The 56753-nt window shown below is 68.9% G+C and carries 52 protein-coding genes and 1 pseudogene (1 of these 53 cut by a window edge); 13 read left to right on the top strand and 40 right to left on the bottom strand.

The genetic code is table 11. From position 1 onward, the window contains the following. The first annotated feature begins 163 nt into the window (after nucleotides 1-163). The 4 genes from LRX76_RS15325 (at nucleotide 164) to LRX76_RS15340 (ending at nucleotide 3484) form a co-directional block, all read left to right on the top strand. A complete protein-coding gene (locus LRX76_RS15325) occupies nucleotides 164-1303 on the top strand; it encodes a glycosyltransferase family 1 protein (protein WP_231806496.1) in 1140 nt (379 codons plus the stop codon). Beyond that, on the top strand, nucleotides 1284-1811 hold the full coding sequence (locus tag LRX76_RS15330) for a phosphatase PAP2 family protein (protein ID WP_231806497.1): 528 nt from the start codon (nucleotides 1284-1286) through the stop codon (nucleotides 1809-1811). The genes LRX76_RS15325 and LRX76_RS15330 overlap by 20 nt, the downstream gene beginning before the upstream one ends. Before the next feature lie 99 nt (nucleotides 1812-1910). Beyond that, complete coding sequence (gene lpxH / locus LRX76_RS15335; protein WP_231806498.1) at nucleotides 1911-2663, top strand: UDP-2,3-diacylglucosamine diphosphatase; 753 nt, start codon at nucleotides 1911-1913, stop codon at nucleotides 2661-2663. A 32-nt stretch (nucleotides 2664-2695) separates the two neighbouring features. Continuing rightward, nucleotides 2696-3484, top strand: coding sequence for an IclR family transcriptional regulator (locus LRX76_RS15340; protein WP_231806499.1), 789 nt, complete (start codon nucleotides 2696-2698; stop codon nucleotides 3482-3484). Nucleotides 3485-3717: 233 nt separating this feature from the next. Here LRX76_RS15340 and LRX76_RS15345 read toward each other — a convergent pair whose 3' ends face one another. Together LRX76_RS15345 and LRX76_RS15350 are read right to left on the bottom strand one after the other, a co-directional pair. Then, a complete protein-coding gene (locus LRX76_RS15345; protein WP_231806500.1) occupies nucleotides 3718-5256 on the bottom strand; it encodes a CoA-acylating methylmalonate-semialdehyde dehydrogenase in 1539 nt (512 codons plus the stop codon). After that, nucleotides 5253-6440, bottom strand: coding sequence for an iron-containing alcohol dehydrogenase (locus LRX76_RS15350; protein ID WP_231806501.1), 1188 nt, complete (start codon nucleotides 6438-6440; stop codon nucleotides 5253-5255). Before LRX76_RS15350 ends, LRX76_RS15345 begins: the two co-directional genes overlap by 4 nt. 273 nt (nucleotides 6441-6713) lie before the next feature. Between LRX76_RS15350 and LRX76_RS15355 the strand changes: the two genes are divergently transcribed. Continuing rightward, nucleotides 6714-8375: an MFS transporter gene (locus LRX76_RS15355; protein WP_231806502.1), complete on the top strand. Its 1662-nt coding sequence runs from the start codon at nucleotides 6714-6716 to the stop codon at nucleotides 8373-8375. 53 nt (nucleotides 8376-8428) lie between these two features. Here the strand turns inward: LRX76_RS15355 and LRX76_RS15360 are convergent, their stop codons facing one another. From LRX76_RS15360 to LRX76_RS15415, 12 genes and pseudogenes are all read right to left on the bottom strand, one after another. After that, complete coding sequence (locus tag LRX76_RS15360) at nucleotides 8429-8752, bottom strand: hypothetical protein (protein ID WP_231806503.1); 324 nt, start codon at nucleotides 8750-8752, stop codon at nucleotides 8429-8431. Nucleotides 8753-8925: 173 nt separating this feature from the next. Next, nucleotides 8926-9669: pseudogene (locus tag LRX76_RS15365) on the bottom strand (AadA family aminoglycoside 3''-O-nucleotidyltransferase); the annotation flags it as partial. Between the two features lie 54 nt (nucleotides 9670-9723). Continuing rightward, nucleotides 9724-10095, bottom strand: a complete 372-nt coding sequence (locus LRX76_RS15370) for a VOC family protein (RefSeq protein WP_231806504.1) — start codon at nucleotides 10093-10095, stop codon at nucleotides 9724-9726. 75 nt (nucleotides 10096-10170) lie between these two features. Beyond that, nucleotides 10171-10488: a hypothetical protein gene (locus tag LRX76_RS15375; protein ID WP_231806505.1), complete on the bottom strand. Its 318-nt coding sequence runs from the start codon at nucleotides 10486-10488 to the stop codon at nucleotides 10171-10173. Nucleotides 10489-11069: 581 nt separating this feature from the next. Continuing rightward, nucleotides 11070-11885 carry a ferritin-like domain-containing protein gene (locus LRX76_RS15380; RefSeq protein ID WP_231806506.1) on the bottom strand — a complete coding sequence of 272 codons (816 nt, stop codon included), beginning with the start codon at nucleotides 11883-11885 and terminating at the stop codon, nucleotides 11070-11072. A gap of 150 nt (nucleotides 11886-12035) precedes the next feature. Further along, the gene (gene purF, locus LRX76_RS15385; RefSeq protein ID WP_231806507.1) at nucleotides 12036-13502 is read right to left on the bottom strand and encodes an amidophosphoribosyltransferase; all 1467 of its coding nucleotides are present in this window, start codon (nucleotides 13500-13502) and stop codon (nucleotides 12036-12038) included. A gap of 31 nt (nucleotides 13503-13533) precedes the next feature. Next, nucleotides 13534-14241 (bottom strand): CvpA family protein, encoded by a 708-nt coding sequence (locus LRX76_RS15390; protein ID WP_231806508.1) that lies wholly within the window; start codon nucleotides 14239-14241, stop codon nucleotides 13534-13536. 194 nt (nucleotides 14242-14435) lie between these two features. Beyond that, nucleotides 14436-15437, bottom strand: a complete 1002-nt coding sequence (locus tag LRX76_RS15395; protein ID WP_231806509.1) for an SPOR domain-containing protein — start codon at nucleotides 15435-15437, stop codon at nucleotides 14436-14438. A 64-nt stretch (nucleotides 15438-15501) separates the two neighbouring features. Then, a complete protein-coding gene (gene folC / locus LRX76_RS15400) occupies nucleotides 15502-16824 on the bottom strand; it encodes a bifunctional tetrahydrofolate synthase/dihydrofolate synthase (RefSeq protein ID WP_231806510.1) in 1323 nt (440 codons plus the stop codon). A gap of 64 nt (nucleotides 16825-16888) precedes the next feature. Further along, entirely contained in the window at nucleotides 16889-17932 is a 1044-nt protein-coding gene (locus LRX76_RS15405) for a sensor domain-containing diguanylate cyclase (RefSeq protein ID WP_231806511.1), read from the bottom strand. Between the two features lie 113 nt (nucleotides 17933-18045). After that, nucleotides 18046-18690, bottom strand: a complete 645-nt coding sequence (locus tag LRX76_RS15410; RefSeq protein ID WP_231806512.1) for a histidine phosphatase family protein — start codon at nucleotides 18688-18690, stop codon at nucleotides 18046-18048. A 283-nt stretch (nucleotides 18691-18973) separates the two neighbouring features. Continuing rightward, nucleotides 18974-21061 (bottom strand): S46 family peptidase, encoded by a 2088-nt coding sequence (locus tag LRX76_RS15415; protein WP_231806556.1) that lies wholly within the window; start codon nucleotides 21059-21061, stop codon nucleotides 18974-18976. 240 nt (nucleotides 21062-21301) lie between these two features. Between LRX76_RS15415 and tdh the strand changes: the two genes are divergently transcribed. After that, nucleotides 21302-22336 (top strand): L-threonine 3-dehydrogenase, encoded by a 1035-nt coding sequence (gene tdh / locus LRX76_RS15420; RefSeq protein ID WP_231806513.1) that lies wholly within the window; start codon nucleotides 21302-21304, stop codon nucleotides 22334-22336. 334 nt (nucleotides 22337-22670) lie between these two features. Here the strand turns inward: tdh and LRX76_RS15425 are convergent, their stop codons facing one another. The 4 genes from LRX76_RS15425 to LRX76_RS15440 are packed head-to-tail and all read right to left on the bottom strand — an operon-like array spanning nucleotide 22671 to nucleotide 26548. After that, nucleotides 22671-23711 (bottom strand): sulfate/molybdate ABC transporter ATP-binding protein, encoded by a 1041-nt coding sequence (locus LRX76_RS15425; RefSeq protein ID WP_231806514.1) that lies wholly within the window; start codon nucleotides 23709-23711, stop codon nucleotides 22671-22673. 7 nt (nucleotides 23712-23718) lie between these two features. Further along, the gene (gene cysW, locus LRX76_RS15430) at nucleotides 23719-24663 is read right to left on the bottom strand and encodes a sulfate ABC transporter permease subunit CysW (RefSeq protein ID WP_231806515.1); all 945 of its coding nucleotides are present in this window, start codon (nucleotides 24661-24663) and stop codon (nucleotides 23719-23721) included. Nucleotide 24664: 1 nt separating this feature from the next. Further along, nucleotides 24665-25501, bottom strand: coding sequence for a sulfate ABC transporter permease subunit CysT (gene cysT, locus LRX76_RS15435; protein WP_231806516.1), 837 nt, complete (start codon nucleotides 25499-25501; stop codon nucleotides 24665-24667). Nucleotides 25502-25528: 27 nt separating this feature from the next. Next, complete coding sequence (locus LRX76_RS15440) at nucleotides 25529-26548, bottom strand: sulfate ABC transporter substrate-binding protein (protein WP_231806517.1); 1020 nt, start codon at nucleotides 26546-26548, stop codon at nucleotides 25529-25531. A gap of 337 nt (nucleotides 26549-26885) precedes the next feature. Between LRX76_RS15440 and kbl the strand changes: the two genes are divergently transcribed. Continuing rightward, nucleotides 26886-28094, top strand: coding sequence for a glycine C-acetyltransferase (gene kbl / locus LRX76_RS15445; RefSeq protein ID WP_231806518.1), 1209 nt, complete (start codon nucleotides 26886-26888; stop codon nucleotides 28092-28094). 227 nt (nucleotides 28095-28321) lie between these two features. On the opposite strand, the gene LRX76_RS15450 is transcribed toward kbl, so the two are convergent. From LRX76_RS15450 to LRX76_RS15460, 3 genes are all read right to left on the bottom strand, one after another. Further along, the gene (locus LRX76_RS15450) at nucleotides 28322-29116 is read right to left on the bottom strand and encodes a pseudouridine synthase (RefSeq protein ID WP_231806519.1); all 795 of its coding nucleotides are present in this window, start codon (nucleotides 29114-29116) and stop codon (nucleotides 28322-28324) included. Nucleotides 29117-29132: 16 nt separating this feature from the next. After that, a complete protein-coding gene (locus tag LRX76_RS15455) occupies nucleotides 29133-29636 on the bottom strand; it encodes a hypothetical protein (protein WP_231806520.1) in 504 nt (167 codons plus the stop codon). A 207-nt stretch (nucleotides 29637-29843) separates the two neighbouring features. Continuing rightward, the gene (locus LRX76_RS15460) at nucleotides 29844-30938 is read right to left on the bottom strand and encodes an OmpA family protein (RefSeq protein WP_231806521.1); all 1095 of its coding nucleotides are present in this window, start codon (nucleotides 30936-30938) and stop codon (nucleotides 29844-29846) included. 526 nt (nucleotides 30939-31464) lie between these two features. Between LRX76_RS15460 and LRX76_RS15465 the strand changes: the two genes are divergently transcribed. The 3 genes from LRX76_RS15465 (at nucleotide 31465) to LRX76_RS15475 (ending at nucleotide 35551) form a co-directional block, all read left to right on the top strand. Further along, the gene (locus tag LRX76_RS15465; protein WP_231806522.1) at nucleotides 31465-32484 is read left to right on the top strand and encodes a zinc-binding alcohol dehydrogenase family protein; all 1020 of its coding nucleotides are present in this window, start codon (nucleotides 31465-31467) and stop codon (nucleotides 32482-32484) included. Nucleotides 32485-32691: 207 nt separating this feature from the next. After that, on the top strand, nucleotides 32692-34761 hold the full coding sequence (locus tag LRX76_RS15470) for an NADPH-dependent 2,4-dienoyl-CoA reductase (RefSeq protein ID WP_231806523.1): 2070 nt from the start codon (nucleotides 32692-32694) through the stop codon (nucleotides 34759-34761). A gap of 331 nt (nucleotides 34762-35092) precedes the next feature. Then, nucleotides 35093-35551, top strand: a complete 459-nt coding sequence (locus LRX76_RS15475; RefSeq protein WP_231806524.1) for a cell wall hydrolase — start codon at nucleotides 35093-35095, stop codon at nucleotides 35549-35551. Between the two features lie 189 nt (nucleotides 35552-35740). Here LRX76_RS15475 and prpE read toward each other — a convergent pair whose 3' ends face one another. The 4 genes from prpE to LRX76_RS15495 form a co-directional block, all read right to left on the bottom strand. Continuing rightward, the gene (gene prpE / locus LRX76_RS15480; RefSeq protein WP_231806525.1) at nucleotides 35741-37615 is read right to left on the bottom strand and encodes a propionate--CoA ligase; all 1875 of its coding nucleotides are present in this window, start codon (nucleotides 37613-37615) and stop codon (nucleotides 35741-35743) included. A 95-nt stretch (nucleotides 37616-37710) separates the two neighbouring features. Next, complete coding sequence (locus tag LRX76_RS15485; RefSeq protein WP_231806526.1) at nucleotides 37711-39336, bottom strand: acyl-CoA synthetase; 1626 nt, start codon at nucleotides 39334-39336, stop codon at nucleotides 37711-37713. A 420-nt stretch (nucleotides 39337-39756) separates the two neighbouring features. After that, entirely contained in the window at nucleotides 39757-40743 is a 987-nt protein-coding gene (locus LRX76_RS15490; protein WP_231806527.1) for a malate dehydrogenase, read from the bottom strand. 94 nt (nucleotides 40744-40837) lie between these two features. After that, nucleotides 40838-41332 (bottom strand): peptidylprolyl isomerase, encoded by a 495-nt coding sequence (locus LRX76_RS15495; RefSeq protein WP_231806528.1) that lies wholly within the window; start codon nucleotides 41330-41332, stop codon nucleotides 40838-40840. A 213-nt stretch (nucleotides 41333-41545) separates the two neighbouring features. On the opposite strand from LRX76_RS15495, the gene typA reads away from it, so the two are divergent. The 3 genes from typA (at nucleotide 41546) to LRX76_RS15510 (ending at nucleotide 45790) form a co-directional block, all read left to right on the top strand. Next, a complete protein-coding gene (gene typA, locus LRX76_RS15500) occupies nucleotides 41546-43375 on the top strand; it encodes a translational GTPase TypA (RefSeq protein WP_231806529.1) in 1830 nt (609 codons plus the stop codon). A 19-nt stretch (nucleotides 43376-43394) separates the two neighbouring features. Continuing rightward, complete coding sequence (locus LRX76_RS15505; protein WP_231806530.1) at nucleotides 43395-43871, top strand: DUF2127 domain-containing protein; 477 nt, start codon at nucleotides 43395-43397, stop codon at nucleotides 43869-43871. A gap of 323 nt (nucleotides 43872-44194) precedes the next feature. Continuing rightward, the gene (locus tag LRX76_RS15510) at nucleotides 44195-45790 is read left to right on the top strand and encodes an amidase (RefSeq protein WP_231806557.1); all 1596 of its coding nucleotides are present in this window, start codon (nucleotides 44195-44197) and stop codon (nucleotides 45788-45790) included. A 303-nt stretch (nucleotides 45791-46093) separates the two neighbouring features. Here the strand turns inward: LRX76_RS15510 and LRX76_RS15515 are convergent, their stop codons facing one another. From LRX76_RS15515 to rpsH, 15 genes are all read right to left on the bottom strand, one after another. Next, a complete protein-coding gene (locus LRX76_RS15515; protein WP_231806531.1) occupies nucleotides 46094-47248 on the bottom strand; it encodes a mechanosensitive ion channel family protein in 1155 nt (384 codons plus the stop codon). Between the two features lie 84 nt (nucleotides 47249-47332). Next, nucleotides 47333-48733 (bottom strand): 3-deoxy-7-phosphoheptulonate synthase class II, encoded by a 1401-nt coding sequence (locus tag LRX76_RS15520; RefSeq protein ID WP_231806532.1) that lies wholly within the window; start codon nucleotides 48731-48733, stop codon nucleotides 47333-47335. Between the two features lie 50 nt (nucleotides 48734-48783). Further along, complete coding sequence (locus LRX76_RS15525) at nucleotides 48784-49302, bottom strand: disulfide bond formation protein B (RefSeq protein WP_231806533.1); 519 nt, start codon at nucleotides 49300-49302, stop codon at nucleotides 48784-48786. 144 nt (nucleotides 49303-49446) lie between these two features. Further along, the gene (rplQ, locus tag LRX76_RS15530) at nucleotides 49447-49830 is read right to left on the bottom strand and encodes a 50S ribosomal protein L17 (protein ID WP_231806534.1); all 384 of its coding nucleotides are present in this window, start codon (nucleotides 49828-49830) and stop codon (nucleotides 49447-49449) included. 234 nt (nucleotides 49831-50064) lie between these two features. Further along, a complete protein-coding gene (gene rpoA / locus LRX76_RS15535) occupies nucleotides 50065-51063 on the bottom strand; it encodes a DNA-directed RNA polymerase subunit alpha (protein WP_231806535.1) in 999 nt (332 codons plus the stop codon). Nucleotides 51064-51117: 54 nt separating this feature from the next. Then, entirely contained in the window at nucleotides 51118-51747 is a 630-nt protein-coding gene (gene rpsD / locus LRX76_RS15540; RefSeq protein WP_231806536.1) for a 30S ribosomal protein S4, read from the bottom strand. Nucleotides 51748-51761: 14 nt separating this feature from the next. Continuing rightward, the gene (rpsK, locus tag LRX76_RS15545; protein WP_231806537.1) at nucleotides 51762-52154 is read right to left on the bottom strand and encodes a 30S ribosomal protein S11; all 393 of its coding nucleotides are present in this window, start codon (nucleotides 52152-52154) and stop codon (nucleotides 51762-51764) included. Nucleotides 52155-52166: 12 nt separating this feature from the next. Next, the gene (gene rpsM / locus LRX76_RS15550; protein ID WP_231806558.1) at nucleotides 52167-52523 is read right to left on the bottom strand and encodes a 30S ribosomal protein S13; all 357 of its coding nucleotides are present in this window, start codon (nucleotides 52521-52523) and stop codon (nucleotides 52167-52169) included. Between the two features lie 351 nt (nucleotides 52524-52874). Further along, the gene (gene secY, locus LRX76_RS15555) at nucleotides 52875-54227 is read right to left on the bottom strand and encodes a preprotein translocase subunit SecY (RefSeq protein WP_231806538.1); all 1353 of its coding nucleotides are present in this window, start codon (nucleotides 54225-54227) and stop codon (nucleotides 52875-52877) included. 7 nt (nucleotides 54228-54234) lie between these two features. Continuing rightward, a complete protein-coding gene (gene rplO, locus LRX76_RS15560; protein WP_231806539.1) occupies nucleotides 54235-54678 on the bottom strand; it encodes a 50S ribosomal protein L15 in 444 nt (147 codons plus the stop codon). 6 nt (nucleotides 54679-54684) lie between these two features. Then, complete coding sequence (gene rpmD / locus LRX76_RS15565; protein ID WP_005408214.1) at nucleotides 54685-54876, bottom strand: 50S ribosomal protein L30; 192 nt, start codon at nucleotides 54874-54876, stop codon at nucleotides 54685-54687. Beyond that, nucleotides 54869-55411: a 30S ribosomal protein S5 gene (rpsE, locus tag LRX76_RS15570; RefSeq protein ID WP_231806540.1), complete on the bottom strand. Its 543-nt coding sequence runs from the start codon at nucleotides 55409-55411 to the stop codon at nucleotides 54869-54871. The genes rpmD and rpsE overlap by 8 nt, the downstream gene beginning before the upstream one ends. Before the next feature lie 152 nt (nucleotides 55412-55563). Further along, on the bottom strand, nucleotides 55564-55923 hold the full coding sequence (gene rplR / locus LRX76_RS15575; RefSeq protein ID WP_231806541.1) for a 50S ribosomal protein L18: 360 nt from the start codon (nucleotides 55921-55923) through the stop codon (nucleotides 55564-55566). A 96-nt stretch (nucleotides 55924-56019) separates the two neighbouring features. Next, a complete protein-coding gene (rplF, locus tag LRX76_RS15580; RefSeq protein WP_231806542.1) occupies nucleotides 56020-56547 on the bottom strand; it encodes a 50S ribosomal protein L6 in 528 nt (175 codons plus the stop codon). A gap of 14 nt (nucleotides 56548-56561) precedes the next feature. Next, nucleotides 56562-56753: the 3' end of a 30S ribosomal protein S8 gene (gene rpsH / locus LRX76_RS15585; protein WP_231806543.1), read on the bottom strand. Its footprint extends 207 nt past the window's final position; the window shows 192 of its 399 coding nt (coding positions 208-399); the start codon falls outside the window, past its right edge — the gene reads right to left on this strand; it ends in the stop codon at nucleotides 56562-56564.

A 56753-nucleotide genomic window follows, 5' to 3' on the forward strand; every position in this document is an offset into this window, starting at 1 on the left:
GTGTTGGGGTTGGGGGTTGGGGTGTTGGGTGCCTCAAACCCGCCCATCCCCAATCCCCAATCCCGAATCCCCAATCCCGGCCCCGATGTAACCGCGTCGACGCGAAACCGACACACTGCTGCCACCGTCTGCCGCCACGCTGCCGCAAACGGGAGTCATGGCCATGCGCTACGCGATCGTCAGCGAAACCTATCCACCCGAAGTCAATGGCGTCGCCCTCACCGTGCAGAGCCTGGAACAGGGACTGCGCGCGCTCGGCCACACGGTGGAGCTGGTGCGTCCGCGCCAGGATGCGGACCGGACCGACAGCGCCGGGACGATGCTGGTGCGGGGCGCCGCGCTGCCCCGCTACCCGGGCCTGAAGTTCGGCCTGCCCGCGACCCAGCGACTGACCCGGCACTGGCAGCAGACACGGCCTGATGCGATCTACGTGGCCACGGAAGGCCCGCTGGGATGGTCGGCGGTGCGCGCCGCCCGGCGCCTGGGCATCGCGGTGGCCACCGGCTTCCATACCCGCTTCGACGAATACCTGGCCGACTACGGCGCCGCCTGGCTGCAGGCTGCGGCGCTGCGCTGGATGCGCCGCTTCCACAACCAGGCCGACGCCACCCTGGTACCGACCCGCGAGTTGCAGCAGCTGCTGGCCGAACAGGGCTTCCAGCGGGTGGAACTGCTGGCACGGGCGGTGGACGGCCTGCAGTTCGACCCGCAGCGGCGCGATCCGGCGCTGCGCGAGGAGTGGGGCATCGACGACAACGGCTTTGCCGCCATCCACGTCGGCCGCATCGCCGCCGAGAAGAACCTGCCGCTGGCGGTGCGTGCCTTCCGCCGCCTGCAGCAGCTGCGCCCGAAGGCGCGCTTCGTCTGGGTCGGCGACGGCCCGCAGCGCGAGCGGCTGGCGCACGAGAATCCCGACTTCATCTTCTGCGGCATCCAGCGCGGCGAAGCGCTGGCCCGGCACTTCGCCAGCGCCGACCTGTTCCTGTTCCCCAGCCGCAGCGAGACCTTCGGCAACGTCACCCTGGAGGCGATGGCCAGCGGCGTGGCCACGGTGGCCTTCGACTACGGCGCCGCGCGCGAGTACCTGCGCGATGGCGTCAACGGTGCCGCCGTGGCCGACGAGGAGGCCTTCGTCGCCGCCGCGCTGCGCCTGGGCTGCAGCGACGCGCTGCGCCGGCAGATGGGCGGCGAGGCCGCGCTGGCGATGAAGAAGCTGCAGCCGCAGCGGGTGGTGGCCGATTTCGACCATCTGCTCGCCAACCTCTCCCGGCTCAGGGGGCCGCATGTCGTCCACGCCGCTTGAACTGCTGCGCCACCACGACACCCGCTGGTGCCGGCGCATCAACCACTGGTGCCGGCGGCAGCGGCTACGCCGCTTTTTCGCCGTCGTCAGCCGGCTCGGCGACGGCGTGTTCTGGTATGCGCTGATGGCCGCGCTGGTGCTCGCCGACGGCCTCGACGGCCTGCGCGCCAGCGCCCACATGGCCGCCACCGGCGTGGCCGCGCTACTGTTCTACAAGACGCTCAAGCGCTGTACCCGGCGGCCGCGGCCGTTCGCCGCCGACCTGCGCATCCGCGCCTGGACGGCACCGCTGGACGAATTCAGCTTCCCCTCCGGGCACACCCTGCACGCGGTGTCGTTCACGGCCATCGCCCTGGCCTACTACCCCTGGCTGGCGCCGCTGCTGCTGCCGTTCGCCGCCTGCGTGGCGCTGTCGCGGGTGGTACTGGGGCTGCACTACCCCAGCGACGTGCTCGCCGCGACGCTGATCGGCCTGATGCTGGCCAGCCTGTCGCTGTGGGTGGGCTGAGGGAAGCCGGGATTGGGGATTCGTGATTGGCAAAAGCGCTTTTGCTTCTACCAATCCCGAATCCCGAATCCCCAATCCCCGCTCCACTACAATACGGCGATGACGACCCTGTTCATCTCCGACCTGCACCTGGACCCGTCGCGGCCCGCCATCACCGAGCTGTTCCTGCGCTTCCTGCGCGAGGAGGCCTCCGCGGCCGACGCGCTGTACATCCTGGGCGACCTGTTCGAAGCCTGGATCGGCGACGACGTGCCTTCCGAGACCGCCGACGCCGTGGCCACGGCGCTGCATGCACTGGCGGGAAGCGGGGTGCCGACCTACTTCATGCACGGCAACCGCGACTTCCTGGTCGGCCGCGACTACGCCGGCCGCGCCGGCTTCCGCCTGCTGCCCGATCCGTGCGTGATCGAACTCTACGGCCAGCCCACCCTGCTCACCCACGGCGACCTGCTGTGCACCGACGACACCGCCTACCAGGCGTTCCGCGCACAGACGCGCGACCCGGCGTTCCAGGCGCAGTTCCTGTCGCAACCGATCCCGGCGCGCATCGCCTTCGCGCAGAAGGCCCGCGCCGCCAGCCAGGCGCGCCAGTCGGAGCTCAAGCACGACGACCAGGCGCAGTTCGAGAGCATCACCGACGTGGCCCCGGCCGAGGTGCAGGCCACCTTCGCCCGCTACGGCATCGACCGCATGATCCACGGCCATACCCATCGCCCTGCCATCCACCACCTGGACGTGGATGGGCATCCCTGCACCCGCATCGTGCTGGGGGACTGGTACGAGCAGGGATCGGTGCTGCGGGTGGACGAGGACGGGCTCGACCTGGAGCGGCTGCCGGCTGCCGGCGGCTAGACTTCCGACACCGCCGCCTCGCGACCCAGACCATGACCGCGCCAGACCGCACCCCGCGCACCAAGGGCTCGGCCATCGAGCGGGTGATGGAGATCGTGGAAATGGTCTCCGCCTCGCCGCGCCCTCCGTCCCCGGCCGACATCGCCTGGCAGTTGGACATTCCCAAGCCGACCGTGCACCGCCTGCTGCAGCAGTTGCAGTCCGACGGCTACCTGCAGCTGAACATGCGCGGCCAGGTGGTGCCGGGCGAACGCCTGGTCACCGTCGCCCGCGGGGTGCTCTACACCAGCCGCCACAAGGCGCTGCGGCAGACGATACTGCGCCGGCTGTCGGCCGAGGTCGACGAGACCTGCGGCATCTCCCTGGCCGACGGCGTGGAGATGGTCTACTACGACCGCGTGCAGAGCAATTGGCCGCTGCAGATCCACCTGCCCATCGGCATGCACTCGCCGGTGTGGTGCACCGCCAGCGGCAAGCTGTACCTGAGCACCATCCCCAACCCGCAGCGCGCGCGCATCATCGCCAACCTGCCGCTGCAGCGCATGACCCACCGCACCATCACAGAGCCGGCGGCGCTGGAGGCGACGGTGCAGTCCATCGCCAAGACCGAGCTGGGCATCGACGACGAGGAGTTCATCGCCGGCATGGTCGCGGTATCGGTACCGATCAAGGACACGCAGGGCCGCAGCTACGCGTTCCTGTACGTGCACGCGCCGACCCTGCGCAAGAACATCGACGACCTGCGCGCCTGCGAGCCGGCCATGCGCCGCGCCGCGGCCGACCTGGCCCAGCTGATCGAATCGCCCGAGCACGACGTCTGACATCGCGCGTCCCGGTCCGCGGCCCGGCGCATGCCGATGCGGCGGCGCCGGAGTAATCCGGGGCGCAACGACGCACCGGCAATCGGCAATCGGCAATCGGCAATCGGCAATCGGCAATCGGATGATCGTCGCGGCATTGCGGCCAGGGCGATGACGTCGCGTGGCCGCAAGCGGGGAGACCCCTCCTCCCGCCCGGCCGGATGAGGGCGGCCGGGGCGGAAGCAAGGGCTGCTTCAACCGAAGGCCGGCATCGAGAACTGTGAGCCCTCGCGCACGCCGGCCGAGGGCCAGCGCTGGGTGATGGTCTTGCGGCGGGTGTAGAAGCGCACGCCGTCCGGGCCGTAGGCCGACAGGTCGCCGAACAGCGAGCGCTTCCAGCCGCCGAAGCTGTGGTAGGCCACCGGCACCGGCAGCGGCACGTTGATGCCGACCATGCCGACCTTGATGTGGTCGCTGAAGTAACGCGCCGCCTCGCCGTCGCGGGTGTAGATGCAGGTGCCGTTGCCGTACTCGTGGGCGTCGATCAGGTCCATCGCCTCCTGCATCGTCCCCACGCGCATCACCTGCAGTACCGGCCCGAAGATCTCGCTGCGGTAGCTGTCCATGTCCGGCCTGACGCCGTCGATCAGCGTGCCGCCGACATAGAACCCGTGCGCGCAGCCGTCCACCTTCGGCCCACGGCCATCGACCACGATCCTCGCGCCCTGCCGTTGCGCGCTGTCGATGAAGCCCACCACCTTGTCGCGGTGCTGCGGGGTGATCACCGGGCCGAAATCGTTGCTGCCGTCGTCGAAGGCGCCGACCTTGAGGGTTTCCATCGCCTTGGCCAGCGCGGCGACCAGCCGGTCGCCGGTGTCCTCGCCCACCGCCACCGCCACCGACAGCGCCATGCAGCGTTCGCCGGAGGAACCGAAGGCCGCGCCGATCAGCGAGCTGACCGCGTTGTCCAGATCCGCATCGGGCATGACGATGGCGTGGTTCTTCGCCCCGCCCAGCGCCTGGCAGCGCTTGCCGTGCGCGGTGGCGGTGGCATAGACGTACTCGGCGATGGGGGTGGAGCCGACGAAGCTCACCGCCTGCACGCGCGGGTCGGTCAGCAGCGTATCCACCGCCTCCTTGTCGCCGTTGACCACGTTCAGCACGCCCGGCGGCAGGCCGGCCTCGTGCAGCAGCTCGGCCACGTACAGCGCCGCGCCCGGGTCGCGCTCGGAGGGCTTGAGCACGAAGGTGTTGCCGCAGACGATGGCCAGCGGGAACATCCACAGCGGCACCATCGCCGGGAAATTGAACGGGGTGATGCCGGCCACCACGCCCAGCGGCTGGAACTCGCTCCACGAGTCGATGCCGGGGCCGACGTTGCGGCTGTACTCGCTCTTGAGCAGCTGCGGCGCGGCGCAGGCGAACTCCACGTTCTCGATGCCGCGCTGCAGCTCGCCGGCGGCGTCGTGGGCGATCTTGCCGTGCTCGCGGCCGATCAGCTCGCAGATCCTGTCCGCGTTCTGCTCCAGCAGGTCGCGGAAGCGGAACATGACCCGCGCGCGCTTGGCCGGGGGCGTGGCGCGCCAGGCCGGAAACGCGGCCTGCGCGGCGGCGATGGCGGCTTCCACGGTGGCCTTGCCGGCGATGGCGACACGGCTGCCGACCTCGCCGATGGACGGGTTCCACACTTCCTGCAGCCGGTGCGCGTCGGTCACCGGCCTGCCGCCGATGAGATGTCCGGTCAGCGGCAGGTCGTTCGCCGCGGCGGCATTGGTATCGATCACGGCATTCATGCGCGCTTGGCCTCCAGTTGCGGTTCCGCCCACAGCGAGCGGTAGATGTCGACGATGTCCTGCGCGCTGGGCACGCGCGGGTTGTTGCCCGGCGAACCGGAGGCGAGCGCCTGCTCGGCCATGGTCGGCAGCAGCGAGAAGAAGCGCTCGTGGCCGGCGCCGAACTCTTCCAGCGTGGGTACCTGCAGCTCGGCGTTGATCGCATACAGGAAGTCGATCAGCTTGCCGTTGGCGGTGGCGTCGTCGTCGTGCGGACCGGCCGCACCGATGAAGCGTGCGCAGTCGGCATAGCGCGCATGCGCGGCCGGCAGCGACCACTGGGTGACCGCCGGCAGCAGCATGGCGTTGGACAGGCCGTGCGGCACGTGGAAGAACGCGCCGATCGGCCGGCTCATGCCGTGCACCAGCGCCACCGAGGCGTTGGAGAAGGCGATGCCGGCCAGCGTGGCGCCGAGCATCATCGCCTCGCGCGCCGCCTTGTCGCTGCCGTCGTGGTAGACGCGGCGCAGGTTCGGCCCGATCAGGCGCATCGCGGCGATGGCCTGGCTGTCGCTGTACGGGCTGGCCTTGCGGCTGACGTACGCCTCCATCGCGTGGGTGAGCGCGTCGATGCCGGTGTCGGCGGTGGTGCGCGGCGGCACGCTGACGGTGAGGTTGTAGTCCACCAGCGCCGCCACCGGCATGAAGCCCAGGCCCACGCACAGCAGTTTCTCGTCGTTGGCCTCGTCGGTGATGATGGTGAAGCGGGTGCACTCCGAGCCGGTGCCGGCGGTGGTGGGGATGGCGACGATCGGCAGGCCCGGCTCGTTCACCTGGCGCGGGAAACGGTAGTCGCGCACCGTGCCGCCATGCTTGCCGAGGATGGCGATCGCCTTGGCGCTGTCGATCGGGCTGCCGCCGCCCAGGGCCACGATCGCGTCGTAGTCGCCCTGGCGCACCTTCTCCACTCCCGCCGCGATCGACGCGTCGGTCGGCTCGGGCACCGTTTCGTCGAACACGTCGCAGGCGATGCCGGCCTGCGCCAGCGCCTGCTGCACGGCCGCCGCATAGCCGAGCCTGACCATCATCCTGTCGGTCACCAGCAGCGGGCGCGAGCACCCGAGCTGCGCCAACACCTCGCCGGCCTTGTGGCTGGCATCGGCCCCGACGTGCATCACGCGGGGCAGGACCACCTGTACGGACATCGCACCCTCCCGAAAGTTAAGTTATTTCGATACGAAACGTATCATTTTTGTGGAACCAAGAAATTCGACCTTAGGCTTATGTGCGACGCAGCAAGGATCCCTTTTCCGTTTGGGTCTGGCACCGCGCCGTCGGCCGCGGGAGCGGCCCTGTCACCTTTGGTCGAATGGACGACCAATTCTCATATCGATAGAAATCGTATCGTTTTAAATACACCCCGGGTCCGGCGCGCGCCGGGCCCCACGCATCGAAGCTCGACTCATTGGAGGGATGAAATGGCTTCCACCTACCCCGCGGCTGCCGACGCCGGCAACCTGACCACCGGGCACAAGCGCGTGATCATCGCGTCCAGCCTGGGCACGGTCTTCGAGTGGTACGACTTCTTCCTGTATGGATCGCTGGCGGCCAACATCGCCCACCAGTTCTTCAGCGGGGTCAACGAGACCACCGGCTTCATCTTCACCCTGCTGGCCTTCGCCGCCGGCTTCTTCGTGCGGCCGTTCGGCGCGGCGCTGTTCGGCAGCCTCGGCGACCGCATCGGCCGCAAGTACACCTTCCTGATCACCATCCTGATCATGGGCAGTTCCACCTTCCTGGTGGGCGTGCTGCCCAGCTACGCCAGCATCGGCATCACCGCGCCGATCATCCTGATCGTGCTGCGCATGCTGCAGGGCCTGGCCCTGGGCGGCGAGTACGGCGGCGCGGCGACCTACGTGGCCGAGCACGCGCCGGACGGCAAGCGTGGCTACTACACCAGCTACATCCAGACCACCGCCACCGTCGGCCTGTTCCTGTCGCTGCTGGTGATCCTGGCCTGCCGCATGAGCCTGGGCAACGAGGCCTTCGATGCCTGGGGCTGGCGCCTGCCGTTCCTGCTGTCGATCGTGCTGCTGGGCGTGTCGGTATGGATCCGCATGCAGCTGCACGAATCGCCGCTGTTCAAGCAGATGAAGGAGCAGGGCCGCACCTCCAAGTCGCCGCTCCGCGAGAGCTTCCGGGGCGGCAACGCCAGGCGCATGCTGATCGGGCTGTTCGGCGCGTCCTCCGGCGAGGCCGTGGTCTGGTACACGGGCCAGTTCTACGCGCTGTTCTTCATGACCCAGTCGCTGAAGATCGACGGCACCACCGCCAACCTGCTGCTGGCCGGCGCGCTGGCGCTGGCCTGTCCGTTCTTCATCCTGATGGGCTGGCTGTCGGACCGCATCGGCCGCAAGCCGGTGCTGCTGGGCGGCTTCGCGCTGGCGGTGTTCACCTTCTTCCCGCTGTTCAAGGCGCTGACCCACTACGGCAACCCGGCCATCGAGGAAGCCCGCAACGCGTCGCCGGCGCTGGTGGTCGCCGACCCGGCCACCTGCAGCTTCCAGTTCGATCCGGTCGGGGTGCGCAGGTTCACCAGCTCCTGCGACATCGCCACGGCCGCACTGACCAAGGCCGGCGTGCCGTACGACATCGAGCCGGCGGCGCCGGGCTCGCTGGCGCAGGTGCGGGTAGGCGCGTCCACGCTGGATTCGTACGAGGGCACAGGCCTGGACAAGGCCGACGACAAGGCCAGGAACGAGACGTTCACCGGTTCGCTCAAGGGCGTACTGAACGACGCCGGCTACCCCGCCAAGGCCGACCCGGCGCGCATCAACAAGCCGATGATGATCGCGGTGCTGTTCATCCTGGCGCTGTACGTGACCATGGTGTACGCGCCGCTGGCCGCGCTGCTGGTGGAGCTGTTCCCCACCAATATCCGCTACACCTCGATGTCGCTGCCCTACCACATCGGCAACGGCTGGTTCGGCGGCTTCCTGCCGGCGATCTCCTTCGGCCTGGTCGCCGCCACCGGCGATATCTACAAGGGCCTGTGGTATCCCATCATCATCGCCGCGATCAACCTGGTGGTGGGCCTGTTCTTCCTGCGCGAGACCAGGAACGTGGACATCTCGCGCTGATCCACCCTGCGCAGGCAGGAACAAGGCCGGCGGGAAGGGCCGGCCTTCTGTTCTCAGCCCGCCCTGCGTGATCTGCGCCATCCATTGAACAGGCCAGCAGACACCGCAAGAAAGCCACAGGACAACAGCATCACGAGCACGAACGAGTTGGGCGTATCCAGAATGGCGACAGGACTCGCCACCAGTGCCGAGGCACACAGCACGGCAACGATGGCGCTTGGAAGCATGGCACCTCTCCAAGCGGTAACCGCCGCCAATGGCAGCAACAACGCAGTGAGCAGCACCGCCGGAGTGAACGGCGCAAAGGAAAGCGGCACCATGACAAGCGAGACAACCACAGCCGTCCAGGCGATGGCTTCGACCAGGCGAGTTTTCATTTCCCGTCCAATTTGCCGGCAGATCCGGCTACGAACTCTATCGACCCGAATGGATTGTCGAGCCCGGAGACCAGCGGCGCCACGAGGTGGCGTCGGCTTGAATGAATTCCCAGGCATCATTGCCGCGGAGCAAGCACAGCAGCGGCTTCATTCCTGATCAGCGCGATGAGCTCTGCCAGTTGGTCTCCGCGCAAGGCCAAACGATCTTCACAGTGTCCAAGATAGGCCTGTCGCGCTTCGGACAGTATGGCTCGATGCTTTCCTGGCAAACGCTCAATCGCCCAATCGGCGGCGACATCCTTGGGCGCGATCTTGCCGGTCACTGCGCTGTACCAGACGCGGGCCAGAGTGAGCACCACATTCCTCTCGTCTCCCGCCCAGGCTGACGGTGCGCTCCATGGCTTCAAAGAATCGGCCAGTGCCCTGAAGTAATCCCCCTCGGGTACCGGATCGAAGAATTCCGCCGCCGGCGGACCCGACAGGGCGATGCCATGCTGTCTTGCTTGCGTCAGAAGGATCGCCAGATCAGCGTCAATCACAGCGGGCTCGACGATCCCCTCGAGGATATCTTCTCGCAGCCATTCACCGAACTGCAGTTCCCCCCTGGCCGGGTAACGCCACGGCGCGATGTCATCGCGCACGACAACGGTCACTTCCAGCGCACGGAGCTCCCTGCTCTTGCCTGGAGATGCCGAGATCCCGAGCAGGTCGAGCACCAGGGCGTGCCGTGCGGCTTGATCGATACTCGTCGCTACCGTGACCAGCAAATCGATGTCACTGCATGGCTTCAGGCCGCCGTCCAACGCAGAACCGTACAAGTGCACGGCCAGCATCGTTTCCGCCAGATGACGTTCGATGGCATCCAGCGCTCGCGACAACTGCGCCGATATTTCGGCAGGCACGGAAGCACTCGTGATCTCTGACACCCGGGTCAAGCCGCGCAGCGAAGCGGCGTCGGCTCGGATGAATCGTCAGGTAGCCGACGCGTTGCCCACGGCGACGACACAGAACAGGTTCCCATCCGGATCCTCCAGCACGACATAGTCGGCATCAGGTTCGTATCTCCAAGGATACGGCTTCGCTCCGAGACGGGTCAGGCGTGCGACTTCGCGTTCCCGGTTATCGGTGTACAGGTCCAGGTGCAGCCAGCTCCGCGCCTTGGCCATCTGGTCGCGCGCTTGAAACGAAAGATTGGGACCTCGCCCGCTCGGGTCATGCAGTACCACCCAGCCATCGTGGGCGGGCGCCCGCGGCACGTAGCCGAGCGCTGCCTGCCAGAAAGCCACCATGCGGTCGAACCGATGGCAATGGATGACGATCGAGCCGATCTCAAGATTGTTCACTGTCCGGCACTCCCAACATGTAGCGGCCCGATGCCTGGATCAGGGCGTGCAGCGAAGCGGCGTCGGCTGGAACTGTCAGGCAACTGCGTCGGCACCGCTGGAGAGCCACCGCTTTATTGCCTCGCCTACCCGCACCCCATGCACGGATGAAAGATCGCGCCCCTTGTATGCGGAGGTGCTGGCATCGAGGATTGGCGCGCTGTTATGGATGTCCTCGGACAGCCAGTCGAGATAATCCCGCCCGCGTCGCCGGTACTCCCGCGTCTCCTCGGGAGTCAATTGAACGAGAAAGTCATAGCCGATGAAGCCGTGATTGCAGTTCGCATCCAGCAGCAGGTTGCCGGAATCCTCGAGGAGGAACCATCGATAGGGTTCGTGATCAAGAATCTCCACTGCCGCCACCCGACTGCTGTTCTAAGGCAAAACGACCGACGGTTCCGGCATGCAACTGGGAACATTGCCGGTGCTCCAGGACTCGTCCCACGCCCGGCGGGGCTTTTCTCCGATCGTGGCATGTGATCCCGCACGCGAACGCACCGCGCACGTTCGGGTCGGAGGCCACCCTACCATCCGGATCGGCCTCCCTCAACGCGCTCCCGGTCTCCAGGAGACTCGAGATGGATGCAGCAGATGCAGATCGGTGGCCGTAGCTCTGGAATGACAGCGACGAGAGTCGCCTGTAGAAGCGATCTGTAGGAGCGACTTCAGTCGCGATGGGGCTTTCCCGGTAGAGCCTCATCGCGACTGAAGTCGCTCCTACAGGAGATCGTGAACAGGTTCGAAGCTCTTCCAGGCCCTCTGCGGCGTTGCCGGCGGAGACCGCGCAGGACCGAGCCGACCCAGACCCCACGCCGGCCCGATCCATCATCGACCCTTGGCCAACGGCAAGCGGCATCCGGCGCCATGAAGATGGCCGCCATGATCGTTGGGCGGCGGGCGACGCGCGAAGGCTTGGCCGCATGACCCGGACCCGGTCAGCCCGCCTGCTCCTGCAACGCCAGCAACTCGTCCTCGTCGAAACCCGCCAACAACCGCGCCTCCAGGTTGAACGGGCCGTGCAGGTAGCCGCCGGCGTATTCCTTCAGCAGTTCGCGGAAGCGCTGGCGCGGCTCGACCCCGCGCCGCTCGCAGTACCAGTGGTACCAGCGCGAGCCGGCGGCGACGTGAACCACTTCCTCGCGCAGGATGATCTCGAGGATGGCGACGGTGGCATCGTCGCCCAGCGCGCGCAGCTTGGCGATCATGCCGGGGGTGACGTCGAGTCCGCGCGCCTCGAGCACGCGCGGTACCAGCGCCATGCGCGCCAGGCCGTCGTGGGCGGTCTTGATGCACATCTCCCACAGGCCGTTGTGGGCGTCGAAGTCGCCGTAGTCGTGGCCGAGCTGGCGCAGGCGGTCGCGCAGCAGGGTGAAGTGGCGCGATTCGTCGTTGGCCACCGATACCCAGTCGGCGTAGAACTGCGGCGGCAGGCCGCGATAGCGGTACACCGCGTCCCAGCCCAGGTCGATGGCGTTGAGTTCGATATGGGCGATGGCGTGCAGGAAGGCGGCGCGGCCTTCCACGCTGCCCAGTCCGCGCCGCGGCAGCTCGCGCGGATGCACCAGGCACGGCCGCGGCGGCCGGCCGGGCATGCCGATCGGCTCGGGCTCGCCCCATTCGGCCGGCAGCGACAGCCAGCCCTGGGCGAACTCGGCGGCGTAGCGCTGGGTCAGTGCGACCTTGTCGGCCGGATCGGTGGCGTCCAGGCAGAGGCGGGCGGCTTGGAACAGGTTGAGATGTCGTGTGCTCATGGTTGCGTCGCTGGCGCTCTGACGGCCACCATTCGGTGGAGCTTGTCGCGATCCGGAAGCGACCCGTAGGAGCGACTTCAGTCGCGATGGGGCTTTCCCGGTAACGCCCCATCGCGACTGAAGTCACTCCTACAGAGGTCGCGGCTACGCCTACGCGCGGCGCAGCGTCTTGGCCTCGTCCGATCGCAACTGCTGGATGCGCTCGAAATAGCTCGAGTCGATACCCGTGGGATAGACGCCGTTGAAGCACGAGGAGTCGAAGCGCTTGAGCTCCGGGTTGCCTTCGCGCACCGCCGCCTCGAGATCGTCCAGGTCCTGGTAGATCAGCCAGTCGCAGCCCAGGAATTCCTGGATCTGCTGCTCGCTGCGCTCGTGCGCCACCAGTTCCTCGGCGGCGGGCATGTCGATGCCGTAGATGTTGGGGTGGCGCACCGGCGGCGCGGCGCTGGCCAGGTAGACCTTGCGGGCGCCGGCGTCGCGGGCCATCTGGATGATCTGGCGCGAGGTGGTGCCGCGCACGATCGAGTCGTCCACCAGCAGCACCACGCGGTTGCGGAACTCCAGGTGGATCGGGTTGAGCTTGCGGCGCACCGACTTCACCCGCTCGCCCTGCCCCGGCATGATGAAGGTGCGGCCGACGTAGCGGTTCTTGACGAAGCCCTCGCGGTACTTCACCCCGAGCACGTTGGAGATCTCCAGCGCGGCGTCGCGCGAGGTGTCGGGGATCGGGATGATGGTGTCGATGTCGTGGTCCGGGCGCAGGCGCAGGATCTTCTCGCCGAGCTTGATGCCCATGCGCATGCGCGCCTTGTGCACCGAGACGTTGTCGATCATCGAGTCCGGACGGGCGAAGTACACGTACTCGAAGATGCACGGGGTGTGGTCCACGTCGGTAGCGCAGACCTCGGAGAACAGCTCGCCGCGGGCGGTGATCACCAGCGCCTCGCCCGGGCGCACGTCGCGCACGCGGGTGAAGCCGAGGATGTCCAGCGCCGCCGACTCGGAGGCCACGATGTACTCCGGGCCCTCGGCATGGTCGCGCTTGCCCAGCACCAGCGGGCGGATGCCGTGCGGGTCGCGGAACGCCACCAGTCCCAGCCCCAGCACCAGGCTGACCACCGCGTAGCCGCCCTTGCAGCGGCGGTGCACGCCGGCCACCGCGCGGATCGCCGCCTCGGGGGTGAGCATGCGCTGCGCGTCCAGCTCGTAGGCGAACACGTTCAGCAGCACTTCGCTGTCCGAGTCGGTGTTGATGTTGCGGCGGTCGGCCTCGAACACCTGCTGGCGCAGCGCCTCGGTGTTGGTCAGGTTGCCGTTGTGCGCCAGGGCGATGCCGTAGGGCGAGTTGACGTAGAACGGCTGCGCCTCGTCCATGCCCTCCGAGCCGGCGGTGGGGTAGCGCACGTGGGCGATGCCGATGCGGCCATCCAGCACCGCCATCTTCTTCTCGTCGAAGACGTCGCGGACCAGGCCGTTGGCCTTCTGCACCCGCATCCGGGTGCCGTTGGCGGTGGCGATGCCGGCCGCGTCCTGGCCGCGATGCTGCAGGACCGTCAACCCGTCATAGAGCTGGCCGGCGACGTTCTGGTTGCCGACGATACCGACAATGCCGCACATGATGCGTGTTCTCCGCTTCGGCTTGAAGCCGCTACTGTGAAGTTGGCCGTGCCTGGCCCTGGGATCCGGGGCGGATCTGCGCCGGATCGATGTTGGCGGGCAATGCGTCCGTCTTGTCCACGTCCTCGCCGGCCCTATTGCCGGCGGCAGGCGTCCCCAGTACACGTCCGACCACACCGTGCAGGGCCTCGCCCGAAAGCGTCTCGTCCAGGCTGCCATTATCGCCTGCCAGCGGCAGCTTGCCCAACTCCATCGCCGCCTCGTTCACGTCCGGCACGGACCAGTCCGGCAACTGCGCGCGCATCCACAGTGCGCCGGGCAGCAGCACCGGCACGATCCGCGACTGCCGCCATGCCGGTTCCTGCGGCAGCGGCGTGAAGCTCATCAGCAGCACCAGCAGGCAGGCGAACAGGGCGCCGCGCAGCACTCCCAGGGCCAGGCCCAGCGAGCGGTCGGTGCCGGTGAGCCGGGTGGCATCCACCGCGGCGCGGACCAGCATGCCCAGCACTCCCACCGCCACCATCACCGCCACGAACACCAGCGCATAGCCGGCCACGTAGTGCGTCGTCGTCGGCGCGGCGCTGCCGGCCAGCCACAGGCTGGCATCGGCGCCGAAACGGAAGCTGGCCCAGCCGGCCAGCAACCACGACAGCGTGCCCACGACGATGCCGACGAAACCGCGCAGCAATCCCAGCAGGCCGGATACCGCGATCACGGCCAGCAGCACGAGGTCGATCATCGATGCGACCTATCAGCCATCAGCGCCTCCTCGTAAGCCATGCCGTTCACGGACACCGCAGGGATACTCAAGCGCCGCCTCGATCGCCGCGGCGTGGCAGCGGCGGCAGGAGCGACTTCGGTAGCGACCGAAGCCTTGCCGGTGGAGCCCCGTCGCGACCGAAGTCGCGCCTGCTGGAGAGCTTGAACAGGCCCTTACGGATGCGGACGCACCATGCCGGCGACCCCGACCTTGGCGGCCACCTGCGCCTTCAGCTGCTCGGCCTCGGCGCGACTGGCGACCGGGCCGACGCGCACGCGATTGAGCGCGCCCTTGTCGGTACGCACCTGCTCGACGAAGGCGCTGAACCCGGCCGCGCGTACGCGATCGCGCAGCGCATTGGCGTCGGCGGCGTTGCCGAAGGCGCCCAGCTGCACGGCAAAGCCCACGCCGGAGGCGGCGGGCGCGGCCGGGGCGGCGGGCTTGGGCGCTTCGGCCTTGGGCTCAGGCTTGGCGGCGGCGGCAGGCGCCGGGGCCGGCTTGCTGGCGGCGGCCGGCCTGGCCGGCTCGGGCCTGGCCGGCTCCGGTAGCAGCGCCTCGGTGCGCGCGGGCGCCGGCTGCGCCGCGGCGGACGGGCGCGACGCGGCAGGCGCGGCCGGGGCCGCGTCCAGCGTCACCACCTGGGCGTTGACGTCGCTGCGCACCTTCACCGCTTCCAGCCGTACCGACTCGGCCTGCGCGCGATCGGCATACGGGCCGATGCGAACGCGCCAGGCGGGCCGGCCGTTGATGGTGGTCGACTCGCTGAAGCCGGGCAGCTGCGACTGCCGCAGCCGCGCGATCACCGTGTCGGCATCGGCCTGGCTGGCATAGGCGCCGAAGTTGACCGCGTAGTTGCCGGCGGCGGTGGCCGGCGGCAACGAGGTGCCGGCCGGCTGCGCCAGGTCGGCGGCGTCGGGGTTGTCCTGCACCGGTGCCGGGGCGGCGCCGCGGCCGTTCATTCCCAGCGCGCCGCCGGCCGGGGCGTCGCCCGGCGTGACCAGCGGCAGTTCGCGGGTCTGGAACTGGCCGTCGGCCGGCTGTTCCGGTGCCTTCAACGGCACATCGGCCACGCCGCTGTCGGGCGCCGGGCCCTTGACCAGCATCGGCAGGAAGATCACGGCCAGTGCCACCAGGATGATGGCGCCAATCAATCGCTGTTTCAAAGTGGTATCCACGGTTGGCGTAGGCGGCGTGGCGGAGTGCCGCGGCGATTATAAGGCGGGGCGGCGGCGCCCGCCCTCAGCCGCCTGAACGAAGCGCCTGCAAGGCTTCGGCGGCGGTATGGAACGAACCGAACACCAGCACCCGGTCGCCGCCGCGTGCCCGTGCCAGCACCTGCCGCAGCGCGTCGGCGACGGTATCGGCCGAGACGGCCGCGACGATCCCCGCCTGGTGCAGCCGCTCGCCCAGCTGCGCGGCCGATTGCCCGCGCGGGCCCTCCAGCCCGGCCAGGTGCCAATGGTCGACGGCGCCGGCCAGGGTCTGCGCCACGCCCGCCGCATCCTTGTCTGCCAGCGCCGCATAGACCGCGAAGGTGGTCCCGGCGACCGGACGCGCGCGCAACGCCGCCGCCAGTTCGCGTGCGGCCTGGGGGTTGTGGCCGACATCGACCAGCACCTCCACTCCGTCGACATCGAAGGCCTGCAGCCTTCCCGGCAGCCGCGCGGCGGCCACGCCCTCGACCCAGGCCTGGCGCGGCACCGGCCTGCCCAGCGCGCGCAGCGCGGCGATGGCGGCGGCGGCGTTGGCCAGTTGCACCGGTGCGCTCAGCTGCGGCATCGGCAGTTCCAGGCGGAACGCCACGTCGCGCCAGCGCCAGTGACCGCCGTCGACCGGCTCGTGGAAGAAGTCGCTGCCGGCACGGATGGCATTGGCCCCCAGCAGGTAGGCACGGCGCAGCACGCTCGACGGCGGGTCGATCTCGCCCAGCACCACCGGCTTCCAGGCGCGGATGATCCCGGCCTTCTCCTCGCCGATGCTCTCCCGGTCCGGGCCGAGCCATTCGGTGTGGTCGATGTCGACGGTGGTGATCACCGCCACGTCGCCATCGACGATGTTGACCGCGTCCAGGCGTCCGCCCAGGCCCACTTCCAGCACCGCGAGATCCAGCCCGGACTGCGCGAAGACGTGCAGCGCGGCCAGGGTGCCGTACTCGAAATAGGTCAGCGGCGTGTCGCCGCGCGCAGCCTCGACCGCCTCGAAGCCGGCCACGAGCTGTGCGTCCGTCGCCTCCTGGCCGTCGATGCGCACGCGCTCGTTGTAGCGCAGCAGGTGCGGCGAGGTGTAGGCGCCGACCTTCCAGCCGGCGGCGCGCGCGATCGCCTCGATGAAGGCGACGGTGGAGCCCTTGCCGTTGGTGCCGCCGACGACGATGGTCTTTCTTGCCAGCCCCTCGCAGGAGCGGCGCACGTCGCCGTGCGCGGGCTCTTTTCCGGCCGGCGTGCCCAGGCGCATGCGCGCGGCGACCTCGCGCACGCGTTCCAGGCCCATGGCGATGGCACTGGGATGCTGTCGCTCGATGTAGTCGAGCCAGCCGGACAGGGAAGAATCAGGAACGTTCACGCGGATCGGCACCGGTGGGGATGCGCCCATTATCGCGGCAATCCGTCCGTTCGGCCCGCCTCCGCTACGCGGCGCCGCGGCCGTCCGCCTTGGCGGCGTACATGGCGCGGTCGGCCGCGCCCATCCAGTCGTCCAGGCCGCGATGGCCCGGTTCGAGCGCTGCCATGCCGATGCTCACGCCCGGCACCAGCCCCGGGCAGTGCGGCAGCGCCAAACCCGCGACCGCACGCCGCAGCGAATCGGCCACCGCCGCCGCCTGCGCCGGCGGGCAGGCCAGCAGCAGCGCGAACTCGTCGCCGCCGATCCGCGCCGGGAAGCCGTCCTCGCCGGCCTGCTCGTGCAGCAGCTGCGCGATCTGCCGCAGCACCTGGTCGCCGACGCCATGGCCGTAGCGGTCGTTGATCGACTTGAAGCGGTCCACGTCCACCAGCAGCAGCACCGCGTCGTGGCCATGCTCGCGCGCCTGCGCGATCGCATCGGCCGCGCGCTGGTTGAAGAAACGGCGGTTGGGCAGGTCCAGGCCGGTGTCGGTGTGGTTGAGCCGGTCCAGTTCGCGGTTCTGCTGCACGATCTGCCGGCCCAGCCGGTGGGTGACGTGGCTCAGGGCCAGCGTGTACACGAATACCGGCAGCATCGACAGCACCAGGGTGCGCAGCGTCGGCACCGGCTGCAAGGGCATCCCCAGCGCGCTCCAGCACAGCAGGAAGCTGACCAGCATCACCAGCGCCGCACGCCCCAGCAGCCGCCAGCCTCCCGCGGCCAGGCGGTCGGCGGCCAGGATGCTGACGGTGGCCACCGCCGGCACCAGGCTCACCTGCGACACCGCGATCCAGAACCCGCCCAGCATCGCGTCCAGCAACAGGTTGCGGAACTCCGCCGCCGCCGGCCTGCGCGAGGAACGCGCCCACAGGAACGCCAGGTGCGGCCACAGCAGCACGTTGAAGCCCATCGCCAGCCATACGCCCCACGGCGCCCGCTGTTCGAGCATGACCGAGGCGTACGGAAGCGCCAGCAGCCACGCCCCGAGCATCCGCATGGGGTGCACTCGGCGCACGAATGCCAGCGCGCGCGCATTGGCCGTGGAGCTTGCGACTCGGTACTGGGACATGGACTCGTGGCTCACGCGCACGTCGTGGAACTGAGTTGCATCGATCCGGCACTCCCTGCCGCAGCGCTCCATGGCTGCCACGTAGGAAGCCCGGTCCCGGTTTCAGCCGCGCGTCAGAGCGCGCGGTGCTTGGCCTCGCCGAAGAACGGCGTGTGGTGCGAGCAATCGTTCAGGCGCACCACTTCCAGATGCTCCACGTCCGGGCCTTCGAGCAGGTTCAACGTGGTCGGCGCCTGGCGGAACGTCCACAGCCGCGACAGCGGGATGCCCAGCACCTTGCACAGGATCACCCGGTTGACCGCATCGTGCGCCACCAGCAGCAGGGTGTCGTCGCCGTCCAGGCCGTCGGCCGCGCGCACGAAACCGCGCCACGAGCGCTCCAGCACCTGCCGCAGCGATTCGCCGCCGGGCATCAGCACCGTGTCCGGCTCCTCGCGCCAGGCGCGCAGCCGCACCGGGTCCTTGTCGTGGATCTCGCTGGCCAGCAGGCCTTCCCACTCGCCGTGGGCGATCTCCTGGATGTCGGCATCGGTCAGCAGCATGGACTGGCGCTGCGGACCGAGCGCGAAACGGGCCGTGCTCTGCGCGCGCGACAGCGGCGAGGCCACTGCCTTGCGGATGTCCACGTCCTTCAGGCGCTCGCCCAGGGCCTGGGCCTGGGCCTCGCCGAGCGGCGAAAGCGGGATGTCGATCTGGCCCTGGTAGCGGCCTTCGGCGTTCCACGGCGTCTCGCCGTGGCGGGCAAGCAGGATGCGCATGCTGCAGGGGACCTCGAAAACGGGGGGAGCCCGCCGGGCCGGGGGCGCGGTGGGAGCGGCATGATACCCGCTCGCCGTCTCCCCGGCCTTGCTGCGCCTTGGTTGCAGGTGAAAGGGCGGGTAGACGCGACGCGCGATGCGGGAAACCCGGAAAACCCGTAGGAGCGACTTCAGTCGCGAAGGGCCTTCCCGGTGAAGCCCCATCGCGACTGAAGTCGCTCCTACGGGAAAGCCAAGGTCCGGAAACGGGCAAGGCACCCGCAGGTGCCTTGCCAATGCCGGTTCAGCGGCCGAGCTGCAGTTCCTTGAGCAGCTGCGGCGCCGGCGCCACTTCCCTCATGATCCACTCCAGGTAGCGGCTGTCCACGGCGATCATGCGCGTCATCACCGGGTCGAACACCCAGTTGCTGCTCACCGACTCCCAGTTGCCGTCGAACGCCAGCCCGACCAGCTTGCCGTGCGCATCCATCACCGGCGAGCCGGAGTTGCCGCCGGTGATGTCCAGGTCGGACAGGAAGTTCACCGGCACCGAACCGATCCGCTTGTCCTCCAGCCCGGCATAGCGCCTGGCCTTGACCGCGTCGAGCAGCGCCTTGGGCGAGTCGAACGGGTCGGCGCCGGTCTCCTTGGCGACCACGCCCTCCAGCGTGGTGAACGGGGTGTATTCCACGCCGTCCTTGGGCGAGTAGCCCTTGACGTTGCCGAAGGTGATGCGCAGCGACAGGTTGGCGTCGGGATACACGAACTCGCCCTGGCTCTTCTTGTAGTCGGCCAGCGCCTGCAGATACACCGGGCGCGCGGCCAGGCGCTCGCCGGCCTCGGTCTTGTCCTGGCGCTCGAGCTGCAGCAGCGCCGGCATCACCGCCACCGCGTACTGGATGGCCGGGTCGCTGCTGGCCTCGAACGCGGCGCGGTCGGCCTGCAGCCACTTCAGGCGCTCGTCGGTACTGCCCAGCGCAGTGCCGTCGAGCTTGGCCAGCGCCGCCTGCACCGCCGCCGCGTCGCTGCCGCCCAGCCAGCGGTCCACCGCGGCCACGCGCTGGTCGGCCGGCAGCTTCACGTACTCGCCGAGCCAGTACTGCTGCAGCTGGCGGTCCATCGCCGGCACGTAGCGGCGCTCCATCTGCTTCATCGCGCCCTCGATCGCCGGCAGGTCGCGCTGCTGGTAGCCGGACTCGCGCTCGGCATCGGGCTTGGCGTGCTCGATCGACAGCCGGTACAGCGTCACCGCCGCGCCGATGGTGCCGGTGCGGTCGAACTGGCCCAGCACCAGGTCGCGCTGCTGGGTGGCCTTGGACTGCTCGGCCAGCGCCACCAGCGTGTCGTGCGCGGCCAGCGCCTCGCGGCCCTTGCCGCCCTGCTGCTTCAGCCAGGCCAGCACCGCGGCTTCCTCGGCGCGCTTCTGGCCCTCGGCGTCGATGCGCTTGAAGCCCTCCAGCTGGCCGTCGTAGTTCTTGCTGGCGTTGTTCCAGCCGGCCATGGTGCTGGCGTACTTCACCTGGATGTCCGGGTCCTGCCTGCCGGCCGCCTCGACCAGCGCGATCAGGTTCTTGTAGTGGCGGCCGACGGTCGGGTAGGTCCAGTTGGCGGTGTTCTCGAACTCGGCCACCAGCGCGTAGCGGTTGGTGCGGCCCGGGTAGCCGGCCACCATCACGAAGTCGCCCGCGCCCAGCGGCTGGTCGGCGAACCTGAGCCAGTGCTTGGGCTTGTAGGGCACGTTGTCCCTGGAGAACGCCGCCGGCTTGCCGTCCTTGCCGACGTAGGCGCGGTAGAAGGAGAAATCGCCGGTGTGGCGCGGCCACATCCAGTTGTCGATGTCGCCGCCGAACTTGCCCACGCTGCCCGGAGGCGCGTAGGCCAGGCGCACGTCCCTGATCTCCAGGTTCTTGAACAAGCGGTAGGTGTTGCCGCCGGAGAAGCTGTACAGCTGGCAGCGGTAGCCGGGCTCGGCCTCGCACTGCGCCACCTGTGCCTTGTTGAACGCTTCCAGCGCCTCGGTGCGCTTGAGCGGATCGTTGCCGGCACCGGCGATGGCGGCCTTGGCCTGCGCGGTGACGTCGCTGATCTCGTCGAGCACGTAGATGCGCGCGTTGGGGCCGGCGCTGAGCTCGTCGCCGGGGCTGGGGGCGTTGAAGCCGTCGCGGATCAGGTTCTTCTGCGCGGTGGAATTGAGCTGGATGGCGCCGTAGGCGCAATGGTGGTTGGTCACCACCAGGCCCTGCGGCGAGACGAAGCTGGCGGTGCAGCCGCCGAGCGCGACCACCGCGCCCATCGGGTCGCCGGTGAGGTTCGAGAGCTGCTCGGGCGAGAGCTTGAGCCCGGCCTGCTGCAGCGGGCCGGCGATCTCCGGCAGTTGCTGGGGCACCCACATGCCCTCGCCCGCCTGGGCGCTTGAGGCCGCGCCCAGGGCGGCGGCGACGGAAACGGCAAGCAGCTTCGTGCGCATCGATCGGTTCCAGATGTAAGGATCTGGTGATTCTACTCGCCCCTCCACCGCCCCCGTCCCATGACCAATGGCATGCCGCCGGGCGCCGGCGTTGCGGCGCAGCAGGACGGTTTCGTACGCAACATATAATCGCCGCTCTTTGAACCCGCGAAGGTCGCAGCACCGATGGCACAGACGATGAAGGCACTGGTCAAGCGCGAAGCCGCCAAGGGCATCTGGATGGAGCAGGTGCCGGTGCCGCAGCCCGGCCCGAACGAGGTGCTGATCAAGGTGGAGAAGACCGCCATCTGCGGCACCGACCTGCATATCTACCTGTGGGACGAGTGGAGCCAGCGCACGATCCGGCCGGGGCTGGTGATCGGCCACGAGTTCGTCGGCCGCATCGCCGCGCTGGGCCCGGGCGTAAGCGGCTACGAATTAGGCCAGCGGGTGTCGGCCGAGGGCCATATCGTCTGCGGCCATTGCCGCAACTGCCGCGGCGGCCGCCCGCACCTGTGCCCGCACACCGTCGGCATCGGCGTGAACCGCGACGGCGCCTTCGCCGAATACATCGTCATGCCGGCCAGCAACCTGTGGCCGATCCCCGACCAGGTTCCGTCCGAGCTGGCGGCGTTCTTCGACCCCTACGGCAACGCCGCGCACTGCGCGCTGGAGTTCGACGTGACCGGCGAGGACGTGCTGATCACCGGCGCCGGCCCGATCGGGGTGATCGCCGCCGGCATCTGCAAGCACATCGGCGCGCGCAACGTCGTGGTCACCGACGTCAACGACTACCGCCTGGCGCTGGCCGCCGACATGGGCGCCACCCGCGTGGTGAACGTGGCCAACGCCTCGCTCAAGGACGCGATGGCCGACCTGCACATGGAGGGCTTCGACGTCGGCCTGGAGATGAGCGGCAACCCGCGCGCGTTCAACGACATGCTCGAATGCATGTACCACGGCGGCCGCATCGCCATGCTCGGCATCATGCCCAAGGGCGCCGGCTGCGACTGGGACAGGATCATCTTCAAGGGCCTGACCGTGCAGGGCATCTACGGCCGCAAGATGTACGAGACCTGGTACAAGATGACGCAACTGGTGCTGGGCGGCTTCCCGCTGGGCAAGGTGCTCACCCACCAGCTGCCGATCGACGACTTCCAGAAGGGTTTCGACCTGATGGAGGAAGGCAAGGCCGGCAAGGTGGTGCTGAGCTGGAATTGAGCGCAGCGGGCACACGCCGGGCCACGCATCGGCACTGACCGGCACTTCCCCGCCCCACAGCCACTTCCCCCAACCGACACCCCCTCCCCTCGACTGACCAACCCCCTCCCTTTCGCCGAAGGCGAAGGGGAGGGCTGGGGAGGGGTGCCTTTTGCCTGGGACTTCGCCTCCCGCTCGACACCCCTGTCGGGAAGCGCCGCCATCGAGAGCCGGAGCAACAGCACCCCTCCCCGACCCTCCCCTGCGCTGCGCGCAAGGGAGGGGGCAGTACCCCAGCACCAGCGCCGGCCGCGCGGGCCTCGCCTCCGTGCTCTTGCTCCGCTCCCCAGGGCCGTCAACCGGCAGCGAACACTCCGTACCGCCTTGCCGCCAGGTGCAGGTGCGCGCCCGGCGCATAATGCGCGGCGTCTTCCGAGGCCGGCAGCTCCACGTCCAGCTCCCGGCCGTCCTCCAGCCTCGCCCGCAGACGCAGCCGCGGGCCGCTGCGCAGGCTGGACACCACCGTCGCCGGCCAGCCCTGCTCGCCCGGCACCAGGTCCTCCGGCCGCACGTACAGTTCCACCGGTCCGTCGGCATCGGCGCCGCTGCCTTGGACCGGCAGCGACAGGCCGGCCACCTGCAGCTGCCCGCCGGCCTGCTCGCCGGGGATGCGGTTCACCGAGCCGACGAACGAGTACACGAACGGCGACGCCGGCCGCTCGTAGATGCTGGCCGCGTCGCCGAGCTGCTCGATGCGGCCGCGGTTGAGGATGGCCACGCGGTCGGCCAGTTCCAGCGCTTCTTCCTGGTCGTGGGTGACGAACAGCGTGGTCAGCCCGGTGCGCTCGTGCAGCTCGCGCAGCCAGCGCCGCAGGTCGCGCCGCACCTGCGCGTCGAGCGCGCCGAACGGCTCGTCCAGCAGCAGCACGCGCGGCTCGATCGCCAGCGCGCGCGCCAGTGCCACGCGCTGGCGCTGGCCGCCGGACAACTGCGCCGGGTAGCGCTTCTCCAGCCCCTCCAGCTGCACCAGCGAGAGCAGCTCGCGCACGCGCGCGACGATGCCCGCCTCCTTCAGCCGCTCGCCGCGCTTGCGCACGCGCAGGCCGAAGGCGACGTTCTCGAACACGGTCATGTGCCGGAACAGCGCGTAGTGCTGGAACACGAAGCCGACCCGGCGCGACTGCACGCTCAGGTGGGTGGTGTCCTCGCCGTCGAGCAGCACCGAGCCGCCGTCGGCGTGCTCCAGCCCTGCGATCACCCGCAGCAGCGTGGTCTTGCCCGAGCCGGACGGGCCCAGCAGCGCCAGCAGTTCGCCGTGGTGGATGTCCAGGTCGATGTCGTCGAGGGCGACGAAATCGTCGAAGCGCTTGGAGAGGTTCTGGATGCGGATGCCCATGGCAAGCTCAGTGGCGATGGCCGGCCGCCAGCGAATCGCCGTGGCGCCATTCTAGGTAGGACTTCAGCGCCAGCGTCAGCAGCGCCCCCAGCGCCAGCAGCGAGGCGCAGGCGAACGCGGCGCTGTAGGCGTATTCGTTGTAGAGGATCTCCACGTGCAGCGGCAGCGTGTTGGTGCGGCCGCGGATGTGCCCGGACACCACCGACACCGCGCCGAACTCGCCCATCGCGCGCGCGCCGCACAGCAGCACGCCGTACAGCAGGCCCCAGCGGATGTTGGGCAGGGTCACCCGCCAGAACGTCTGCCAGCCGCCGGCGCCCAGGCTCAGTGCCGCGCGCTCCTCGTCGCTGCCCTGCTGCTCCATCAGCGGCATCAGTTCGCGGGCGATGAACGGGAAGGTGACGAAGGTGGTGGCCAGCACGATGCCCGGCAGCGCGAACACGATCTTCGGCAGCTTGATCAGCGTCTGCCCCAGCAGCGGCAGGTCCACCAGCCAGCCTCTGTCGATCAGCGGCCAGGCCCAGCCCGGGCCGCCGAAGATCAGGATGAACACCAGCCCGGCGACCACCGGCGAGACCGAGAACGGCAGGTCGATCAGGCTCACCAGCAGGCGCCTGCCGCGGAATTCGTGCTTGCTCACCGCCCACGCCGCGGCCACGCCGAACACCAGGTTCAACGGCACCACGATGGCGGTGACCAGCAGCGTCAGCCGGATCGCCGCCACTGCGTCCGGATCGGCGATGGCCTTCCAGAACAGCCGCACGCCGCCGCGCAGCGCCTCGCTGAACACCAGCACCAGCGGCAGCAGCAGGAACGACAGCAGGAACGCCAGCGCACCGCCGATCAGCAGCCAGCGCGCCCAGGCCGGCTCGCTGACGGCGGCATCGGTACGGATCGCGCGGGAAGAAGGCCTGGATGCCGCAGTGCCGCGGGAGGAAGCGACGTCGGTCATGTCAGCCCGCCTTCCGCCCGCGCCTGGACAGCCGCCCCTGCAGCGTGTTCACCAGCAGCAGCACGGCGAAGGACAGCAGCAGCATCGCCGCGGCGATCGCGGTGGCGCCGGCATAGTCGAACTCCTCCAGGCGGATGGTGATCAGCAGCGGCGCGATCTCGGTGACGCCGAACCTGTTGCCGGCGATGAAGATCACCGAGCCGTACTCGCCCACGCCGCGTGCGAACGCCAGCGCGAAGCCGGTCAGCACCGCCGGCCACAGCGCCGGAAGCAGCACCCGCGTCAGCGTGCGCCAGCGGCCGGCGCCGAGCGTGGCGGCGGCCTCCTCCAGTTCGCGCTCGCTCTCGGCCAGCACCGGCTGCACCACCCGCACCACGAACGGCAGGCCGACGAACACCAGCGCCACGACGATGCCCAATCGCGTATAGGCCACCTCGATCCCCAGCCGCTCCAGCCAGCGTCCGACCCAGCCGTTGCCGCCGTACAGCGCGGTCAGGGCGATGCCGGCCACCGCGGTGGGCAGGGCGAACGGCAGGTCGATCATGGCGTCGAACATGCGCTTGCCGGGAAAGCGGTAGCGCACCAGCACCCACGCCACCCAGGTGCCCATCAGCGCGTTGAATCCCGCCGCGGCCAGCGCGGCGCCGAAGCTCAGCCGCAGCGCCGCCAGCACCCGCGGCTCGCTCCACACCTGCCACAGACCGGCCCAGCCCAGGCCGCTGGCCTTGACGAACACGCCCAGCAGCGGGATCAGCACGATCAGCCCGAGCCAGGCCAGGGTGATCCCCAGGCTCAGGCCGAGACCGGGGATCACCCGGCGGCGCGGCGGACGCCGCACCGCAGTTGCAGCAGCGGACGACACCGGCTACTTGCCCGCCTGGATCTGGTCGAAGACGCCCCCGTCGGCGAAATGCTCCTTCTGTGCCTGCGCCCAGGAGCCGAACGCCTGCTGGATCGTCACCAGTTCCACCTTGGGGAAGCGCGCGACGTCGGCCGGATCGGCGTACTCGGGATGGCGCGGGCGGTAGTAGTGCGCGGCGGCGATCTTCTGCCCCTCCGGCGAATACAGGTACTCCAGGTAGGCCTGCGCCGCCTCGCGGGTGCCGTGCCTGTCCACGTTCTTGTCCACCAGCGCCACCGACGGCTCGGCCACGATCGACAGCCGCGGCACCACGATCTCGAACTTGTCCGGGCCCAGTTCCTCCATCGCCAGGAACGCCTCGTTCTCCCAGGCCAGCAGCACGTCGCCGATGCCGCGCTGGACGAAGGTGGTGGTGGCGCCGCGCGCGCCGGTATCGAGCACCGGCACGTTGCGGAACAGCGCGCGCATGTAGTTGAGCACCTTGCCGCGGTCGCCCTTGAAGATGCGCTCGCCGTAGGCCCAGGCGGCCAGGTAGTTCCAGCGCGCGCCGCCGGAGGTCTTCGGGTTCGGCGTGATCACCGACACGCCCGAGCGCAGCAGGTCCGGCCAGTCCTTGATGCCCTTGGGGTTGCCCTTGCGCACCAGGAACACGATGGTCGAGGTGTACGGCGCGCTGTTGTCGGGCAGGCGCGTCTCCCAGTCGGCCGGCAGCAGCTTGGCATGCTCGGCGATGGCGTCGATGTCGTAGGCCAGCGCCAGCGTCACCACGTCGGCCTCGATGCCGTCGATCACCGCCCGCGCCTGCTTGCCGGAACCGCCGTGGGAGGTCTCCACCGTCACCGTGTCGCCCTTGGTCTGCTTCCAGTGCCTGGCGAAGGCGGCGTTGTAGTCGCGGTAGAACTCGCGGGTGGGATCGTAGGAGACGTTGAGCAATTGCACGTCGCGGGCGAAGGCGCTGCCGCCGAGCAGTGTTGCGGAGAACGCCAGGACGGCGGCAACGAGTCGTGTTGAGAGGGATTTCATCTTGATGACTCCGGGATCGTAGGAAGGACCATGCACATGCGCCACGTTGCCGCCAGTGCACGGGCGTTCGGTTGCGCGGTGGATCCATGCCATGGATTCGATTGGCCACGAACGCCGTGTGGCAACCGCATGGGCGGGGTGTCGCCTACACCTTAAGCGATCCCTCGCCGCTCCTGCATCCCCCCGCCGCCGGCACCGCAGCCAGGATGCAACCTTGCTCGGCGACGATGACAGGCGAGAGAAACCACACCGCCGGCGCCATCGCGGCCCCAGGCAGCAGCGATGGCGGCATGCGCGCGCCGGTAGAATCGCGTCATTCCCTCTTCGCGATCCGCCCATGAACGACGACACCGCCGCCCCGACCCGCCGCTACGCCGATGAGCTGGCATCGATCCGAGAGCAGGGCCTGTTCAAGTCCGAGCGCATCATCACCGGCCCCCAGTCCGCCGAGATCACCCTGGCCGACGGCCGCACCGTGCTGAACTTCTGCGCCAACAACTACCTGGGGCTGGCCGACCACCCGGACCTCATCGCCGCCGCCAAGGCCGCGCTCGACAGCCACGGCTTCGGCATGGCCTCGGTGCGTTTCATCTGCGGCACCCAGGACCTGCACAAGCAGCTGGAAAGGACCGTCGCCGATTTCTTCGGCAAGGACGACACCATCCTCTACGCCGCCTGCTTCGATGCCAACGGCGGCCTGTTCGAACCGCTACTGGACGAACACGACGCGATCATCTCCGACGCGCTCAACCACGCCTCGATCATCGACGGCGTGCGCCTGTGCAAGGCCAGGCGCTTCCGCTACGCCAACTGCGACATGGCCGACCTGGAGGCGCAGCTGCAGGCGGCCGACGCCGCCGGCTGCCGCACCAAGCTGATCACCTCCGACGGCGTGTTCTCGATGGACGGCTTCATCGCCCCGCTGGACCAGATCACCGCGCTGGCGAGGAAGTACGGCGCGCTGGTGCACATCGACGAATGCCACGCAACCGGCTTCCTCGGTGCCAGCGGCCGCGGCTCGGCCGAGGTCAAGGGCGTGCTGGACAGGATCGACATCATCACCGGCACCCTGGGCAAGGCCATGGGCGGCGCGCTGGGTGGCTTCACCACCGCCCGCGCCGAGGTGATCGAGCTGCTGCGCCAGCGTTCGCGCCCCTACCTGTTCTCCAATTCGCTGCCGCCGCCCGTGGTCGCCGCCGGGATCAAGGCGTTCGAGATGCTCGACGCCGCCGGCGAACTGCGCGGGAAGCTGGCCGAGAACACCGCCTACTTCCGCGAGAAGATGACCTCAGCCGGCTTCGACGTGAAACCCGGCGTCCACCCGATCTGCCCGGTGATGCTGTACGACGCGCCGCTGGCGCAGAAGTTCGCCGAGCGGCTGCTGGAGGAAGGCATCTACGCCATCGGTTTCTTCTTCCCGGTGGTACCCAAGGGCCAGGCGCGCATCCGCACCCAGATAAGCGCCGCCCACAGCCGCGAGCAGCTCGACCGCGCCATCGACGCGTTCGTCCGCATCGGCCACGAACTGGGCGTGCTGAAAGGCTGATACGCCCGCACGCGGCCACGCCTCCTGCGGATCCTTCGCAGCCGGATACAGAGGGGATGGCCCCGGCCCAACGCCACCGAATCTGCCGCGGCCGGCAAGATCAGCACCCGGATTGCCAGCGAACGCAGGGTGTCCTGCGACGAACAAGGCCTCCCTGCGCACCGTAGGAGCGACTTCAGTCGCGATGAGGCTCTACCGGTAAAGCCCCATCTCGACTGAAGCCGCTCCTACGGGTGCGCCGGAGCAACCAGCGCGCCGACCTCCTCCGCGCTCAACCGCCGCCAGTCGCCTTTCGCCAGCTCTCCCAGCTCCAGCCCGCCGACCGCCACCCTCACCAGGCGCAGCACGTCGATGCCGAGCGCGGCCAGCAGGCGGCGGATCTGCCGGTTGCGGCCCTCGTCCAGGACGATCTCCAGCCACGCGTTGCGCTCGCCCTGGCGCAGCAGGCGCACCGTGCTGGCACGCAGGACGTCGCCGCCCTCGTCCACCCCGCTCACCATCGCCGCCAGCTGCGCCGGCGTCGGCACCGCATCGACCTGCACGTGATAGGTCTTGTCCGGCCCGCGCTGCGGATCGGTGACGGCCGCGGCCCATTGCGGATCGTTGCAGAACAGCAGCAGGCCCTCGCTGGCCTTGTCCAACCGCCCTACCGGCGCCAGCCACGGCAGGCCGGCACCGTCCAGGCAGCGGTAGACCGTATCGCGCCCGCGCTCGTCGCTGGCCGTGGTCACCAGGCCGCGGGGCTTGTTGAGCATCACGTACAGCCGTTCCCTTCCGGCCAGCGGCTGGCCATCCACGGCCACGGCATGGCGGCCTTCGACGATCGGGAACTCGGGATCGCGGACGATCCGGCCATCGACGGCCACGCGCCCCTGCGCGACCCAGCGCGCGGCCTCCGCGCGCGAGCACACGCCCAGCTTGGATAGCACCCGCGCCACTCCGTGGCGTACCGGTCGAGAGGCATCAACCTGCCGCGGCAGATCCTTGCGCGGCGCCGGGGAACCAGGGCGCCGTTCGCGCATGCCGGGACGTCCCGGCTTACTGGTTCTTGACGGCTTCCGCGCCTTCGGCTTCCAGCGCCGGCTGCGGTGCCGCCACCGGGCGCGCCTTGACCACGCGCACGCCGCGCGCCTTCATCCAGGCGTCGAATTCCTCGGCGGTCATGCGCTTGCCGTCCTGGCTCATGTCGAAGCGCCAGGGCGTGTTGTCGAATGCGGTCTGAGGCTTGTAGGCGGCCGGATCGTTCGGGTTGACCGCGCCGCCGGCGGGGATACCCGCGGCCACGCCCTGGCAGCCCTCGATGCGCAGGCGCTGCAACACGCGGTCGACGGACTGCTCCTGGTCGTAGCCGGCGCTCAGCACGCCGCTGGGCATGCCCAGCTGCACGCTGCGCGAATAGAACTCGGCGGCCGCCGGCGCCACCACGGTGGCCGGCAGCGGCAACGGCTGCGAGACGATCGCGCTGGGCGAGCAATCGACCGCAGCGTAGGCGGCCGGCGAAAGGACGAGGGCAAGCAATCCAGCCGTAGCGGTACGCAGCATCGGTTTTCTTCCAGTTCAGACGGCGATGGCGGAGTTTAGGCAGCGCCGCCGCCGCTTTTCAAGCAGCACGTGCACTAGGGCGCCTAACTGGTTACCCGGAAAGACAAAAATGAATGCACGCCGCGGCCGGGAGAGCCTCTACGTGCCACAAAAAGAACAAGGCCCGGCAGAGCCGGGCCTTGTCGTGAAGCAAGAGCTTGCGTCCGATCAGTTCTGGACGTTCAGCTCGGTGCGACGGTTCTTCGCACGGCCTTCCGGATTGTCCGAACCATCCGGGTTGGTGTTCGGAGCAATCGGGCGGCTCTCGCCGTAGCCGATCGGGCCGACCAGACGCGAAGCATCCACACCCTGGCTGGTCAGATAGTTGTACACGGCGCTTGCGCGACGCTCGGACAGCTTCTGGTTGTAGGCGTCGCTACCCTTCGAGTCGGTGTGACCGGCAACCTCGACACGCAGGTCGGGGTAGCGCTTCAGGATCTCGGAGGCTTCGCTCAGGATCGAGACGGCGTCCGGACGCAGGGTCGACTTGTCGAAGTCGAAGTTCACGCCCTTCAGGTCGATCGACACCGGCACCGGGCAGCCGTCCGGACCGATGGTCTGGCCAGGCTGGGAATCCGGGCAGCGGTCGTCGCAGTTGTTGACGCCGTCGCCGTCGTCATCCAGGTCGGCGCAGCTCGGAGCGGCCGGCGGCGGAGCCACGACCGGAGCGGCCGGAGCAGGGCCAAGCGGGATCACGACACCGACCGAAGCCAGGACGTCGCCGAACCAGTCTTCGTTGGAGGCGTGGTAGCTGCTGTCGTTGAAGTCACCGCGGTAGGCCACTTCCGCACGCACCGCAACGCGGTTGTCGAAGGTGGTCTGCAGACCGGCGCCGACCTTGGCGGCGAAGTTGCCGTCCTTGACCTGGCCGGGGGAGTTCACGCTCGGGAAGTTGTCGAACTCTTCCTCGGAACGCTGGTAGCCCAGGCCCGCCAGCAGGTAGGGATTCCAGCCGCGGCCTTCCTTGATGAAGTGGCGACGCAGGTCGAACGAGGCGCCGTACTGGCTCCAGTTCAGGTCCTGGTTGGCGTCGAAGTTCGGGTTCTGATAGTTCAGTTCGAAGTCCAGCGACCAGTTGGGGCTGATGAACTTGCCCACGCCCAGGGTGCCGAACGGCGCGTCATTGGTGCCGCGATCGCTGTCCTGGAAGTTGAAGCCGGCCGAACCGGTCAGGTACCAGCGATCGTCGAACTCCTGCGCGGAGGCCGCCTGGGCAACCGCCAGGCCGCCGACCAGCGCAGCAGCAAGAATCTTTTTGTTCATGGGATACAGCTCCTTGTTTCAGGGGTATAGAAACCGGTAAGGCATTCAGTGATGTCGTCTACTTCTTGGACGGCCGTTCCTCACGCCATCGCGGCGCAGATTATGCTCGGCTAGGTGAAGACCGCGTTAACGGTCACATAACACATGTGAAGACTGCCGGCCGCCCAAGGATACTGGCCTCACCTCGCATACAGTCATGTGAAGGCAAAAAAAGGGGCGATTGACGCCACTCCGGCAGCTGCGCCCTGTCGATCGAAGCGGATTATCCGTGACCTCCGCTTCGGTACGCCGGACCGCCCGGACCTGCCAGACTGCGCAGAACCTGGCACCGCTCGCCCGCCTGCCGGCCAGTGCCGCCGACGGACGTGGAAAGACGGCAGCGGCGCTGCAATGATGTCCCCCGGAGGCGGCGCCACCTGCCGATGCCGATCGGATCCGGGGATGAAGTGCTGGCCAGCCCTGTATCTCCCCGGCCGATGACGGCGCGCCGCCGGCACAGCCACGACCCAACCTCAGGAGTCCGCCCATGAAAGCCGTCGCGTTGACCCGCTACCTGCCCATCGACGACCCCCAATCGCTGCTCGACGTGGACATCCCGCCGCCGGCCGCACCCACCGGCCACGACCTGCTGGTGCGGGTGCAGGCGGTGTCGGTCAACCCGGTCGATACCAAGGTACGCGCACCCAAACCGCAGCAGGAAGCGCAGCCGAAGGTGCTGGGCTACGACGCCGCCGGCGTGGTCGAAGCGGTGGGACCGGAGGTGGAAGGCCTGCAGCCCGGCGATGCGGTGTACTACGCCGGCGACATCACCCGTCCGGGCAGCAATGCGCAACTGCAGTTGGTGGATGCGCGCGTAGCCGCGGCCAAGCCGGACACGCTCGACTTCGCCCAGGCCGCGGCCCTGCCGCTGACCGCGCTGACCGCCTGGGAACTGCTGTTCCAGCGGATGCCGTTCGACTTCGACGGCGACAACCGCGGGCGCAGCCTGCTGGTGATCGCCGGTGCCGGCGGCGTGGGCTCGATCGCGATCCAGCTGGCCCGCCACGCCGGCTTCGACGTGATCGCCACCGCGTCGCGGCCGCAGACGGTGGAATGGTGCAAGGCCATGGGCGCGCACCACGTCATCGACCATCGCCAGCCGCTGCAACCGCAGCTGCGGGCGCTGGGACTGGAGCAGGTCGACGCCGCCATCAATCTGGCCGATACCGACCACTACTGGCAGGCGCTGGGCGAGATCGTCGCCCCGCAGGGCCACGTCGGCCTGATCGTGGAGCCCGCCGGTCCGCTGCACATCGGTGATCCGTACAAGGCCAAGTGCATCGGCATCCACTGGGAGTTCATGTTCGCGCGCCCGAAGTTCCATACCGCCGATCTGGTCGAGCAGCATCGCATCCTGGCGCGCGTGGCCAGCCTGGTCGATGCCGGCGAGCTGCGCACCACCCTGACCGAGGTGCTCGCACCGATCGATGCGGCCAACCTGCGCGAGGCGCACCGCCGGCTGGAATCGGGCCAGACGATCGGCAAGCTGGCGCTGGCCGGCTGGTAGCGGCGGGCCGGCCGGATCGCTCCGGCCGCATCGGCAGGCAATCACGTAGCCCGGGCAAGCGAAGCACGCCCGGAATGGCGATGCGCCGGTGCGCTTCGCTTGCCCGGGCTACGGCTTCACCGCCGATTCCGGGCAAGGCCGCACCGCACTTGCGTGGCGGACGATTTGACGGCAGGCTGCGCGCTCTCCATACGCAAGCGTATCCACATGTCGCCAGCCACCGGCCAGCCCGCTTCCGACCTGTCATCCACAGGCTCCGCGACCGCCCCGTATCCGCACCTGTTCGCGCCGCTGGACCTGGGCTTCACCACCCTGCGCAACCGCGTGCTGATGGGTTCGATGCATACCGGACTGGAGGACAGGGCGCGCGACTTCCCCAGGCTGGCCGCCTACTTCGCCGAACGCGCCGAGGGCGGCGCCGGGCTGATCGTCACCGGCGGTTTCGCCCCCAACGTGGTCGGCTGGCTCAAGCCGTTCGGCGGCAAGCTGTCGTGGCCATGGGAAGTGCGTCCGCACCGGCAGGTCACCCGCGCGGTGCACCAGCACGGGGCGAAGATCTGCCTGCAGCTGCTGCACGCCGGCCGCTATGCCTACCACCCGCTTTCGGTGGCGCCGTCGAAGCTGAAGGCGCCGATCAATCCGTTCACCCCGCGCGCGCTGTCGGCCCGCGGCGTGGAACGGCAGATCGCCGCCTATGCGCGCGCTGCCCGCCATGCCCGCGAGGCCGGCTACGACGGCGTCGAGGTGATGGGTTCGGAGGGCTACCTGATCAACGAGTTCACCGCCCCGCGCAGCAACCGGCGCGACGACGCCTGGGGCGGCAGCGCGGACAAGCGCATGCGCTTCGCGGTGGAGATCGTGCGGCGCATCCGCGAGGCCTGCGGCCCGGACTTCATCATCGTCTACCGGCTGTCGCTGGTGGACCTGGTCGAGGACGGCAACCAATGGGACGAGATCGTGCAGCAGGCCAAGGCGGTGGAAGCGGCCGGCGCGACGATCATCAATTCCGGCATCGGTTGGCACGAGGCGCGTATCCCCACCATCGCCACCTCGGTGCCGCGCGCGGCCTGGGCCGGCGTCACCGCCCTGCTCAAGCCGCATGTCGGCGTACCGGTGGTGGCGACCAACCGCATCAACATGCCCGACGTGGCCGAGCGCATCCTCGCCTCGGGCGGCGCCGACATGGTCTCGCTGGCGCGGCCGCTGCTGGCCGACCCGCAGTGGCCGGCCAAGGCCCGCGCCGGCCGGCCGCAGGCGATCAACACCTGCATCGCCTGCAACCAGGCCTGCCTGGACCATGTGTTCCAGAACAAGCTGGCGACCTGCCTGGTCAACCCGCGCGCCGCGCACGAGACCGAGCTGAACTACCTGCCGGCCGCCGCGCCGAAACGGATCGCCGTGGTCGGCGCCGGTCCGGCCGGACTGGCCTGCGCCACGGTGGCGGCGCAGCGCGGCCATGCGGTGGTGCTGTTCGACGCCGCCGGCGAGATAGGCGGCCAGTTCAACGTCGCCAAGCGCATTCCCGGCAAAGAGGAGTTCCACGAGACGCTGCGCTACTTCCGCCACCGGCTGCAGGAGACCGGCGTCGAGCAGCGCCTGGGCACCGTCGCCGATGCGGCCGCGCTGGCCGGCTTCGACGAGGTGGTGCTGGCCACCGGCGTCGTGCCGCGCAAGGTGGACTTCCCGGGCGCCGACCATCCCGGCGTGGTCGGCTATCTCGACGTGCTGCAGGGACGCGTGCGCGCGGCCGATGCGGTGGCGATCATCGGCGCCGGCGGCATCGGCTTCGACGTGGGCGAGTTCGTGGTGCAGGAAGGCATCTCGCCCTCGCTGGACATCGGCCGCTGGATGGCCGAATGGGGCGTGGATCCGCAGTTCCAGGGCCGCGGCGCGCTGGCCCGGCCGCGGCCGGAGCCGCCGGCACGCAAGGTCTGGCTGCTGCAGCGCAGCCCCGGCCGCCCCGGGTCGCGGCTGGGCAAGACCACCGGCTGGATCCACCGCGCCACGCTCAAGGCCAAGGGCGTGACGATGCTGGGCGGGGTCGAGTACCTGGGCTTCGACGGGGCCGGCCTGCGCATCCGCATCGACGGCGCCGAGCAGCTGCTGCCGGTGGCCACGGTGGTGGTCTGCGCCGGCCAGGAGCCGCGCCGCGAACTGGTCGCCTCGCTGCAGGCCGCCGGCATCGAGCCGCACCTGATCGGCGGTGCCGACGTGGCCGCCGAACTGGATGCCAAGCGCGCCATCGACCAGGGCAGCCGGCTGGCCGCGCGGCTGTGATCGCGGCCGCCGGAGGCAGTGGGCATGCGTCCCGGCACGGTTCGGGGCGGCGCCGTCCGGCCGATTCCGGCTCCCGCACAAAGCTGAATGTCAACAACATTCATTCAGTTGCGATTAGGGAATGTCCGCCTACCTTGCGCGCACTTTCCAACCCGCCCCCATCCCGGCGGGCGATTCCGGCGCAGATCGACCGATCGACTGCCTAGCCGGACGTGGGCGACCAGCCAGAGCGGTCGCCTCCCCATAACGCCAAGCTGTCACCCCATGCCCACTTCCACCGCCGCGCGGAGGAAGCGAGTACGGGTTCGGCCCATACGGAGCAAGGAGTTCCATGAAACTGGCCTGGATTCTCTGGTTGTCGCAGCTGTTGCCGCAACCTGCCGCCGATTCGCTGTGCCTGAGCACGACCGTCTACCTCGAAGCCCGCGACCAGACCCTGCAGGGTCAGCAGGCGGTGGCCGAGGTCGCCCTGCGCCGCCTCGACAGCGGCCTGTGGGGCGACTCGATGTGCAAGGTGGTGACCGCGCGCAAGCAGTTCGCCCCGGCCCTGGTCGCCCCCAGCACCCGGCTGAAGAACACCGATGCCTGGGCCGAGGCGGTGAACGTGGCCTTCGCCGCCGAGCGCAACTGGGCGCTGCCGGTGGGCCAGCGCAAGGAAATCGTGCCCGGCGCCAGCCATTTCGCCGCGCACGCCATCGCCAGCCCCTCCTGGCGCAACGCCTATCAGGTGGCCACCATCGGCGACCACACCTTCTACCGCGTGCAGAAACTGCGCCCGCGCACGTCCTGAGCCGCCCCACCGCCGCGACCGGCGGCCATATATGTCGGGCAGGCATATATATATGTCTGCCGGATCCTGCCGCCGGCACGATGCCGGAGCAGGCCCGGATGCCCGCAGGCCAGCGGAACCACCCGCGGCCGGCGGCCACGCCGGGCCGGCTTGCGCCGGGCCAGCGCCGCGATCGCCGCTCGGTACGCGTCAGCTGCCCAGCGCGCGGCGGATCTCCTCCAGTGCGCCCGGATCGTCCAGCGTGGACAGGTCGCCCGGGTCGCGCTGTTCGGCCAGCGCCTGCAGCGAGCGCCGCAGCAGCTTGCCCGAGCGGGTCTTGGGCAGGGCGTTGACGATGTATACGCGGGCCGGGCGCGCCACCGCACCCAGCTGGTCGGTCACCTGCCGCATGATCTGCGCGATCGCCGCCTCCGGGTCCTGCGGCGCCTGCTTCAAGGTGGCGAACACCAGCGGTACCTGCCCCTTCAGCTCGTCGTGCACACCGACCACCGCCGCCTCGGCCACGTCCGGGTGGCTGGCGACCGACTCCTCGATCTCGCGCGTGCCCAGGCGGTGGCCTGCCACGTTGATCACGTCGTCGGTGCGGCCGAGGATGAAGGTATAGCCTTCCTCGTCGCGGATCGCCCAGTCCAGCGAGCTGTACAGCAGCTCGTCGAAGTGGCTGAAGTAGCTGCTGATGAAGCGCGCATCGTCGTTCCACACCGTCGCCATGCAGCCGGGCGGCAGCGGCGGCTCGATCACCAGCACGCCCTTCTGCCCGGCACGCACGGTATCGCCGCTGCGCTCGTCGATCACCTTCATCCTGTAGCCGAGGTTGGGGAAGCCGGGCGAGCCGAACTTCACCGGCTTCATGTCCAGGCCCGGCAGCAGCGTCAGCGCCGGCCAGCCGGTCTCGGTCTGCCAGTAGTTGTCGATGATCGGCTTGCCCAGCGCATCGGCGATCCACAGCGCGGTGGGCTCGTCCAGCGGCTCTCCGGCCAGGAACAGGTACTTCAGCGCCGACAGGTCGTGGACGCGGATGTACCCGACGTCGTGCTTCTTGAGCACGCGGATGGCGGTGGGCGAGGAGAACATCGTGCGCACCCGGTACTTCTCGCACAGCGCCCACCAGATGCCCGGGTCGGGATTGGTCGGCAGGCCCTCGTAAAGCAGCGCGGTGCAGCCGCCGATCAGCGGGCCGTAGACGTTGTACGAATGCCCCACCGCCCAGCCGACGTCGGAGGTGGAGAACATCACCTGCCCCGGCGCGCAGTCGAACACGGTGCGCATGGACTGCGCCATCGCCACCGCGTAGCCGCCGACGTCGCGCTGCACGCCCTTGGGCTTGCCGGTAGTGCCGGAGGTGTAGAGCAGGTAGCTGGGCTCGTTGGATTCGAGCCATTGCACCGGCACCTCGGCATCGCCGACCTCGGCGCGCAGCGCGGCGTACTCGAAATCGCGCCCCTCCACGCGCGGCTGCGCGGCGTCGAGCCCGCGCGAGACGATCAGCACCTTCGGCGGCGGCGCGCTCGCTTCCGCGCAGGCGGCATCGACCATCGCCTTGTACGGGATGACCTTGCCGCCACGGCAACCGGCATCGGCGGCGATCAGCAGCTTGGGCGTGGCATCGTCGATGCGCAGCGCCAGGTTGTGCGCGGCGAAGCCGCCGAACACCACCGAGTGGATCGCACCGATGCGCGCGCAGGCGAGCATCGCGAACACCGCCTCGGCCATGTTGGGCATGTAGATGACCACGCGGTCGCCGTGGCCGACGTCGAGCCGCTTGAGCACCGCGGCGAAGGCGTTGACCTCGCGATACAGCTCGGCGTAGCTGATCTCGCGGGTGACGCCGGTCTCGCTGGACACCGCCACCAGCGCCAGTTGCCCGGCGCGGTCGGCCAGGTGCCGGTCCACCGCGTTGTAGCACAGGTTGGTTTCGCCGCCGACGAACCACTTGCGGAACGGCGGATTGGAATAGTCGAGGATCTGCCGCGGCGGCTTGTGCCAGTGGATGGCCTTGGCCTCTTCCGCCCAGAACTCCTCCGGCTGCTCGATCGAGCGGCGGTACACCTCTTCGTAGCGCATTGCAGTCCCTCCCAGAACCGTCATGGCACAAGCATAGGGGCGCCCCGGAGGCCGCACCCTGCGACGATGGTCGTAGCGCCGTCGCCGCCGTGCGGCTACTCCAGGTCGCGCGCGCGTTCGCGCAGCACGAACTTCTGCACCTTGCCGGTGGCAGTGCGCGGCAGCTCGCCGTAGACGAAGAACCGCGGCACCTTGAAGCCGGCCAGGTGCTCGCGGCAGTAGGCCTGCAGGCCCTCCGGCGGATCGGCGTCGGGCGACTCGAGCTCGATGAAGGCGCACGGCGTCTCGCCCCACTTCCCGTCCGGGCGCGCCACCACCGCGGCGGCCATCACCGCGGGGTGCCGGCACAGCGCGTCCTCGACCTCGATCGAGGAGATGTTCTCGCCGCCGGAGATGATCACGTCCTTGGAGCGATCGCGGATCTTCACGTAGCCGTCGGGGTACACCACCGCCAGGTCGCCGGTATGGAACCAGCCGCCCTCGAACGCCTGCGCGGTCGCCGCCGGGTTCTTCAGGTAGCCCTTCATGGTGATGTTGCCGCGGAACATGATCTCGCCGATCGCCTTGCCGTCCCACGGCACCGGCTGCATCGTCAGCGGGTCGAGCACCTGCATGTCCTCCTGCAGCAGGCAGGCCACGCCCTGGCGGCTGTTGAGCTCGGCGCGCTCGGCCACCGGCAGCCCGGCCCAGTCCGGACGCGGCTGGCACAGCGAGGCCGGGCCGTAGACCTCGGTCAATCCATACACGTGGGTGATGGCGAAGCCCATCCGCTCCATGCCCTCGATCACCGCCGCCGGCGGCGCGGCGCCGGCCACCTGCGCCTTCACTCCCTCGATGCCCTGCTTCCATTGCGCCGGCGCGGCCACCAGCGCGCTGTGCACGATCGGCGCGCCGCAGAAATGGCTGACGCCGTGCTCGCGCATCAGCTCGAACACCCGCTGCGGATCGAACCGGCGCAGGCACACGTTGACCCCGGCCACCGCCGCCAGCGTCCACGGGAAGCACCAGCCGTTGCAGTGGAACATCGGCAGCGTCCACAGGTACACCGGATGCTGCGGCATGCCCCAGTCGATGATGTTGGCCACCGCATTGAGATAGGCGCCGCGGTGGTGGTAGACCACGCCCTTGGGATCGCCGGTGGTGCCGGAGGTGTAGTTGAGCGAGATCGCGTCCCACTCGTCGGCCGGCAGCTGCAGCGGGAAGTCCGCGTCGCCGCCGGCCAGGAACATCTCGTACTCGGCCTCGCCGAGGAATGCGCCGTCCGTCACCTCGGCATCGTCCACGTCCACCACCCGCGGCGGCCGCTTGCACAGCGCCAGCGCCTGCGCAACCACCGGCGCGAACTCGCGGTCGGCGAACAGCACGCGGGCCTCGCCGTGGTCGAGCATGAACGCCAGCGTCGGCGCATCCAGGCGGGTGTTGAGCGTGTTGAGCACCGCGCCGAGCATCGCCGGGCCGTAGTGCAGCTCGAACATGGCCGGCGTGTTGGGCAGCAGCGCCGCCACCGTGTCGCCACGGCCGATGCCCCAGCCCCGCAGCGCCGAGGCCAGCTGCCGGCAGCGCGCGTACACCTGCGACCAGCTCAGCCGCCGGTGGCCGTGGATCAGCGCGGTGCGATGCGGGTGCACCAGCGCCGCCTTGCGCAGGAAACTCAGCGGCGACAGCGCGGTGTAGTTGGCCTGGTTGCGTTCCAGGCCCTGCGCGTAGGCGTGTTGCGACATCGAAACCCTCCCGGTCCGAATGCATCGGTCGACCGCAAGGGTAGCCGGCGCCCTGCGGCCGGCCCTTTCGACATTGGTCGAAGCCGCCGCCCGAGGCACGGGGCGACCTGATTGGCGTCGACAGTCGGCCCGTGCGCATTGCTACCGGGCGTCGTCCCCGCGAAGGCGGGAAGCGATTTACAGCGACCCGAAGCGGCCGATCGTCCCGCGCCTCGCCGCGGCACGGGCCCAGGTCGCCGGGTCCCCGCCTTCGCGGGGACGACGGCGGATTCCGACACGAAGCCGGCAGCGGGCGCCAGCCAGGCATGGAAAAGGAGTGCGCACCGCACTGGATCGGCGGGTCTGCGTCGTTCGATGCCCGGAAAGCAGGACGCCGGCACGAGGCCGGCGTCCGCAGGTCAGGCTTCGGGGATCGTCCGCTCAGCCCAGCAGGTGGGCCACGCCGGAACGCTCCTCTTCCAGCTCGGCCAGGGTCTTGTCGATGTACTTCTGGCTGAAGTCGTCGATCGGCAGGTCCTTGACGATGCTGTACTTGCCGTTCTCGGTGGTCACCGGGAAGCCGAAGATCACCCCTTCCGGGATTCCGTAGGAACCGTCGGACGGCACGCCCATGGTCACCCACTCGCCGCCGCTGCCCAGCACCCAGTCGCGGATGTGGTCGATGGCGGCGTTGGCCGCCGAGGCCGCCGACGAGGAGCCGCGCGCCTCGATGATCGCCGCGCCGCGCTTGCCCACGGTCGGGATGAAGCTGCCGGCGTTCCATTCCTGGTCGTTGACGGCCTCGGCGACGGAGGCGCCGCCGACGGTGGCGAAACGGTAGTCCGGGTACATGGTCGGGCTGTGGTTGCCCCACACCACCAGCTTGCGGATGTCGCCCACCGGCTTGCCGAGCTTGTGCGAGAGCTGGCTCAGCGCGCGGTTGTGGTCCAGCCGCAGCATCGCGGTGAAGTTCTTCGGATCCAGGTCCGGGGCCGACTTCATGGCGATGTAGGCGTTGGTGTTGGCCGGGTTGCCGACCACCAGCACCTTGACGTCGCGCTTGGCGACCTTGTTCAGCGCCGCGCCCTGCGCGGTGAAGATCTTGGCGTTCTCCAGCAGCAGGTCCTTGCGTTCCATGCCCGGGCCGCGCGGACGCGCGCCGACCAGCAGGGCGACGTCGGCATCCTTGAACGCCACTTCCGCATCGTCGGTACCGACGATGTCGGCCAGCAACGGGAACGCGCAGTCCTCCAGTTCCATGATCACGCCCTTGAGCGCGGCCTGGGCCTTGTCGATGGGCAGCTCCAGCAGCTGCAGGATCACCGGCTGGTCCTTGCCCAGCATCTCGCCGGAGGCGATACGGAACAGCAGGGCGTAACCGATCTGGCCGGCAGCGCCGGTCACGGCAACACGTACGGGGGTCTTCATGATGGTTCCTCTGCGAAAAAACTGCGTTTCGTGGGGGGAATCGCCGCGGGCGCGATGCCCGCGGCCTGAAAGCTAACGTGCCGGCGCGTACGGATCAGGCGGCCAGGATCTTGTTCCACTCGGCGACGCGGTCGGCCTTGGCCGCCAGCGCGGCATCGGCGTCGCCCTCGATCGTCACCTTGTTGATGGCATCGCCCTGGGCGACGGCATCGACCACGTCCAGGCCCTCGACCACCTTGCCGAACACGGTGTGCTTGCCGTCCAGCCACGGCGTGGCGACGTGGGTGATGAAGAACTGGCTGCCGTTGGTGTTGGGGCCGGCATTGGCCATCGACAGCACGCCGCGCTCGTGGCGCACGCCGTTGTCGGTCTCGTCCTCGAAGCGGTAGCCGGGGCCGCCGCGGCCTGAGCCTTCCGGGCAGCCGCCCTGGATCATGAAGTCGGCGATCACGCGGTGGAAGTTCAGTCCGTCGTAGAAGCCGCGCTTGGCCAGGTTGACGAAGTTGGCCACCGTCAGCGGTGCCTTGTCGGGGTAGAGCTCGATCTTGATCGGGCCGCGGGCGGTGTCGAAAGTGGCGGTCAGGGACATGGGATCCTTGCGATTGCGGGAGCTGGACAATGGCCGCCTAGGATACACCGGCGCCACGGCGGCCCATCTGCTCCGATGGTCTGATCCGGGTGCCTTCGGCCCGTCCGCCGCCCCGCCGCGCAGGCCCGGCCGCACGGGGCCGGAAGCAGTTATAATGGTCGGCTTCTCCCTACAGTCCAGGCCAGGCGCCCGTTCCGGCAGCCCACTTCACGCATGTCCATCGAAAACCTTCGCAACATCGCCATCGTCGCCCACGTCGACCACGGCAAGACCACCCTTGTCGACCAGCTGCTCAAGCAGTCAGGCACCTTCAGCGAGCGCGCGCAGGTCGGCGAGCGCGTGATGGACAGCAACGACCAGGAAAAGGAACGCGGCATCACCATCCTGGCCAAGAACACCGCCATCAACTGGAACGGCAACCGCATCAACATCGTCGACACTCCCGGGCACGCCGACTTCGGCGGCGAGGTCGAGCGCGTGCTGTCGATGGTCGATTCGGTGCTGATCCTGGTCGATGCGATGGACGGGCCGATGCCGCAGACCCGCTTCGTGACGCAGAAGGCGTTCGCGATGGGCTTCAAGCCGATCGTGGTGGTCAACAAGATCGACCGCCCCGGCGCGCGCCCGGAATGGGTGGTGGAGCAGGTGTGGGACCTGTTCGACCGCCTCGGCGCCACCCCGGAGCAGATGGACTTCCCGATCGTCTACGCCTCGGCGCTGAACGGCTACGCCTCGCTGGACGAGAACGCCCGCGAAGGCGACATGACGCCGCTGTACGAGGCCATCATGAAGCACGTCTCGCCGCCGGCGGTGGACCCGGACGGCCCGTTCCAGATGCGCATCAGCCAGCTGGACTACAACAACTTCGTCGGCGTGATCGGCATCGGCCGCATCCAGCGCGGCAAGCTGAAGAAGAACATGCCGGTGTCGGTGATCGACCGCGAGGGCAAGAAGCGCCAGGGCAAGGTCCTGCAGGTGCTGGGCTTCCTCGGCCTTGAGCGGATCGAGCAGGAAGAGGCCGAGGCCGGCGACATCGTCGCCATCTCCGGCATCCAGGAGCTGACCATCTCCGACACCGTGTGCGCGCTGGACACCCCCGAGGCGCTGCCGGCGCTGACCGTGGACGAGCCGACCATCTCGATGACCTTCCAGGTCAACAACTCGCCGTTCGCCGGCAACAAGGACCTGTCCGGCGGCAAGTTCCTGACCAGCCGCCAGCTCAAGGACCGGCTGGACCGCGAGAAGGTGCACAACGTCGCCCTGCGCGTGGAGCAGCTGGAGGACGCCGACAAGTTCCTGGTCTCCGGCCGCGGCGAGCTGCACCTGTCGGTGCTGATCGAGAACATGCGCCGCGAGGGCTACGAGCTGGCGGTGTCGCGCCCGGAAGTGATCATCAAGGAGATCGACGGCCAGCTGATGGAGCCGATCGAGCAGCTCGTCATCGACGTGGAGGAGACCCACCAGGGCGGCGTGATGGAGAAGCTCGGCATCCGCAAGGGCCAGCTCAAGAACATGGAGCCCGACGGCAAGGGCCGCGTGCGCCTGGATTACGAAATCCCGGCGCGCGGCCTGATCGGCTTCCAGAACGAGTTCAAGACCCTGACCCAGGGCTCGGGCCTGCTGTTCCACGTGTTCGACCACTACGGCCCGAAGGAACAGGGCGCCATCGCCAAGCGTCCCAACGGCGTGATGATCGCCAATGCGCCGGGCGCCACCCCCGCCTACTCGCTGGGGCCGCTGCAGGAACGCGGCAAGCTGTTCGCCGCCGAGGGCGACAACGTGTACGAAGGCCAGCTGGTCGGCATCCACTCCAAGGACAACGACCTGACCGTCAACGCCATCAAGACCAAGCCGCTGACCAACATGCGCGCCTCCGGCAAGGACGATGCGATCCAGCTCAGCCCGGCGATCAAGTTCTCGCTGGAACAGGCGCTGGACTTCATCGACGACGACGAGCTGGTCGAGATCACCCCCAAGGAAATCCGCCTGCGCAAGAAGTTCCTGACCGAGAACGAGCGCAAGCGCGCCTCGCGCGGCGGTTGATCGCCTGCCCGCCGACGAGGTGACCAGGAAACCGTACAACCCGGATCCGCACGCGCATCCGGGCCTGCACCTGGTCGCCCTGCTCGAGGCGGCCAAGGGCCTGCTGGCGGTACTCGCCGCCAGCGGCCTGGAACTGGTCGGTCCGCAACCGCTGCGCCATGCAGTGGACCACCTCATTGCCCGCTTCCACCTGGATCCGGACCACGGCGCCCTGCCCTCGCTGCTGGCCATGATCAATCCCGGCGCGGTTCATCTTGCCGCCGCCGGCATGCTCGGCTATGGCCTGCTGCACCTGCTCGAGGCCTGGGGCCTGTGGCGCGCCAGGGTCTGGGCCTCGTGGCTGGGCTGTGCCACCGCCGCGCTGTACCTGCCGTTCGACATCTACGCCATCGTCCGCCACCCCGGCTGGCCGGCGTGGAGCGTGCTGGCGATCAACCTGCTGGTGGTGGCGGTGCTGGCACGCGACATCTTCCGGCGACACCGCAGCGCGCGCTGAGCAGCGCCTCGCCACCTCCGCGCACGGCTGCATGTCGGCGCAAAGCCTCCCCCTCGACTCCTGCACCGCTTGCCGGCGACGGACGCCCCGTCCTAACCTGACTCCATCCCACCGGATGGAACCGTGCCATGTGCCTACTGTCGCGTCAGCGCCCAGATGCCGGTCCTGCGCGCGGCCATCGGTTCGCCGCGCAGGGCGCAGACCGCCGCCAGGACCGGCCGTCCTGGCAAGGCCTGCAACGCGGAGAGGCGGATCCGGGGCAAGTGCAGCGCCGGCGTTTGCGCATTGACGCGACACTGGCCCTGCTGCTCGCGATCGCCGCGATGATGGTCGGCAGCCAGGCCGTCCATGCCACCCCGCCCAGCGCCGTGGCGCCGGAACCGGCGGCCGACCAGTACGACTTCCCCTACGCCGAGACCGACATCGCCGAACTGCAGGCACACATGGGCAATGGCGAACTGGACAGCGTGACCCTGACCCGCGCCTACCTGCAGCGCATCGCCCTGATCGACCGCGCCGGCCCGCGCCTGAACGCGATCATCGAGATCAATCCCGATGCCGCGAAGGAAGCGGCCGAGCGCGACGAGGAACGGCGCAGCGGGCGCATCCGCGGCCCGTTGCACGGCATCCCGCTGCTGCTCAAGGACAACATCGACGCCACGCCGATGAGCAACAGCGCCGGCTCGCTGGCCCTGGCCGGCTTCCGCCCGGCCGAGGACGCCTTCCTGGTGCAGCGCCTGCGCGCGGCCGGCGCGGTGATCCTGGGCAAGACCAACCTCAGCGAATGGGCCAATTTCCGCTCGACCCGCTCCACCTCCGGCTGGAGCGCGCGCGGCGGGCAGACGCGCAACCCGTACGTGCTGGACCGCAATCCCTGCGGCTCCAGTTCCGGCACCGCCGCGGCGGTATCGGCCAACCTCGCCGCCGCCGGCATCGGCACCGAGACCGACGGCAGCATCGTCTGCCCGGCCGCGGTCAACGGGCTGGTGGGCCTGAAGCCGACCGTGGGCCTGGTCAGCCGCGACGGCATCATCCCGATCTCCTTCAGCCAGGACACCGCCGGCCCGATGGCACGCAGCGTGGCCGACGCGGCCGCGCTGCTCACCGCCATGGCCGGCCGCGACGAATCCGACCCCGCGACCGCCGCCATGCCCGGCCGCGCGGTGTACGACTACGTCGCCCGCCTGAACCCCGACGCGCTGCGCGGGGCGCGCATCGGCGTGCTGCGCAACGCGCTCGAGGACGACCCGGTCATCGCGCTGCAGATGCACGCGGCGGTGCAGGCCATGCGCGATGCCGGCGCCACCGTGGTCGAGGCGCGCATCCCGACCCAGGGGCAATGGGACGAGGCCGAACTGCAGGTGCTGCTGCACGAGTTCAAGGCCGGCGTGGAACGCTACCTGGCCGGCCATCGCGCTCCCATGGCTACCCTGGCCGAGCTGATCGCCTTCAACCGCGAGCACGCGGAGCGCGAGATGCCGCACTTCGGCCAGGAACTGTTCGAGCAGGCCCAGGCCACCGGCGGGCTGGCCGATCCCGGCTATATCCGCGCGCGCACGCTGGCCCGGCGCCTGGCCGGCCCGGAAGGCATCGACGCGGCGCTCCAGGCCCAGAAGCTGGATGCGCTGGTCGCGCCGACCACGGGCCCGGCCTGGCGCACCGACCCCATCGATGGCGACGATTTCCCCGGCGGCGGCTATGGCGCCGCCGCCGTGGCCGGCTATCCCAGCCTGAGCGTGCCGATGGGCTTCAGCAACGGCCTGCCGCTCGGGTTGCTGTTCATGGGCACGGCCTGGAGCGAACCGCGGCTGATCGAACTGGGCTACGCCTACGAGCAGCTGACGCAGGCACGCAAGCCGCCGCGCTTCCTGCCCACGCTGCCGGTCCCACCGGCCGCCGTCGCCGCAGGCCCCCTGTAGGAGCAGCGGTCTTTTCGCGCACCGGCCACTCCAGCGCCACGGGGTGGCCTCTTCCCACCGCAGCAGGGTCTCTGCCCTGACGGGTGCGGTGACGGCGCCACGGGCCGGCGGCACGGGCACCGGTTGCATATGGCCAGCTGCGCGAGCGGCGTGCGGCGGCCCCGGGCCCGCCCTCCCCCTCGAGCAACCGTAGGAGCGACTTCAGTCGCGATCGGGCCTCACCGGTAAGACCACATCGCGACTGAAGTCGCTCCTACGGGTCGCATCGCTGCTGCAAGGACCGCGACGGCCGCGGATCGCCTCTCAGGACTCGCCGCCGGAAGCCGGCATGATCGCCGGCTCGCCGTCCTCCGCACCGGGCGAACGCATCGCCTTCGGATCGAGCCGCCGCATCGGCCGTGCCGGCGTGTCCTCGCCATCGTCCTGCGAGGCGATCTGCGCGCGCAGCCGCGGCAGCGCATACGGATGCTGGCGGACCAGGAAGTCGATCATGCGCTCGCGCACGATGCAGCGCAGGTCGAAGGCATCGCCCGAGTTGCGCGCGCTCACCAGCAGGCGCACCTGGATGGTGGTCTCGCTGGTCTCGGTCACCTGGGTCACGCACACCCGCCCGTCCCAGAGCTGCTCGCCGCGGCAGATGCGCTCCAGTTCGGCACGCACCTCGCCCATCGGCGTGCGGTAGTCCAGCCACAGGAACGCCGTGCCCAGCAGGTCGGCGCTGCGGCGCGTCCAGTTCTGGAACGGGTTCTCGATGAACCAGGTCAGCGGCACGATCATCCGCCGCTCGTCCCAGATCCGCACCACCACGTAGGAACTGCCGATCTCCTCGATCCGCCCCCACTCGCCTTCCACGATCACCACGTCGTCCAGCCGGATCGGCTGGGTCAGCGCGATCTGCAGCCCGGCGATCAGGTTGCCGAACACCGGCTTGGCGGCGATACCGGCGACCAGGCCGATGATGCCGGCCGAGGCCAGCAGCGTGGTGCCGATCTGCCTCACCGCCGGGAACGTCAGCAGCACCAGCGAGCAGCCGATCAGGATGATCGTCCCCATCAGCACCCGGCTCAGCACCCGGGTCTGGGTCTGGATGCGCCGCGCCTCCAGGTTGTCGGCCACCTCCATCGGATAGCTGCGCAGGATCGCGGCCTCGCCGGCGGCCACCGCACGCACCAGCAGCCAGGTCAGGCAGCCGACCATGAAGATGCGCAGCGTATGGATCGACATCTCCAGCATCCGCCCTTCCAGCGGCGTCGCCTCGAGCGCGGAGATCAGCAGCAGTGCCGGCACCGCGAAGGCCAGCGGCACGCTGACCACGCGCACGATGCGCGCGCGCCGGTAGTCGCGCCCCTCCATGCGCCGGGCCAGCGACAGCAGCAGCCACCAGGCGAGCAGGCCACAGGCCAGCGCGCCGCCGATCGGCAGGGCGTAGGCGCGGAAAATCTCCCAGTCGTAGTTCAAGGCACGGCCTCCTGTCGGGCAACACGGCCCTCAAGCATGCCGCAACCACGATGATCGCGGCGTCGTTCGACGCCGCGAGGATCCTCAGGCAAGCGGCGGCGCCAGCCGGTCGCGGCCGCGCTTGCGCACGATCGCCATGGCGATCTCCAGCGACTGCTCGTAGTTCAGGCGCGGGTCCACGGTGGAGCGATAGGCGCGCTCCAGGTCGCGCTCGGTGAGCTGGCGCGCGCCGCCGGTGCACTCGGTCACGTCCTCGCCGGTCAGCTCCAGGTGCACGCCGCCCAGGCGGGTGCCGGCGGCGGCGTGCAGGTCGAACGACAGCTCCACCTCGTTGAGGATGTTGTCGAAGCGCCGCGTCTTGTAGCCGTTGGCGGTGCTCTCGGTGTTGCCGTGCATCGCATCGCACACCCACAGCACGCGGCGGCCGTCGCGCCTGACCGCGTCCAGCAGCGGCGGCAGCTTGTCGGCGATCTGCGCCGCGCCCATGCGGTGGATGAAGCTCAACCGCCCCGGCTCGTCCTCGGGATTGAGCACGTCGATCAGCCGCAGCAGCTGGTCCGGCTGCACCGAAGGTCCGACCTTGATCGCGATCGGGTTGCGCACCCCGCGCAGGTACTCGACATGGGCGCCGTCGAGCGCGGCGGTACGCATGCCGATCCACGGGTAGTGCGTGCTCAGGTTGAACCAGCCCCACTGCCGCGGCACCTGCCGGGTCAGGGCTTCCTCGTAGGGCAGCAGCAAGGCCTCGTGCGAGGTGTAGAAGTCGATCCGGTTGAGGTTGTGCACCTCGCCGCCGGCGAGCGTCTCCATGAAGTTCACCGCATCGCCGATCGAGGCCACCATGCGCTGGTACTCCACCGCCAGCGGCGAGCAGCCCACCCAGCTCAGGTTCCAGTACTCGGGATGGCGCAGGTCGGCGAAGCCGCCATCGATCAGCGCCCGCACGAAGTTCATCGTCAGCGCCGAGCGCGAGTGCGCGGTGATCATCCGCTGCGGGTCGGGCACCCGCGCCTGCGCGGTGAACTGCGGCGCGTTGACCACGTCGCCGCGGAAGCTGGGCAGGGTCACGCCATCGCGCGTCTCGTTGTCGGCCGAGCGCGGCTTGGCGTACTGGCCGGCGAAGCGGCCCACCCGCGTCACCGGCATCTGCAGGCCGTAGACCAGCACCAGGCTCATCTGCAGCAGCACCTTGAGCCGGTTGGTGATCGTGGCCGAGCCGCAGTCGTCGAACTTCTCCGCGCAGTCGCCGCCCTGCAGCAGGAAGCGCCGGCCCTCCTGCGCCTCGGCCAGCTGCTTCTTCAGCGCGAAGATCTCCCAGGACGTCACCAGCGGCGGCAGCTCCCGCAGCTCCTGCAGGCTCGCCTCCAGCGCGGCCGGGTCCGGATACACCGGCATCTGCAACGCGGTCCTGCCGCGCCAGCTGTCCGGCGCCCACGGCGCGGTCGCGGCTTCGGGGCGGGCATGGGACGAAACGGATGCTTTCATTGCGGGGTGTCCGGCAGCGGAAGGGGGAAAGGACGCGACGGCACGCCGCCTCAGTACATCAATCGTTGCTTGCGCGCGCGGAAGCCGGCGTACAGCGCCCACAGCGCCAGCGCGACGAACCAGGCCAGGCTCCACATCGGCATCGTCATGCCAAGGAAACGCCAGTCGATCGTGCCGCAATCGCCGCTGCCGGTGAGGACGGTGCGCAGCACCTCCAGCGGCCCCATCGTCTCGCGCAGGAAACTCAGCGGCGGACCGCACGAGGCCATCGCGTCCTGCGGCATCACCTGGATCCACACGTGGCGGCCGGCGACGCCGATGCCGGCCAGCGCCGGGATCAATGCCAGGATCGCGTAGACCCTGCGCGCCGGCGGGCGCCGCGGCCCGTGCAGCGCACCGAGCAGGAATACCAGCCCCAGCGCCGCGAACGCGATGCGCTGCAGGATGCACTTGGGACAGGGTTCCAGGCCGTCGTGCAGTTGCAGGAACACCGCATAGCCCAGCAAGGCGGCGCAGATCAGGAAGCCGAGCAGGAACTGGACCCGGAAGCCCCAGCGGAACGGGTTCATCGGAGGTACTCGAACGGAACAGCGTCGCATTATCGACCATCGCCGCACGATGTCGAACCCCGCTGTCGCTCCCTGGCCCGGCGACACCAACAGAAAGGCCCGGCATGTGCCGGGCCTCGCCGATGCAGCCGCGAACGTGGGCGATTACTCCGCCACTTCCTCGGCCACGGCCGGGCGGTCGACCAGCTCGACATACGCCATCGGCGCATTGTCGCCGGCACGGAAGCCGCACTTGAGGATGCGCAGGTAGCCGCCGGGACGGCTCTGGTAGCGCGGGCCCAGCTCGACGAACAGCTTGCCCACCGCTTCCTTGTCGCGCAGGCGCGCGAAGGCCAGGCGGCGATTGGCGACGCCGTCGACCTTGGCGATGGTGATCAGCGGCTCGGCGACGCGACGCAGCTCCTTGGCCTTGGGCAGCGTGGTCTTGATCAGCTCGTGCTTGAACAGCGAGGCGGCCATGTTCTTGAACATCGCTTCGCGGTGGGCACTGGTACGGTTGAACTTGCGTCCGGATTTCTGGTGGCGCATGGGAAGGGATTCCTATCTGTGAATGTTGGAACTGCTGTGCTTCGCTGTCGCCGTCCTGGCGCTGGTAGTGGACTGCGGATGGCCCAAAGCCGGCACTCCCTGGCCGGCTGGCGCCGCGGACCTTCGGTCCGTCGACGTCGGCGGGGTTGCAGCGGCTCGCGCCGGCTGCACCCTGCTCTTCACGCCTGCCCTCGCGCGGGCCGGGCCCGCGCGAGGAACAGGTTTACTGCATCATCAGCCGAGCATGCCGTGCTGGGCGACGCCGGCCGGCGGCCAGTTCTCCAGCTTCATGCCCAGGGAAAGGCCGCGCTGGGCGAGCACTTCCTTGATCTCGGTGAGCGACTTCTTGCCCAGGTTCGGGGTCTTGAGCAGCTCGACCTCGGTCTTCTGGATCAGGTCGCCGATGTAGTAGATGCTCTCGGCCTTCAGGCAGTTGGCCGAACGCACCGTCAGCTCCAGGTCGTCGATCGGGCGCAGCAGCACCGGATCCACGCCGCCGGTGGCCGGCTTGGGCGCACCGCGGTCGCGGTGGGTGAAGTCACCGAATACCGACAGCTGGTCGCTGAGGATGTCGGCGGCGGTGCGCACGGCTTCCTCGGCATCGATCGTGCCGTTGGTCTCGATGTCCAGCACCAGCTTGTCCAGGTCGGTGCGCTGCTCGACGCGGGCGGCCTCGACCGAATAGGCGACGCGGCGGACTGGCGAGAACGAGGCGTCCAGCATCAGCCGGCCGATCGTGCGGGTCTCCTCGTCCGGGCGACGGCGCGCGGCCGCCGGCTGGTAGCCGAAGCCACGCTCGATCTTCAGGCGCATGTTCAGCGCCGCATCCTTGGTCAGATGGCAGATCACGTGATCGCCATTGAGGATCTCGACGTTGTGGTCGGTCTTGATGTCGGCGGCAGTGACCGTGCCCGGCCCCTGGCTGGACAGCGACAGCGTGGCGCTGTCGCCGCTGTGCATGCGGATGGCGACATCCTTGAGGTTCAGCAGGACTTCCAGCACGTCCTCCTGCAGACCCTCGACCGTGGTGTACTCGTGCAGCACGCCGTCGATCTCGACCTCGGTGATGGCGAAGCCCGGGATCGAGGACAGCAGCACGCGGCGCAGGGCATTGCCCAGGGTGTGGCCATAACCGCGCTCCAAGGGCTCGATCACGACCTTGGCGCGGTTGTCGGTAAGGCGTTCGATCTGCGGACCGCGAGGGCGCAGAACCTGGTTGGCGGTAACCGTCATGTTGCGGGGTCTCCTGCGAACCTCCGGTGCGACCCGGAGGCTCTCCAATGTGAATTACTTCGAATACAACTCGACGATCAGCGCTTCGTTGATGTCCGAAGGCAGGTCGGCGCGATCCGGCACGGCCTTGAACACGCCGCTGAACTTCTTCGAATCCACCTCGACCCACGACGGGTTCAGGTCGTGCTGCTCGGCCACGGTCAGGGCTTCCTGCACGCGCATCTGCTTCTGCGCCTTCTCGGACAGCTCGATCGCGTCGCCGGCCTTGACCTGGTACGAGGCCAGGTTCACCGACTTGCCGTTGACCAGCACGCCGCGGTGGCTGACCAGCTGGCGCGCGGCCGGACGGGTCACGGCGAAGCCCATGCGATAGACGACGTTGTCCAGGCGGGTTTCCAGCAGCTGCAGCAGGTTCTCGCCGGTGTTGCCCTTCTTGGTCGAGGCCTTCTTGTAGTAGTTGCGGAACTGGCGCTCCAGCAGGCCGTAGATACGCTTGACCTTCTGCTTCTCGCGCAGCTGGGTGGCGTAGTCGGACAGCTTGCCCTTGCGGGCGGTGGCGCCGTGCTGGCCGGGCTTCTGCTCCAGCTTGCACTTGGAGTCCAGCGCACGCGCCGGGCTCTTGAGGGAAAGATCGACGCCTTCGCGGCGGGCGAGCTTACAGGTAGGACCAATATAACGAGCCATTTCTCTTCAGCTCCTCAGACGCGACGCTTCTTCGGCGGACGGCATCCGTTGTGCGGGATGGGCGTCACGTCGATGATGTTGATGATCTTGTAGCCGACGTTGTTCAACGAACGTACGGCCGACTCGCGGCCCGGACCCGGACCCTTGATACGCACTTCCAGCGACTTCACGCCGTAGTCCAGCGCGGCGCGGCCGGCCTTCTCTGCGGCGACCTGGGCGGCGAACGGGGTCGACTTGCGCGAACCGCGGAAACCCGCGCCGCCCGAAGTGGCCCACGACAGCGCGTTGCCCTGGCGGTCGGTGATGGTGACGATGGTGTTGTTGAAAGAAGCGTGGACGTGGGCGACGCCGTCGGTGATGACGCGCTTGATCTTCTTCTTGGTTTTAGCAGCAGCTGGCTTGGCCATGATATCTGTCCCTTACTTCCTGATCGCCTTGCGCGGGCCCTTGCGGGTGCGGGCGTTGGTACGGGTGCGCTGGCCGCGCAGCGGCAGGCCACGGCGGTGACGCAGGCCGCGGTAGCAGCCCAGGTCCATCAGACGCTTGATGGCGATGCCGATTTCACGGCGCAGATCGCCCTCGACGATGTACTTGCCGATCTCCAGGCGCAGCCGTTCGATTTCCGGCTCCGACAGGTCGCGGATCTTGGTGGTCGAAGCCACGCCTGCGGCTTCGCAGACCTTCTTCGAGCGGGTACGGCCGATGCCGTAGATGCTTTGCAACCCGACCCAGACGTGCTTCTGGGCTGGCAGGTTGACGCCTGCAATACGCGCCATGACGCGGTTCTCCAACTGAGTGATGGCCCGACAGCGCACACACGGCGCCATCCGGCAGGATGGATCAAAAAGTGAACTTTGAATTGTAGCAAGGTCTCGGGTTACTTGGAAGCCCATGGAACATTCAAGTTCCACGGACCCGGCATGGGGAGTGTGCCCATGCTCCGGCGCCGGATGTCGTTGGTCCGCGAAGGCCATGTCGCCCTTGCGGTCCGCCCGCGCTACTCCAGCGCAGGACCACTCCACCACACCCGCGCACGAGACCGCTGCACGGGCCGCCCTTCATTTCGGAAGGACAGGCTTCCGGGAACCGGAAGCGCCTTCACATCAGGAAGCTCGAATTGTAACAGGTCAGTTGCGGGCGAAGCCGCCGCGCGAACCGCCCTTGAGGTTGGCCTTCTTCAGCAGGCTCTCGTACTGGTGCGACATCAGGTGCGCCTGGATCTGCGCGATGAAGTCCATCACCACCACCACCGCGATCAGCAGCGACGTACCGCCGAAGTAGAACGAGGCACCCATCTGCGTGCGCAGCACTTCCGGCAGCAGGCACACGATCACCAGGTACACCGAACCGGCCGCGGTCAGCCGCGTCAGCACGCCGTCGACGTAGTCGGCGGTCGCCTTGCCCGGACGGATACCCGGGATCAGCGCACCCGACTTCTTCAGGTTGTCGGCGGTTTCCTGCGAGTTGAACACCAACGCGGTATAGAAGAACGCGAAACCCACGATCAGCCCCGCGAACACGATCATGTGCAGCGGCTCGCCCGGGCCCAGGGCATTGGCGATGCGCTGCAGCCAGGTGGCCGAGGTCGCCTGGCCCGACCACATCGACAGCGTGGCCGGGAACGCCAGGATGCTGGAAGCGAAGATCGGCGGAATCACGCCGGCCATGTTCAGCTTGAGCGGCAGGAACGAGGTCTGGTTCATGTACGCGCTGCGGCCGCCCTGGCGGCGCGCGTAGTTCACCGTGATTCGCCGCTGCCCGCGTTCGACGAACACCACGAACGCGGTGAAGGCCAGCACCGTGATCACGATCAGCAGCAGCGCGATGAAGCTCAGCTCGCCGTCGCGGAAGCGCTCGACCGTGGAGATCACCGCGCTCGGCAGGCCGGCGACGATGCCGGCGAAGATGATCAGCGACACACCGTTGCCGATGCCGCGCTCGGTGACCTGCTCGCCGACCCACATCAGGAAGATCGTGCCGGCCGTCAGCGCCACCACCGCGGTGAGCACGAAGCCCATGCCCGGCGCGTACACCACCGGGGCGCCGCCCGGAGAGGTCTGTCCCTGCAGCGCGAGGGCGATGCTGCCGCCCTGCACCACCGCCAGCAGCACCGCGCCCAGGCGCGAGTACTGGGTGATCTTGCGCCGGCCGGACTCGCCTTCCTTCTGCATCGCCTTCAGCGACGGGAAGATGTGCACCGCCAGCTGCATCACGATCGACGCGGAGATGTACGGCATCACGTTCAGCGCGAAGATGCTGAAGCGATGCAGGGCGCCACCGGAGAACATGTTGAACATGTCGACGATGCCGCCCTGGTTCTGCATCAGCGCAAGCATGGCATCGGGATTGACGCCCGGCACCGGCACGTAGCAGCCGATGCGGTAGACGATCAACGCCCCGAGGACGAACAGCAGACGCTGGCGAAGTTCAGTGAACTTGCCGGCGCCTGCAGCGAGATTTCCGATGCCAGCTTGCGCCATCTTGCTATTACTCCTGCACGCTGCCGCCGGCAGCTTCGATCGCGGCCTTGGCACCGGCCGTGGCGGCCACGCCCTTGAGCACGAACGCCTTGGTCAGCTCGCCCTTCTTGACGATCTTGGCCTTCTTGGCGCTGGTCGGGACCAGCTTGGCCGCACGCAGCGCGGCGAAGTCGATCTCGCCGGCATCCAGCTTGTCGAGCTGGTAGGACAGCACCTCGGCGGTGTCCTTGGCGATCTTGGAACGGAAGCCGATCTTCGGCAGACGGCGCTGCATCGGGGTCTGGCCGCCTTCGAAGCCGGCCTTGATCTTGCCGCCACCCTTGCGGGCGAACGAACCCTTGTGGCCGCGGCCGGCGGTCTTGCCCAGGCCGGAGCCGATGCCGCGACCGACGCGGGTACGCTCGGTACGGGCGCCGTCGGCGGGCTTGAGGTCATTGAGACGCAGAGTCATGGTCGATTACTCCTCAACCTGGACGAGGTACTGAACCTTGTTGATCAGACCGCGCACCTGCGGGCTGTCCTTCAGTTCACGCACATCGTTGAGCTTGTTCAGGCCCAGCGCACGCACCGACAGGCGATGACGCGACTGGGTTCCACGCAGGCCACGCACCAGGCGGACCTTCACCGTCTTGTTGGACTCATTAGCCATGGTTGAGTTCCTCCACCTTCTTGCCGCGCTTGGCCGCGATCCGCTCAGGCGACTGCATCTCGACCAGGCCGCGCAGCGTGGCGCGCACCAGGTTGATCGGGTTGCGCGAGCCGACCGCCTTGGCCAGCACGTTCTTCACGCCAACCGCTTCCAGCACGGCGCGCATCGCACCGCCGGCGATCACGCCGGTACCTTCCGAAGCCGGCTTCATGAACACGCGCGCCGCGCCGTGGCCGGCCTTGACCTCGTGCCACAGGGTGCCGTTGTTCAGGTCGATGTTGGCCATGCCCTTGCGGGCGTGCTCCATCGACTTCTGGATGGCGACCGGCACTTCGCGCGCCTTGCCGTAACCGAAGCCGACCTTGCCGGCGCCGTCGCCCACCACCGTCAGCGCGGTGAAGGTGAACTGGCGACCGCCCTTGACCGTCTTGCTGACGCGGTTGACCGCGACCAGCTTCTCGATCATGCCGTCGTCTACTTTCTCTTCGCGGTTGCGGTCGCGATCACGACCCCGCGGTGCACGCTCTTCTGCCATGTTGATTCCTTGAGTTGTCGGATATGTACGGCTCGGGCCGCTTATGGTTGTGAATGACCACGGTGCCGCGAACGCCACTTCAGAAGAGTGGCGCCGCCCGATGCGGCCCGCATCGGCAGGGCGCGGCGCGGACATGGCCCGCGCCGACAGGATCAGAACTGCAGGCCACCCTCGCGGGCGGCGTCGGCCAGCGCCTTGACGCGGCCGTGGTAGCGATAGCCCGAGCGGTCGAAGGCGACCTTCTCGATGCCCGCGGCCTTGGCGCGCTCGGCGATCAGCTTGCCGACCTTGGCGGCGGCGTCGCTGTTCTTGCCGTTCTTCAGGCCTTCCTTGACGTCGGCCTGCAGGGTGTTCGCCGCGGCGATCACCTTGGCGCCGTCGGCGGTGAAGACCTGCGCATACAGGTGCTGGCCGGTGCGCAGCACCGAAAGGCGCGGCACGCCCAGCTCGCGGATATGCGCACGGGTCGACTTGGCGCGACGCAGACGGGCGATGTTCTTGTTGATGCTCATGGTATGTGTCCTACGGAAGCGGATCGACTTTGGGCTGGATACCACCTGTTGGATCCCCGGCCATGGATGGCCGGGCTCCTGGCAGAGGGACCTGCCTTATGCCTTCTTGGCTTCCTTGCGAATGATGACTTCACCGGCGTACTTGACGCCCTTGCCCTTGTACGGCTCCGGCGGACGGAAACCGCGGATCTTGGCGGCAACCTCGCCGACGCGCTGCTTGTCGGCGCCCTGCACCACGACCTCGGTCTGGCTCGGCGTGGTGATGGTGATGCCTTCCGGCGCCGGGAACACGACCGGGTGCGAGAAACCGAGCGCCAGGCTCAGGTCCTTGCCCTGCATCGAGGCGCGGTAGCCGACGCCGACCAGCTCGAGCTTGCGCTCGAAGCCCTCGGTGACGCCGTGCACCATGTTGAACAGGATCGCGCGGACGGTGCCGGTGATGGCGATGTCGGCAGGATCGTTCGCCGACAGCGTGGCAACGCCGTTCTCGATATTGATTTCGACGCCGGCCGGCTTGGGCAGCGACAGCGTGCCCTTCGGGCCCTTGACGCTGACCAGCTCGGGCTGGACGTTCAGTTCGACACCCTTCGGCAGGGAAATCGGCTTCTTGGCTACGCGGGACATGTCTTACTCCTCCCTTAGGCCACGAAGCACAGGACTTCGCCACCGACGCCGGCCTGACGGGCCTGCGCATCGGTCATGATGCCCTTGGACGTGGAAATGATGGCAACGCCCAGACCACCCATGACCTTGGGCAGCTCGGTCTTGCCGCGATACTGGCGCAGGCCCGAACGCGAAACGCGCTTGAGCGTCTCGATGACCGGACGGCC

The sequence above is a fragment of the Stenotrophomonas sp. MMGLT7 genome (genome assembly GCF_021168555.1).
Taxonomy (GTDB): domain Bacteria; phylum Pseudomonadota; class Gammaproteobacteria; order Xanthomonadales; family Xanthomonadaceae; genus MMGLT7.

Bases quoted from the DNA above. Each gene is read 5' to 3' on its own strand.
- LRX76_RS15390 (WP_231806508.1), bottom strand. From the start codon at position 14,241: ATGATCGACCTCGTGCTGCTGGCCGTGATCGCGGTATCCGGCCTGCTG.
- LRX76_RS15325 (WP_231806496.1), top strand. From the start codon at position 164: ATGCGCTACGCGATCGTCAGCGAAACCTATCCACCCGAAGTCAATGGC.
- LRX76_RS15330 (WP_231806497.1), top strand. From the start codon at position 1,284: ATGTCGTCCACGCCGCTTGAACTGCTGCGCCACCACGACACCCGCTGG.
- rplO (WP_231806539.1), bottom strand. From the start codon at position 54,678: ATGACTCTGCGTCTCAATGACCTCAAGCCCGCCGACGGCGCCCGTACC.
- LRX76_RS15380 (WP_231806506.1), bottom strand. From the start codon at position 11,885: ATGAGCACACGACATCTCAACCTGTTCCAAGCCGCCCGCCTCTGCCTG.
- LRX76_RS15450 (WP_231806519.1), bottom strand. From the start codon at position 29,116: ATGCGCGAACGGCGCCCTGGTTCCCCGGCGCCGCGCAAGGATCTGCCG.
- prpE (WP_231806525.1), bottom strand. From the start codon at position 37,615: ATGCGCTACGAAGAGGTGTACCGCCGCTCGATCGAGCAGCCGGAGGAG.
- LRX76_RS15495 (WP_231806528.1), bottom strand. From the start codon at position 41,332: ATGTCCCTGACCGCCACTTTCGACACCGCCCGCGGCCCGATCAAGATC.
- kbl (WP_231806518.1), top strand. From the start codon at position 26,886: ATGAACGACGACACCGCCGCCCCGACCCGCCGCTACGCCGATGAGCTG.
- LRX76_RS15405 (WP_231806511.1), bottom strand. From the start codon at position 17,932: ATGTCCCAGTACCGAGTCGCAAGCTCCACGGCCAATGCGCGCGCGCTG.
- LRX76_RS15425 (WP_231806514.1), bottom strand. From the start codon at position 23,711: ATGGGCATCCGCATCCAGAACCTCTCCAAGCGCTTCGACGATTTCGTC.
- rplR (WP_231806541.1), bottom strand. From the start codon at position 55,923: ATGAGCATCAACAAGAACATCGCCCGTCTGCGTCGCGCCAAGTCGACC.
- LRX76_RS15465 (WP_231806522.1), top strand. From the start codon at position 31,465: ATGAAAGCCGTCGCGTTGACCCGCTACCTGCCCATCGACGACCCCCAA.
- cysW (WP_231806515.1), bottom strand. From the start codon at position 24,663: ATGACCGACGTCGCTTCCTCCCGCGGCACTGCGGCATCCAGGCCTTCT.
- rplF (WP_231806542.1), bottom strand. From the start codon at position 56,547: ATGTCCCGCGTAGCCAAGAAGCCGATTTCCCTGCCGAAGGGTGTCGAA.
- LRX76_RS15415 (WP_231806556.1), bottom strand. From the start codon at position 21,061: ATGTGGGTGCCCCAGCAACTGCCGGAGATCGCCGGCCCGCTGCAGCAG.
- typA (WP_231806529.1), top strand. From the start codon at position 41,546: ATGTCCATCGAAAACCTTCGCAACATCGCCATCGTCGCCCACGTCGAC.
- secY (WP_231806538.1), bottom strand. From the start codon at position 54,227: ATGGCGCAAGCTGGCATCGGAAATCTCGCTGCAGGCGCCGGCAAGTTC.
- LRX76_RS15490 (WP_231806527.1), bottom strand. From the start codon at position 40,743: ATGAAGACCCCCGTACGTGTTGCCGTGACCGGCGCTGCCGGCCAGATC.
- LRX76_RS15360 (WP_231806503.1), bottom strand. From the start codon at position 8,752: ATGAAAACTCGCCTGGTCGAAGCCATCGCCTGGACGGCTGTGGTTGTC.
- LRX76_RS15485 (WP_231806526.1), bottom strand. From the start codon at position 39,336: ATGTCGCAACACGCCTACGCGCAGGGCCTGGAACGCAACCAGGCCAAC.
- rplQ (WP_231806534.1), bottom strand. From the start codon at position 49,830: ATGCGCCACCAGAAATCCGGACGCAAGTTCAACCGTACCAGTGCCCAC.
- LRX76_RS15440 (WP_231806517.1), bottom strand. From the start codon at position 26,548: ATGAAATCCCTCTCAACACGACTCGTTGCCGCCGTCCTGGCGTTCTCC.
- LRX76_RS15460 (WP_231806521.1), bottom strand. From the start codon at position 30,938: ATGAACAAAAAGATTCTTGCTGCTGCGCTGGTCGGCGGCCTGGCGGTT.
- LRX76_RS15345 (WP_231806500.1), bottom strand. From the start codon at position 5,256: ATGAATGCCGTGATCGATACCAATGCCGCCGCGGCGAACGACCTGCCG.
- rpsM (WP_231806558.1), bottom strand. From the start codon at position 52,523: ATGGCGCGTATTGCAGGCGTCAACCTGCCAGCCCAGAAGCACGTCTGG.
- rpsK (WP_231806537.1), bottom strand. From the start codon at position 52,154: ATGGCCAAGCCAGCTGCTGCTAAAACCAAGAAGAAGATCAAGCGCGTC.
- LRX76_RS15340 (WP_231806499.1), top strand. From the start codon at position 2,696: ATGACCGCGCCAGACCGCACCCCGCGCACCAAGGGCTCGGCCATCGAG.
- LRX76_RS15410 (WP_231806512.1), bottom strand. From the start codon at position 18,690: ATGCGCATCCTGCTTGCCCGCCACGGCGAGACGCCGTGGAACGCCGAA.
- LRX76_RS15350 (WP_231806501.1), bottom strand. From the start codon at position 6,440: ATGTCCGTACAGGTGGTCCTGCCCCGCGTGATGCACGTCGGGGCCGAT.
- rpsE (WP_231806540.1), bottom strand. From the start codon at position 55,411: ATGGCAGAAGAGCGTGCACCGCGGGGTCGTGATCGCGACCGCAACCGC.
- rpsD (WP_231806536.1), bottom strand. From the start codon at position 51,747: ATGGCTCGTTATATTGGTCCTACCTGTAAGCTCGCCCGCCGCGAAGGC.
- LRX76_RS15520 (WP_231806532.1), bottom strand. From the start codon at position 48,733: ATGAAAGCATCCGTTTCGTCCCATGCCCGCCCCGAAGCCGCGACCGCG.
- rpmD (WP_005408214.1), bottom strand. From the start codon at position 54,876: ATGGCTAATGAGTCCAACAAGACGGTGAAGGTCCGCCTGGTGCGTGGC.
- LRX76_RS15470 (WP_231806523.1), top strand. From the start codon at position 32,692: ATGTCGCCAGCCACCGGCCAGCCCGCTTCCGACCTGTCATCCACAGGC.
- LRX76_RS15510 (WP_231806557.1), top strand. From the start codon at position 44,195: ATGATGGTCGGCAGCCAGGCCGTCCATGCCACCCCGCCCAGCGCCGTG.
- LRX76_RS15525 (WP_231806533.1), bottom strand. From the start codon at position 49,302: ATGAACCCGTTCCGCTGGGGCTTCCGGGTCCAGTTCCTGCTCGGCTTC.
- LRX76_RS15355 (WP_231806502.1), top strand. From the start codon at position 6,714: ATGGCTTCCACCTACCCCGCGGCTGCCGACGCCGGCAACCTGACCACC.
- tdh (WP_231806513.1), top strand. From the start codon at position 21,302: ATGGCACAGACGATGAAGGCACTGGTCAAGCGCGAAGCCGCCAAGGGC.
- rpoA (WP_231806535.1), bottom strand. From the start codon at position 51,063: ATGACGGTTACCGCCAACCAGGTTCTGCGCCCTCGCGGTCCGCAGATC.
- LRX76_RS15475 (WP_231806524.1), top strand. From the start codon at position 35,093: ATGAAACTGGCCTGGATTCTCTGGTTGTCGCAGCTGTTGCCGCAACCT.
- purF (WP_231806507.1), bottom strand. From the start codon at position 13,502: ATGTGCGGCATTGTCGGTATCGTCGGCAACCAGAACGTCGCCGGCCAG.
- lpxH (WP_231806498.1), top strand. From the start codon at position 1,911: ATGACGACCCTGTTCATCTCCGACCTGCACCTGGACCCGTCGCGGCCC.
- LRX76_RS15455 (WP_231806520.1), bottom strand. From the start codon at position 29,636: ATGCTGCGTACCGCTACGGCTGGATTGCTTGCCCTCGTCCTTTCGCCG.